This window comes from Streptomyces sp. NBC_00353, assembly GCF_036108815.1.
GTDB lineage: Bacteria > Actinomycetota > Actinomycetes > Streptomycetales > Streptomycetaceae > Streptomyces.
Window position 1 is genome coordinate 6,598,439 of record NZ_CP107985.1, and the last position, 57,671, is coordinate 6,656,109.

Annotated in this window: 46 protein-coding genes and 1 pseudogene (2 of these 47 running past the window's edge); 13 read left to right on the top strand and 34 right to left on the bottom strand. The window is 71.0% G+C overall.

All coding sequences use genetic code 11. The features are described 5' to 3' along the window. Window positions 1–1,869 carry the 5' portion of an ABC transporter permease gene (locus tag OHA88_RS29735; protein ID WP_328627772.1) on the bottom strand. It extends 1,455 nt beyond the left edge of the window, so only the first 1,869 of its 3,324 coding nucleotides appear in the window; it begins with the start codon at window positions 1,867–1,869; the stop codon falls past the left edge of the window. A gap of 212 nt (window positions 1,870–2,081) precedes the next feature. Continuing rightward, a complete protein-coding gene (locus OHA88_RS29740) occupies window positions 2,082–2,486 on the bottom strand; it encodes a globin (protein WP_328627773.1) in 405 nt (134 codons plus the stop codon). 111 nt (window positions 2,487–2,597) lie between these two features. Between OHA88_RS29740 and OHA88_RS29745 the strand changes: the two genes are divergently transcribed. Next, window positions 2,598–3,593 (top strand): methyltransferase domain-containing protein, encoded by a 996-nt coding sequence (locus tag OHA88_RS29745; protein ID WP_328627774.1) that lies wholly within the window; start codon window positions 2,598–2,600, stop codon window positions 3,591–3,593. Window positions 3,594–3,602: 9 nt separating this feature from the next. Here the strand turns inward: OHA88_RS29745 and OHA88_RS29750 are convergent, their stop codons facing one another. From OHA88_RS29750 to OHA88_RS29815, 14 genes are all read right to left on the bottom strand, one after another. Then, entirely contained in the window at window positions 3,603–4,751 is a 1,149-nt protein-coding gene (locus OHA88_RS29750; RefSeq protein ID WP_328627775.1) for an FHA domain-containing protein, read from the bottom strand. A 97-nt stretch (window positions 4,752–4,848) separates the two neighbouring features. Next, window positions 4,849–6,210 carry a vWA domain-containing protein gene (locus OHA88_RS29755; RefSeq protein ID WP_328627776.1) on the bottom strand — a complete coding sequence of 454 codons (1,362 nt, stop codon included), beginning with the start codon at window positions 6,208–6,210 and terminating at the stop codon, window positions 4,849–4,851. A gap of 83 nt (window positions 6,211–6,293) precedes the next feature. Further along, window positions 6,294–7,673 carry a PP2C family serine/threonine-protein phosphatase gene (locus tag OHA88_RS29760; protein ID WP_328627777.1) on the bottom strand — a complete coding sequence of 460 codons (1,380 nt, stop codon included), beginning with the start codon at window positions 7,671–7,673 and terminating at the stop codon, window positions 6,294–6,296. Then, window positions 7,670–10,426 (bottom strand): tetratricopeptide repeat protein, encoded by a 2,757-nt coding sequence (locus tag OHA88_RS29765; protein WP_328627778.1) that lies wholly within the window; start codon window positions 10,424–10,426, stop codon window positions 7,670–7,672. The genes OHA88_RS29760 and OHA88_RS29765 overlap by 4 nt, the downstream gene beginning before the upstream one ends. 67 nt (window positions 10,427–10,493) lie before the next feature. Then, the gene (locus OHA88_RS29770) at window positions 10,494–11,819 is read right to left on the bottom strand and encodes a hypothetical protein (protein ID WP_328627779.1); all 1,326 of its coding nucleotides are present in this window, start codon (window positions 11,817–11,819) and stop codon (window positions 10,494–10,496) included. Window positions 11,820–11,869: 50 nt separating this feature from the next. Then, a complete protein-coding gene (locus tag OHA88_RS29775; RefSeq protein WP_328627780.1) occupies window positions 11,870–12,901 on the bottom strand; it encodes a glutamate ABC transporter substrate-binding protein in 1,032 nt (343 codons plus the stop codon). Window positions 12,902–12,912: 11 nt separating this feature from the next. Continuing rightward, window positions 12,913–14,307, bottom strand: a complete 1,395-nt coding sequence (locus OHA88_RS29780; protein ID WP_443044305.1) for a hypothetical protein — start codon at window positions 14,305–14,307, stop codon at window positions 12,913–12,915. Window positions 14,308–14,623: 316 nt separating this feature from the next. Beyond that, window positions 14,624–15,607 (bottom strand): N-acetylglucosamine kinase, encoded by a 984-nt coding sequence (locus tag OHA88_RS29785; RefSeq protein WP_328627781.1) that lies wholly within the window; start codon window positions 15,605–15,607, stop codon window positions 14,624–14,626. Next, window positions 15,598–16,863 carry a 6-phospho-beta-glucosidase gene (locus OHA88_RS29790; protein ID WP_328627782.1) on the bottom strand — a complete coding sequence of 422 codons (1,266 nt, stop codon included), beginning with the start codon at window positions 16,861–16,863 and terminating at the stop codon, window positions 15,598–15,600. Before OHA88_RS29790 ends, OHA88_RS29785 begins: the two co-directional genes overlap by 10 nt. A 3-nt stretch (window positions 16,864–16,866) precedes the next feature. After that, window positions 16,867–17,769: a carbohydrate ABC transporter permease gene (locus OHA88_RS29795; protein WP_267005150.1), complete on the bottom strand. Its 903-nt coding sequence runs from the start codon at window positions 17,767–17,769 to the stop codon at window positions 16,867–16,869. 1 nt (window position 17,770) lies between these two features. Next, on the bottom strand, window positions 17,771–18,712 hold the full coding sequence (locus OHA88_RS29800; RefSeq protein WP_328627783.1) for a carbohydrate ABC transporter permease: 942 nt from the start codon (window positions 18,710–18,712) through the stop codon (window positions 17,771–17,773). Between the two features lie 7 nt (window positions 18,713–18,719). Next, a complete protein-coding gene (locus OHA88_RS29805; RefSeq protein ID WP_328627784.1) occupies window positions 18,720–20,057 on the bottom strand; it encodes an ABC transporter substrate-binding protein in 1,338 nt (445 codons plus the stop codon). 101 nt (window positions 20,058–20,158) lie between these two features. After that, on the bottom strand, window positions 20,159–21,382 hold the full coding sequence (locus tag OHA88_RS29810; protein WP_328627785.1) for an ROK family transcriptional regulator: 1,224 nt from the start codon (window positions 21,380–21,382) through the stop codon (window positions 20,159–20,161). A gap of 229 nt (window positions 21,383–21,611) precedes the next feature. Beyond that, entirely contained in the window at window positions 21,612–22,679 is a 1,068-nt protein-coding gene (locus OHA88_RS29815; protein WP_328627786.1) for a mechanosensitive ion channel family protein, read from the bottom strand. Window positions 22,680–23,044: 365 nt separating this feature from the next. On the opposite strand from OHA88_RS29815, the gene OHA88_RS29820 reads away from it, so the two are divergent. Continuing rightward, window positions 23,045–23,581 (top strand): HNH endonuclease, encoded by a 537-nt coding sequence (locus OHA88_RS29820; RefSeq protein ID WP_018552807.1) that lies wholly within the window; start codon window positions 23,045–23,047, stop codon window positions 23,579–23,581. A 53-nt stretch (window positions 23,582–23,634) separates the two neighbouring features. Here the strand turns inward: OHA88_RS29820 and OHA88_RS29825 are convergent, their stop codons facing one another. From OHA88_RS29825 to OHA88_RS29840, 4 genes are all read right to left on the bottom strand, one after another. Then, window positions 23,635–24,975: an FtsX-like permease family protein gene (locus OHA88_RS29825; RefSeq protein ID WP_328627787.1), complete on the bottom strand. Its 1,341-nt coding sequence runs from the start codon at window positions 24,973–24,975 to the stop codon at window positions 23,635–23,637. Continuing rightward, window positions 24,965–25,708 (bottom strand): ABC transporter ATP-binding protein, encoded by a 744-nt coding sequence (locus OHA88_RS29830; protein ID WP_328627788.1) that lies wholly within the window; start codon window positions 25,706–25,708, stop codon window positions 24,965–24,967. The genes OHA88_RS29825 and OHA88_RS29830 overlap by 11 nt, the downstream gene beginning before the upstream one ends. After that, on the bottom strand, window positions 25,705–26,265 hold the full coding sequence (locus tag OHA88_RS29835) for a PadR family transcriptional regulator (protein WP_328627789.1): 561 nt from the start codon (window positions 26,263–26,265) through the stop codon (window positions 25,705–25,707). The genes OHA88_RS29830 and OHA88_RS29835 overlap by 4 nt, the downstream gene beginning before the upstream one ends. Window positions 26,266–26,378: 113 nt before the next feature. Then, window positions 26,379–29,372, bottom strand: coding sequence for a beta-N-acetylglucosaminidase domain-containing protein (locus tag OHA88_RS29840; protein WP_328627790.1), 2,994 nt, complete (start codon window positions 29,370–29,372; stop codon window positions 26,379–26,381). Between the two features lie 310 nt (window positions 29,373–29,682). On the opposite strand from OHA88_RS29840, the gene OHA88_RS29845 reads away from it, so the two are divergent. The 5 genes from OHA88_RS29845 to alc all read left to right on the top strand — a co-directional run bounded on the left by OHA88_RS29845 (window position 29,683) and on the right by alc (window position 34,657). Continuing rightward, window positions 29,683–29,913, top strand: a complete 231-nt coding sequence (locus OHA88_RS29845) for a hypothetical protein (RefSeq protein ID WP_328627791.1) — start codon at window positions 29,683–29,685, stop codon at window positions 29,911–29,913. Further along, a complete protein-coding gene (gene malQ, locus OHA88_RS29850; protein ID WP_328627792.1) occupies window positions 29,914–32,130 on the top strand; it encodes a 4-alpha-glucanotransferase in 2,217 nt (738 codons plus the stop codon). A 20-nt stretch (window positions 32,131–32,150) separates the two neighbouring features. Beyond that, window positions 32,151–32,381, top strand: a complete 231-nt coding sequence (locus OHA88_RS29855) for a hypothetical protein (protein ID WP_078852643.1) — start codon at window positions 32,151–32,153, stop codon at window positions 32,379–32,381. A 144-nt stretch (window positions 32,382–32,525) separates the two neighbouring features. Further along, window positions 32,526–33,446, top strand: coding sequence for a LysR substrate-binding domain-containing protein (locus OHA88_RS29860; RefSeq protein ID WP_328627793.1), 921 nt, complete (start codon window positions 32,526–32,528; stop codon window positions 33,444–33,446). A gap of 65 nt (window positions 33,447–33,511) precedes the next feature. Beyond that, a complete protein-coding gene (alc, locus tag OHA88_RS29865) occupies window positions 33,512–34,657 on the top strand; it encodes an allantoicase (RefSeq protein ID WP_328627794.1) in 1,146 nt (381 codons plus the stop codon). A gap of 93 nt (window positions 34,658–34,750) precedes the next feature. On the opposite strand, the gene pepN (OHA88_RS29870) is transcribed toward alc, so the two are convergent. Further along, window positions 34,751–37,327, bottom strand: coding sequence for an aminopeptidase N (gene pepN, locus OHA88_RS29870; protein ID WP_328627795.1), 2,577 nt, complete (start codon window positions 37,325–37,327; stop codon window positions 34,751–34,753). A 103-nt stretch (window positions 37,328–37,430) separates the two neighbouring features. Here pepN (OHA88_RS29870) and OHA88_RS29875 point away from each other — a divergent pair, with 103 nt between their 5' ends. Together OHA88_RS29875 and OHA88_RS29880 are read left to right on the top strand one after the other, a co-directional pair. Then, the gene (locus OHA88_RS29875) at window positions 37,431–37,655 is read left to right on the top strand and encodes a ribbon-helix-helix domain-containing protein (protein WP_030921349.1); all 225 of its coding nucleotides are present in this window, start codon (window positions 37,431–37,433) and stop codon (window positions 37,653–37,655) included. After that, entirely contained in the window at window positions 37,648–37,995 is a 348-nt protein-coding gene (locus OHA88_RS29880; RefSeq protein ID WP_093774296.1) for a type II toxin-antitoxin system PemK/MazF family toxin, read from the top strand. The genes OHA88_RS29875 and OHA88_RS29880 overlap by 8 nt, the downstream gene beginning before the upstream one ends. 95 nt (window positions 37,996–38,090) lie before the next feature. On the opposite strand, the gene OHA88_RS29885 is transcribed toward OHA88_RS29880, so the two are convergent. The 4 genes from OHA88_RS29885 to pepN (OHA88_RS29900) form a co-directional block, all read right to left on the bottom strand. Then, window positions 38,091–39,119 carry an aspartate-semialdehyde dehydrogenase gene (locus OHA88_RS29885; protein ID WP_326630335.1) on the bottom strand — a complete coding sequence of 343 codons (1,029 nt, stop codon included), beginning with the start codon at window positions 39,117–39,119 and terminating at the stop codon, window positions 38,091–38,093. A gap of 185 nt (window positions 39,120–39,304) precedes the next feature. Beyond that, window positions 39,305–42,604, bottom strand: a complete 3,300-nt coding sequence (locus OHA88_RS29890) for a S8 family serine peptidase (protein WP_328627796.1) — start codon at window positions 42,602–42,604, stop codon at window positions 39,305–39,307. A gap of 168 nt (window positions 42,605–42,772) precedes the next feature. Beyond that, window positions 42,773–43,828: a hypothetical protein gene (locus tag OHA88_RS29895; RefSeq protein ID WP_328627797.1), complete on the bottom strand. Its 1,056-nt coding sequence runs from the start codon at window positions 43,826–43,828 to the stop codon at window positions 42,773–42,775. A 261-nt stretch (window positions 43,829–44,089) separates the two neighbouring features. Then, the gene (gene pepN / locus OHA88_RS29900) at window positions 44,090–46,708 is read right to left on the bottom strand and encodes an aminopeptidase N (RefSeq protein WP_328627798.1); all 2,619 of its coding nucleotides are present in this window, start codon (window positions 46,706–46,708) and stop codon (window positions 44,090–44,092) included. A gap of 131 nt (window positions 46,709–46,839) precedes the next feature. On the opposite strand from pepN (OHA88_RS29900), the gene OHA88_RS29905 reads away from it, so the two are divergent. Next, on the top strand, window positions 46,840–47,490 hold the full coding sequence (locus OHA88_RS29905) for a mycothiol-dependent nitroreductase Rv2466c family protein (protein WP_267005167.1): 651 nt from the start codon (window positions 46,840–46,842) through the stop codon (window positions 47,488–47,490). A gap of 288 nt (window positions 47,491–47,778) precedes the next feature. Here the strand turns inward: OHA88_RS29905 and OHA88_RS29910 are convergent, their stop codons facing one another. Next, a complete protein-coding gene (locus OHA88_RS29910) occupies window positions 47,779–48,597 on the bottom strand; it encodes an NAD(P)H-binding protein (protein ID WP_328627799.1) in 819 nt (272 codons plus the stop codon). 80 nt (window positions 48,598–48,677) lie between these two features. Here OHA88_RS29910 and OHA88_RS29915 point away from each other — a divergent pair, with 80 nt between their 5' ends. Continuing rightward, entirely contained in the window at window positions 48,678–49,256 is a 579-nt protein-coding gene (locus OHA88_RS29915; protein ID WP_328627800.1) for a TetR/AcrR family transcriptional regulator, read from the top strand. 6 nt (window positions 49,257–49,262) lie between these two features. On the opposite strand, the gene OHA88_RS29920 is transcribed toward OHA88_RS29915, so the two are convergent. From OHA88_RS29920 to OHA88_RS29940, 5 genes and pseudogenes are all read right to left on the bottom strand, one after another. Beyond that, entirely contained in the window at window positions 49,263–50,102 is an 840-nt protein-coding gene (locus tag OHA88_RS29920; protein WP_328627801.1) for an MOSC domain-containing protein, read from the bottom strand. Further along, window positions 50,099–50,215: pseudogene (locus tag OHA88_RS29925) on the bottom strand (antibiotic acetyltransferase); the annotation flags it as partial. The pseudogene OHA88_RS29925 and the gene OHA88_RS29920, both read right to left, overlap by 4 nt. Before the next feature lie 213 nt (window positions 50,216–50,428). Continuing rightward, a complete protein-coding gene (locus OHA88_RS29930; RefSeq protein ID WP_328627802.1) occupies window positions 50,429–51,160 on the bottom strand; it encodes a DUF2071 domain-containing protein in 732 nt (243 codons plus the stop codon). Continuing rightward, window positions 51,157–51,495 (bottom strand): metalloregulator ArsR/SmtB family transcription factor, encoded by a 339-nt coding sequence (locus OHA88_RS29935; RefSeq protein WP_030970052.1) that lies wholly within the window; start codon window positions 51,493–51,495, stop codon window positions 51,157–51,159. Before OHA88_RS29935 ends, OHA88_RS29930 begins: the two co-directional genes overlap by 4 nt. Before the next feature lie 157 nt (window positions 51,496–51,652). Then, window positions 51,653–52,294: a superoxide dismutase gene (locus OHA88_RS29940; RefSeq protein ID WP_328627803.1), complete on the bottom strand. Its 642-nt coding sequence runs from the start codon at window positions 52,292–52,294 to the stop codon at window positions 51,653–51,655. Between the two features lie 643 nt (window positions 52,295–52,937). Here OHA88_RS29940 and OHA88_RS29945 point away from each other — a divergent pair. Then, entirely contained in the window at window positions 52,938–53,570 is a 633-nt protein-coding gene (locus tag OHA88_RS29945) for a histidine phosphatase family protein (protein ID WP_328627804.1), read from the top strand. Here OHA88_RS29945 and OHA88_RS29950 read toward each other — a convergent pair. Both OHA88_RS29950 and OHA88_RS29955 read right to left on the bottom strand, forming a co-directional pair. Next, entirely contained in the window at window positions 53,560–55,002 is a 1,443-nt protein-coding gene (locus OHA88_RS29950) for an amino acid permease (protein WP_328627805.1), read from the bottom strand. The genes OHA88_RS29945 and OHA88_RS29950 overlap by 11 nt on opposite strands. A 160-nt stretch (window positions 55,003–55,162) precedes the next feature. Continuing rightward, on the bottom strand, window positions 55,163–56,554 hold the full coding sequence (locus tag OHA88_RS29955) for an amino acid permease (protein ID WP_328627806.1): 1,392 nt from the start codon (window positions 56,552–56,554) through the stop codon (window positions 55,163–55,165). A gap of 260 nt (window positions 56,555–56,814) precedes the next feature. Here OHA88_RS29955 and OHA88_RS29960 point away from each other — a divergent pair, with 260 nt between their 5' ends. Then, complete coding sequence (locus tag OHA88_RS29960; RefSeq protein ID WP_267005176.1) at window positions 56,815–57,408, top strand: biotin transporter BioY; 594 nt, start codon at window positions 56,815–56,817, stop codon at window positions 57,406–57,408. 7 nt (window positions 57,409–57,415) lie between these two features. Here OHA88_RS29960 and OHA88_RS44695 read toward each other — a convergent pair whose 3' ends face one another. Continuing rightward, window positions 57,416–57,671, bottom strand: partial view of a hypothetical protein gene (locus OHA88_RS44695; protein WP_443044306.1) — the 3' portion only. It continues 143 nt past the right edge of the window; only the last 256 of its 399 coding nucleotides appear in the window; its start codon lies beyond the right edge, outside the window; the stop codon is at window positions 57,416–57,418.

The window sequence follows — 57,671 nt, forward strand, 5'->3', positions numbered from 1 at the left end:
GTCGGCGTGCGCGGTGTCCAGGGCGACCACGTCCGCCGTGCGGTCGCCGGACAGATCCACCGTCGTACGGAACGCGGGCGCCGCCTCCCGTACCCCCGGCAGCTGTGCGTATGCCCCGGCCTTCGTCGGATCGCCGTTGATTCCGCCGACCGTGCGCACCGACGCGCCGGTCCTGAAGTCGGCCTGGTCGCCCTGCGAACGGTCCCAGGACGCACTCTGCCCGATCGCCAGCATTCCCATCGCGGCAGCCAGGACCAGCAGCAGCACCGGTCCGGCGCCGCGCAGCGGGCGGCGGCTGAACTGCCAGCCGGCCAGCGCGGTGGACAGCCCCCGACCGCCCGCCGCTCGACGTTCCGCCAGCCTGGCCGCGGGCGGCAGCAGCCGCAGCGTCAGCACGGTGCCCGCGAGCAGCAGCAGCGCGGGCGCGGCGACGAGCAGCGGATCGACGCCGAGATCGCCCTCCCGGTCACCGCTGAGCGCACCGCTGCCGGAGCTGCCGGTCTGCCGGTCGAGCTGCCAGTACGCCACCGCCGCGATGAGCAGCAGTCCGATGTCGGCGCCCGCGCGCACCGGCCCGGGCAGCGCGGCGGCCCGGGTACGGCTGCGCACCCCCGCGCTGGCCGCCAGCGCGGGCGCGACGACGGCCAGTGCACAGGCCAGCGCGACGGCGGCGGCCACCAGCCACACGGTGCCGGTCGCGCCCGCGTCGAGCCGCAGCCCGAGCCGGGTCAGCTCGCTGCGGTCCGCCAGCAGCCGGGTCAGCGGCCCGGCCAGCAGCGGGGCGATGACGGCGGCGGGCAGCGCCAGCAGCAGCGCCTCGATCGCGGCGAGCGAGGTGATCCGGCCGCGCGAACCACCGCGGGCCCGCAGCAGTTCCGTCTCGCCGCCGCGCTCACTGCTCAGCAACCGGGCCACGAGCAGCAGCGCGTAACCGGCGAGCAGCACCAGCTGCACGGCGACGATCATCAGGGTCGAGCGGGACACCAGCAGCGCCCGGTCGATCTGGTCGAGGACGGTGGGCAGCGAGGTCTGCGCGAGGGCCCCGTCCTTGAACTCCGGGGCGGCGAGGAGCGCCTTCGGGCCCCTGGTCGATGCGGTGTGCAGCGCGTCGATGCGGTCCGTGGTGACGGTACGGAAGTCGGCGACGGCCAGCCACGACATCTCGCCCGAGCTGATCCGCCCGGAGTCGAGCACCGCGGGATCGGTGAGCAGCGGACCGTACGTGGTGAAGAAGACCTTGCGGATGCCGCGCCCGCCGAGCTCGTCCAACTGCCAGTACGGGTCGGCCTGGTCGGCCGCCTCGTAGAGGCCGGTGATCAGGACCGGCAGCCTGGTGCCGTCGGCGAGCCGGTCGGTGAGCGTGAGTCGCGCGCCGGGCTTCAGCTTCAGGACATCCGCGGCGACGGAGGGCAGGGCCACTTCGACGGGGGCGCCGCTCTTCCCGCTCCCGGCGCCGGGCATGCGGCCGGCGGTGAGACGGACGCGGCTGCGGTCGAGCGCGGCGAACCGGGTGAGATCGGGATCGCCGCGCCGGGCCGCCGGAGCCTGCAGGCTGCGCGGCAGGGCGTACGGCCCCGAGGCCTCCAGCGTCCGTACGGTCACCGCCAGGCCGTCGAACGTCTCATGGGCGGCCTTGCGCGCGGTCGCGTCGGCCGCATCCCGCTGCTCGCGCTCCACCTGCGCGGAGATGACGAGCGAGGCGGACGCGGCGGAGCGGTGGGTGAGCGTGTGGCGCAGGGCCGCGTCACCGATGGAGCCGGAGAAGGCGGTGAGTGCCGCCAGCACCGATGTGGTGAGCAGGACGGCCAGGACGGCTGCGGCGAGAAGGAGCCGATGCGCCCTCACCCGCAGAAAGACGAACCCCGTCACCTGGCCCCCTCGACACTGTCACCCCACACGCCCCCCGACGCTCCCAGGATGCTTTCAGAGCGCACCCACCTCTGGAAACCGCTTACAGGTGCACCTTGATGGGATCGTGACCGTTATGCGGCGGCGGAGCACCGCATTCCGCACGGTGCATGGGTGCGGGAAGGGGGAGAAAGGTGCGGGAAGGGGAGAAAAGGGAGAACGGGGCTGAGCCGTCAGTCCTCGGTGTTCACCATCGAGGCGGCGGCGTACGTGAGGTAGTCCCACAGCTGCCGCTCGTGCTCCGGGGACAGCCCGAGCTCGTCGAGAGCCACCCGCATCCGGCTCAGCCAGGCATCGTGTGCGGCCCGGTCCACCCGGAACGGGACGTGCCGCATCCGCAGCCGAGGGTGACCGCGCTGCTCGCCGTACGTCCGGGGACCACCCCAGTACTGGATCAGGAACAGTGTGAACCGCTCCTCGGCCGGCCCCAGATCCTCCTCCGGATACATCGGCCGCAGCAGCGGGTCCTCGGCAACCCCCTGGTAGAAGCGGTGGACCAGGCGCCGGAAGGTGTCCTCGCCGCCGACCTGCTCGTAGAAGGTCTGCTCCTGAAGCGTGTCGTGCGGATTCTCTGTCACCCGTCCATGGTCGCAGACGCACCGGCCGAGGACCTGGGTCCTAGGACCCTGGCCCGGACGGCCACTGTGCGCCTCGTCGCTTCCGGCGGGCGCGAGCGGGAGAGTGGAGGTATGGGCCCATACCTCGATCAGTTCTCGGAGGCCGGCGCCGGGGCCCGGTGGGCGATGGTGCAGGAAATGGTCGCGCGCGGTGCGTTGAAGGACCCCGCCTGGCGTGCCGCGTTCGAGGAGGTGCCGCGCCATCTGTTCGTGCCGTACTACTTCGTGACCGGGACCGGCGGGCCCGAGCGGCTCTGGTGCGAGGACCCCGACCCGGCCCGGCGGACCCGGTGGCTGCACGGGGCGTACGCGGACGAGGCGCTGGCCACCCGGATCCGGGACGGTGAGCTCGTCTCGTCGAGCAGTCAGCCGTCGATGATGGCCCGGATGCTGGAGGAGCTGGAGATGGCGGACGGCATGACCGTCCTGGAGATCGGTGCGGGCACCGGCTACAACGCCGCGCTGCTCGCTCTCCGCCTGGGCGACGACGCGGTGACCACCATCGACCTCGACCCGGAGATCACGGAGTCGGCCCGCAGGCATCTCGCGGCGGCCGGCCACCACCCGGCGGTGATCACCGGGGACGGGGCGCGGGGCTGCCCCGAGCGGGGCCCGTACGACCGGATCATCGCTACCTGCACCCTGCCGTCGGTACCGCAGGCATGGCTGGCGCAGTGCAGGCCGGGGGCCCGGATCCTGGCGCCGTTCGCCACCGGTCTGATCATGCTGGAGGTGCGGGAGACGCCGCACGGAAGGTCCGCCGAGGGGCGGTTCCTGCACACGCCCGCGTACTTCGTGCCGCTGCGCGGGGCGGTGCCACCGCCGGTGCGCCACCCGCACACCGCGGGCCTGCCGAGGCGGGTGGCCGACAACGAGTTGTTCCTGTTCCTGCTGACGCTGACCGAGCCCACTCTCGACCCGCGCGAGGCCCTCTCGCTCTGGCAGCGCGAGAGACGCCCCGAGCGGGCGAGGTTCGGCATCACGGTCCGGGACGGGCGGCAGTGGGCCTGGCTGGACGACCCGGAGGGGCCGTACGCCTGGCCACTGCCCGCCGACCTCACGGACTGAGCGTTCCGGTCAGCCGCGCCGGATGGTGATCGTCGTCCACGCCCCGACGTGCACCTGGTCGCCGTCCTGGAGCGGAACGGGGACGTAGGGCTGGATCGGGTCCTCGGCGCCGTTGAGCGTGGTGCCGTTCGTGGAGTTCTGGTCGACCACGGCCCAGCTGCCGTCGGGCTGCTGCACCAGCACCGCGTGCTGGTGCGAGACCCCCGGGTCCTCCGGCGGCACGGACAGATCGACATCGGGGGACTCGCCGGTGCTGTGCCGACGACGGCCGATGGTGACCTGGTTGCCGGTGAGCGGAAGGCGCTGCTCCGGGGAGTACGCGGGCAGGTTGAGCCCGGTCGCCTCGGGGCCGCTGCGCTGCATCATCGCCAGGAAGTACTCACGGTCCGGGGCGATGACCGCCGTCCAGTTCGCGGGCGCCTGGTTCGGGACGTGGCTCTGGAACGGCGGCGACTGCTGCTGCCTCGGGGGCTGCGGAGCCTGCGGTGCCTGCGGCTGCGAGGGCGGCGGCAGCATCCAGTCGTCACCGCCCGGCTGCTGAACCTGCGGCTGCGGCGGCGCGGTCTGCTGCTGGAAGGACGGCGGGGGCGGCGGGCCCTGTTGCTGGAACGGGTTCGGCGGGGGCGGCGGGCCCTGCTGCTGGAACGGGTTCGGCGGCTGCTGCGGACCCGGTCCCGGAGGACCCGGGTGGCTGCCGGGACCGGACAGCGGCTCGGCCGGACGGTTCACCTGCGAGGGCCGGGAGCTCTGGTATTCGAACGGATCGCGCTGCTGCTGCGGCGGCGGACCCTGCTGCGCCTGGAAGCCGGGCGGCAGGTTCAGACCGGGCACCGGTCCGCCGGCACCCGGGCGACCGGGGCCCCCGGGCTGCGGGGCCAGCGGGGTGTACGACGTCGCCGTGTTCGTGAGGAAGTTCCACCGGCACTCCTCGCAGAACGGCGCCATCGCCTCACGCGGGGTGCGGCACTGCGGGCAGAGCTCCGCCTGCTGCGTCGCGTCGGGGCCGGGGCCCTGCGGGTAGCCGTAACCGGGAGCGGGCGGCGGGGGAGGCGGCGGTGGGACTGCACCCGCGGGCGCGCCCGCGCCGGCCATGCGATGGCCGCAGACCTCGCACCAGTCGTCGGAACCCGACTGGTGTCCGTTCGGGCAGGTCGGCATGTCGGCGCTTCCCCCTCTCCTCGTCCGGCCCCGGGGGCCGTCATCTCTGTTGCTTCGCCAGGTCGCCGAGCCGGCCGGCTGCCGGTCGGCCATCAGGTCATTTCTTCACGCGAACGGTCTTGGTGGAGCGCGTTTCGAGGGTCATCTCGTCGGCCTCCGCCACCTTCGCCTTCAGTCGCACAGTACCTGTCGCCGCATCGACGACGTCCACCACCTTCGAAAGCAGTTTCGCAGTGTCAGCGTTCCCGGAGGCCGAAGCCAGCTGCACCGCACGGCCCAATTTCGCCGTCGCGCCGTCGAAGTCTCCCGACTTGCGCGCTTCGAGCCCCTGTTGGATGACTTGTGCCAGTTCCGCCTGCCCCGTGTAGTGCGCGACCTGCGGATTGATCGAGGTGGACGCCACCATGTCGTCGGTCCACACCGCCCGCACCAACCCCTGCGAAAGCGTCTGCGGAGCCGCCGTCCCCGACGGGTCGGGGAGGATCAAGGAGACACGGGCCGCGAGCATTTCCTGCCCGATCCCGGCCTCCGGCACCTGTACACACACGTGGTAGTCGCGGGACTCGTCGCCCCAGGACCCGGTCGGGTAGTCCCCGGCGCGCGGGCCCGCGTCGGTGCGGCGGTCGGTCAGCTCGGCGACCGTCGGCGCGACCTGTTTCACGAACTTGATCTCGACTCCGACGGGCGTCCAGAGCCGCAGCGCCACGTCCGCGACCTCCTTGCCCATCGCGTTCTCCATCATCTGCGTGAAGTCCGCGGCGAGCCCCGCCGGATCGGCGACGATGTCCACGGTGCCGAGCAGCGCGGAGGCTATGGCTGTGACTTCTTTCACCTCCCAGTCGGTGCCGACACCGCGGGCGTCACAGGTGAAGCGGCCCGCGCACGCCTCGAGCGCGTCCCGCAGGTCCTGGGGCGACTCGTGCTCGTTGCGGCCGTCGGTGAGAAGGATCCCGTGCCGGATGTCCACATCGGCGGCGCCGAGCAGCCGGTCGGCAAGCCGCAGCCAGGTGCCGATCGCCGTACCGCCGCCCGCACTGAGCCGACGCAGCGCCTCCTTGGCCTGGGCCCTGGTCTGTGCGTCGGCGGTGGCGAGGCGGCCGTTGCCCGGGTAGACCTCCTTGGCGACGTGGGTACCGCCGACCACGGCGAACGACGTGCCGTCGCGCAGGGTGTCGATGGCCGCGGCCGTCGCGTCCCGGGCGTTGCGCATCTTCGTCGGCGGATAGTCCATCGAACCGGAACAGTCCACCATGATCACCACGGCGGCGTTCGGCCCCTGCCCCGGCACATGGGCCGGCGAGGCGGTCGCACCGGTCAGTGGGACGCCACCGGTGGTGCCGCCGCCGGTCGACGTGACCGTGACGATCGCGTTGACCTCGCGGCCGCCCTCCGGCAGATATTCGTTCTGGTACACCTCGACGGAGAACTGCGGCACGTGGGACTTGGAGAAGTTGGCCATCTGATCGGCTCCTGGCGAAGGTGGCAGAGCTGGCAAAAGGTCGCAGTGGGCGAACGGACGGACGGAACCGGACTCAACAGGACTCAAGCGGTGCTGTAGGCCGATCCTGCCCCTTGCGGCGGTACGGCGAACGGCAGGAGAGCCACTGTTACGTTGTCGTGGCCCCCACCGTCGAGCGCGTGACCCACCAGCACCTGGGCGCCGTGCAGCGGTCGTTCGTGTGCGTCCGGGGGGACGGCGGCGGCCATTTCGGCGGCCGACTCCGCGTAGTTCCACAGCCCGTCCGTGCACACCACTACCAGACCCGCCCGGTCCGGTTTGAACGAAGCGGTGTGCGGCTCCAGTTCGTACGCATCGGCGCCGAGCCAGCCCGTGATGGCGTGGGCGCGCTCGTCCGCGTACGCCTCGGCCTCGTTCATCAGGCCCGTGGCCACCATCTGCGCGGCCCAGGAGTCGTCCTCGGTGAGCCGGGCGGGCGGGGTGGTGCGGTCGTCCGGCACCCAGTAGACGCGGCTGTCGCCGACCCAGCCGACGACCAGCAGGCCGCCCGCCATGACCGCACCGACCAGGGTGCAGGCCGGGGCGTTCTGATGGTGGTGCGGATCGCGCTCCTGGGCCCGGCCGTCGTCGTGGGCCAGTGAGTTGACCGACTCGGCGGCGGCGACGATCGCCTCGTGCATCGCCTGCTGCGGGTGGACGCCGCGCGGCAGCGACTCCAGCAGTGACTCGTTGGCGGCGATCGCGGCGGCGGCGGAGGCCTCGTCGGGGCGGCTCGCGGACGAGACGCCGTCGCAGACGATCGCGACGACGGCCGGTGAGCCGTCCGGCAGGGCGGTGGTCGATACGGCGAACGAGTCCTCGTTGCGGTGATGGCGCAGCCCCCGGTCGCTGACGGCGGCCACCGAACCGAGTTCCTGCTCCATGTGGTCGCGCTCGCGGGGCTGGGCGTGACCGCAGTTCTCGCAGTAGCCGTCGGGGTCGACATGACCGGCGCGGCAGGCGACGCACAGCTTGGTGCCGTCCGGCGGGGTGAGGGCCGCCTCCGGGAAGGCGGCGCCCGCGAAGGTACGGGGGTCGGGGGTGACGGGCGCCGCCAGCTCGAAGTCGTCCGAGTCGTAGCCCGAGGTGTTCGGACGGTCGAAGCGGACCCCTGCGGAAGCAGGTACCGGGGCACCGCCCGGCACAGGCGGTTCGGACCGGTCGGCCACGGCCGCTGCCGACCATTCGACCGAACCCGAGGCCGCCGCGGTGGGCGCGCCCGGTCCGGGAGCCGCCGGGCCGTCCGGCGCGCGGCCCTCCACGGGCGCGGCCATCGCGATCGTCGGGTGATCCTCCGGCGGCGCCGGTACGACCGACAGGTCGTACCCGCACGCACCGCAGAACAGGTCGCCCGATTCCAGCGGCTCCTCGCAGTTGGGACACCTCGACAAGGCGGTCTCCTGGTGCATCTGCGACATCTTCACACCCACGTCCGGGGGCGGAAGCGGTTGGCCCGCTCCACCAGTTCGATCCTCTCGTCGCCGCGCTGCGCAAGCCGGGCGAGCATCCGGTACGAACGCTCAAGACCGAAACGCAGCCCGCGTTCGTCCACCTCGCTGCCGAGCAGCATCCTCGGTCCGGCAGGAGCACGGGACTGAGGGGAGTCCGGCCGGTCCGTGGGGCTTCCGGAGAGTACCCAGTCCAGCGCCGTCCCCAGCACCTCGGTCGACAGCTGCTCGCGGCGCACCGCGTCCAGTCCGAAACTCTGCAGCCCGGACACCTGATCGGCGGCGGCCGTCAGATCGGCGATCAGCGGCTCGTGCGGGGCGCGTTCACGCAGCCGGGCCCGTACGGCGGCGACCCGGGCAGCGGTGTAGTGGATCGACGCCTCGGGCACGGACTCCAGCGTCCGGACGGCCGCGGCCCGGTCCCCGGCCGCTATCTGCACCCGGGCCAGGCCGAACGCCGCGCTGACGAAGCTCGGATCGGTCGTCCACACCAGGCGGTAGTACTCGGCGGCGTTGTCCAGCTGGCCGAGGACCTCCGCACAGATGCCGAGCGCCAGCTTGGGAGCGGGCTCACCGGGGAACGCGTCGTAGACCGCGTCGAACGACAGCGCGGCGGTCTCGTGGTCACCCGTCACCAGCGAGGCGATCCCGCGGTACCAGACGACCCGCCAGTCGTCCGGGTGCTGAGCCTCCAGACCGGTCAGGGTCTGTCCGGCGGCGCCCAGTTCGTTCATCTCCAGGCGGGCGCGCAGCTCCCGGAGCCTGGTCTCCAGCGAGGCGGCGGGTACGGCCTGCAATGCGGCAATCAGTTCGGCGGGTGCGGACGCCATCAGTCCGGCGAGGAAGCCCGCGTTGGGGTCGTTCGCGTCCACCCGCGGTACGGGCAGCGCGAGCGAGGTGGCCCGCGCGTCGAGCCCGGCCAGCCGCGGTACGCCCGGAGCGGAGGCGCCCGGCAGAGGCCCGGGGACGACCGGTGCGGGCGCGACCCGGGGTGCCGGAATGGCCGCCTGCGTCCGTGCGTACGGCGCGGTGGCGCCGTTGCCGCCCCGTACGTGCGTGGCGGATGCCGACAGCGGTGCGGCCCCCGGAGCCGACTGCCCGGGAACGAACGGCGGCGCACCGGGCGCCACCACCTGCCCGACCGCAGCCGGCGAGGCAGCCGGAACTCCGCCGAACGCCGCAACCGGACTCCGGTCCTTCCCCCTGCGCCGGCCGGCCGGCTCCGTCCGCACCCCGAGCCGCGACACATCGTCCGTCAGCTCGGCGAACAACTGCGTGTCCGTGACCCGCAGTTCCGTGCCGAACAGCGTCGAGAGCGCCGGTCGCGGCCGCCCCGTCTGCAGCGCCACGACCTCCCGCAACACCCCCGTCAGCTGCTCCGCCATCTCCGACGCAGAGGCGAACCGTCTCGCCGGATCCGGATCCGTGGCCCGGACCAGCAGCCGGTAGAACGACTCGTACCTCCGGAACACCTCGATGTTGTCCGGGTCCGGCAGCGAGTCCACGAAGACGTTCGTGTACCCCTGGAAGTCGAAGGTGAGCACCGCGAGAGTCCGCGCGACCGTGTAGAGATCGGAGGCGACCGACGGGCCGACCTCCGCGACCTCCGGCGCCTGATAGCCCACCGTGCCGTAGATGGCCGACTCCTCGTCGTCCATCCTGCGCACCGCGCCCATGTCGATCAGCTTGAGCTGGTCCTCGGTCTGGATCGCGTTGTCGACCTTGAAGTCGCAGTACAGCAGATTGCGGCTGTGAAGATGGCCGAGCGCCTCCAGCGCCTCGATGCCGTAGGCGCAGGCCTGCTCGACCGGCAGCGGATCCCGCTTCCCGGTCGGGGTACGGCGCTCGTTCGCGATCTCCTTGAGCGCCTTGCCGCCGACGTACTCCATCACGATGTAGCCGTCGAGCGAGCCGGTGCGCTGGTCGAGATGCTCGACGAAGTTGTAGATCCGGACGATGTTGGAGTGCTCGATCTCGGCGAGGAAGCGGCGCTCCGAGATCGCGGCCGCCATGGCGTCCTGGTCACCGGTGTCCAGCAGGCCCTTGAGGACCACCCAGCGGTCCGAGACCGCACGGTCCACCGCGAGGTAGACCCAGCCGAGCCCGCCGTGCGCCAGACAGCCCGCCACCTCGTACTGGCCGTGCACGATGTCGCCGCCGTGCAGCTTCGGTACGAAGGAGTACGGGTGGCCGCACTTGGTGCAGAACCCCTCGGTCCGGCCCGGCCGTTCACCACGGGACCGGCCCACCGGGGCCCCGCAGTCGGAGCGCGAACAGAACCGTTTCCGCTCCGGCACCTCCGGGTTCTCCATCACCGCGGAGCGCGGATCGGGGCGCGGCACGTCCGGCACCTGCACCAGACCCGCGCCCAGCCGGTTGCGCCCGGACGCCCCCGTCGACGTCCCGGAGGAGCGCACCGACACCGAGCGGGACGTGGCGCTGCCCGACAGGGAGCGCGACAGCCGCCCCGACACCGAACGCCGGGAGGTCGACGAGCGGGCCGAGGAGCGCGAGGAGGCCCGGGACGACGCCCGCGAACCGCTCCGTGCCGAACTGCTGTTGCCGCCCTTGCCACTCGCACCGTTGGCCGCGATGCCGGTGGGCGGCGAGCTCACCATCCCCGTCGGCGAGACGACCGGAGCCAGACCGCAGGTGTTGCAGTACAGCTCACCGCCGCCCATGTCCTCGTAGTTGCCCTCGCACGCGGGGCGCTGGCACTGCGTACTCATGGTCTGTCCCCCTGTTCGCCCCGCCGCAGCAGCGGCCCGTTCACCCTGCCCGTACTCGTACGCCTGCTCATCGCCGGTCCTCCGGTGCGAACGGCCGGCGCGGGTTCAGCAGCTCCGCCACCGCCTCCTGATAGCGCAGCACCGCCTGCGCGGCGACCCGCAGATCGCACGGCGCGCTCCACAGCATGCGGCGCGCCGCGTCGTACCGCTCGATCAGTACCGGGTCCTCCGCCAGGCCGTGCCGGGCCACCTTCGCCTTGTACGCGTCCAGCCGGCCGCGCAGCTCCGCCCGGACCGCCAGCGGCGCGGTGACCGCCGTCAGCGACTCGCGGGCGCGCAGCAGTTCGTCCTCGGCCTCCCGCTCCAGGGACTCCAGCAGCGGTGACAGCCGGTGCCACTGGGCGTGCCTGCGGTACTCCGACGCGGCGGCCAGCCGCTCCTGGAGGGCCGTCGGCGGGCCACTGACCGCGGGCACCTCGGAGGCGGCGATCTTCGCCAGCACCTCGCCGCGCGCCGACCGGGCCTCGGCCAGCGTGCGGTCCGCGCGGGAGAGGATGTCGCGCAGCTGGACGAGGCGCTGCTCGGCGTCCTGCCGGACCGCGAGGACCGCCTCGATCTCCCGGCGCACGTCGTCCAGGGCGCGGGCCGCCCGGTCGTAGCGCGCCGTGTCCGGACGGCCGCCGCCGGGCGCCGCGCTGCCGGGGCCCGGCAGCCAGAACGCCAGCGGATCGGAGATCACCTGCACCCGCAGCGTGGTCAGCTCATGGGTGATCGACTCCAGGTCGTCGCCCGCCGGATGCTCCCCGGGCCGTACGCCGACGGAGTGCGCCAGCGAACGCGTACGGCGCAGCTCGGCGGCGAGCAGATCTATCCGGGCGGGCAGCGCGGACCATACGGAGTCGGAGGCGACGACCATGTCCAGCGAGCGCGCGTACAGATCGTTCATCCGGGCGACCAGCTCCTCCAGCGAGAACCGCTCGGAGAGCTTGGCCGGGCCGGTGATCGACGGATCTGCCCGGGTGGCGGTGGACGCCAGCGTGACGCTCCGGCCGCGCAGCAGCTCGGTCAGCGCCAGCAGGTCGTCACGGTTGGGGGAGCGCCGCCTGGCCCGGATCTCACGGGCCTCCTCGATCGCTGCGGCGTAGGCGTCGAAATACCCCCACAGCAGCGTGATGGACTGCTCGGTGATGGCCCAGCGCTCCTTGGTGACACCGGTCAGATCGGCGCCCTCCAGGAGCCGGCGGCCGGCATGGTCCTGCAGGGCGAGGAGCGAAGTCTCGATCGCTTCGTGCTCCGCACCGAGCCGGGCCAGCGCACGGTCCGCCTCGTCCCGGTCCAGGACCGGGCCGGGGGGCTTCCCCGCATAGCCGGGGAAGGGGCCCGCGACGCCCATCGATCACCTCTCTGCTCTCCCTGCCGGGCCGGGCCCGGCAGGATCAAGGACTAGTTGCTCCGGTACTTGGGCGCAGGCGGCGCCGATATCCCGGGCAGTCCGCTCGCCAGCCACTTCCGGTACGACACCATCCAGGGGCTGTCGGCGCCTCCCTTGCGGTAGTCGACCAGCACCTGATTGACCCGGGCCACCAGGTCGTTCGCGCCGCGCTTCGTGGCCACGCCGTAGTACTCGGTGGTGAACGGCTTGTCGCCCTTGAGGACGACGGCCGGGTCCTGGGCGGCCTGGCCCGCCGCCAGGGCGTTGTCGGTGACCACCGCGTCGACCTCACCCATCTGCAGCCGGACCAGGCAGTCCAGCTGGTTGGGGACGGTGAGCTGGTCCTCGTCCGCCTCGGTGCCGTCGTGCCGGTCCTTGAACCTGGCGCCGAACGACTGCTTCTCCAGTGCCTCGTACGCGGTGGAACCCTCGGCGGTGCAGACCCGCTTGCCGGCCAGGGACTTGTCGTACCCCGTGATCGGCGAGTTCTTCGGCGCGAGGACCTGCTGACCGGCCTGGAAGTAGGCCGTGGAGAACGAGACCTGTTTCAGCCGGCTGCAGTTGATCGTCATCGTCCGGACGACGACGTCGACCTTGTCGTTCTCCAGGGCGGCGATGCGCTGGTTGGTGGGGATGGCCCGGAAGATCACCTTGTCCGGGTCGCCCAGGATGTTCTTCGCGATGGCCCGCACCAGATCGATGTCGAACCCTTCGAGCTTCCCGGTCTCCGGGTTGCGGTAGCCCCAGCGGAAGCTGTTCTGGTCGACGCCGGCGATCAGCTTCCCGCGCTCCTTGATTTTCGCGATGCCCGGCCCGTCGGCGCTCGACGGCTGCAGGCTCGCCTCCGGGTCCGTGCAGTCGCCGGCGCTGGCCGGCACCGCCGTGGCCGTACCCGGCCCGGAGACACCGACGCCGAACGGCCCGGAGCCGCCGTGCGAGAGCGGCAGCAGGGTGAGCGACGCCGTCACCGCACAGGCCACGGCCATCCCCGTCACCCCGCCCCAGCCGCGCAGCCTGCCCCGGGTGGAACTCGTCCTGGTCATCGTTCCCCCTCTCACCGGTACTCCGACAGTCTGCGGTTGACCCCGACGATCGAGGCGACCGCGGCCAGCACGGCGAGAGCGGCCGCCCCGATCGGCAGCCCGCCCAGCGCCCCGCGCCCGTCCTCGGCGGCCCGGGTGAACTCGCCCTGCTCATGGGCGAGTGCCTTCTCCAGCGCCTCGTCCACCCGGTTGAAGGACTCCCCCGTGGAGTTCCTGGGCCCGATGATCTGCTTCAGGGCGCCCTCGTAGTCGCCGTTGTCGTCGGTCGTGCGGGCGGTCCGGTGGCGGCCCTGCCACTCGGAGACACCGCTGATGGCATCCGCCACCGGCCCGCTCCCCTGGGAGTCGTCGGCGAGCTTCCTGGCCGTCCCCAGCTCTTCGCGGAGGGCCTTCATGCCCGTGGTGTAGTCGGTCTCGTACTTGTCGTTCTTGCCGTCCGCGGTCAGCACGGCGCCGCGGGCGACGAGGGTGAGGTTCTCATTGGCGCGCGCCTTCAGTGAGTTGATCCGCGCGTGATTGAGCACATCGAGGGACTGCTGCCCGTGCACATTGGCGTCCTGCAGTTCGGACCGCGCGACCGTGTGCCCCACGCCCAGCCACAGCAGCAGCACCGTCGACGCGGCGGTCGCGGCGAGCAGCCCATGGTTGAGGACCCGGTTGGTCCTGCGGTAGTTGCGCCGCTGCGCCCAGAACAGCGCACCCAGCGCAACGACACCGAGACCCAGCGAGAGGAACGGCCACGCTCTCGCGGAGTCGTAGTCCTGGTCGAGCCGGCCGGTCTCCGCCGTGTACAGCCGCTCGGCGGCCGGCAGCAGCTCGGTGGACATCTTCTGGTTCGCGTACCGGAGATAGGCGCCGCCCAGAGGCAGCCCCTGCCGGTTGTTGGCGCGGGCCCGCTCGATCAGGCCGGTGTACCGGGGGAGTTCCTCGTTGAGCTTGGTGATCTCCTGGCCCGACGGCGACGACGCGTCCGTGGTGGACGCCGCCTTGACCAGCAGCCTGGACGCGTCCTTGATGTCCTTCTCGTACCGCTCATGGACGTCGCGCGGCTCCTGCGCCCCCGCGAGGAACCCGCCGGCCGCCGCCGTGTCGGCATCGGCCAGCGAACGGTAGATGTTCGCCGCCTCGGCGCTCAGCGGCTGGCTGCGGCTCACCACGTCGTCGGCGGCGGCCGACCGGCCGGAGATCTCGAAAGCCGTCACGGCCCCGAACGCTATGACGAGCACCGCCAGCGCGGCCCCGATGATCTGGAGCCTGCCCGGTTCGGTCGTCGCCGCAGTCCTCAGCCGCGCCGTCGACTCGGACCAGGCGCTGCGACGCGGCGCGGGTACCGGCACAGGTACGGGCGCGGCCGGCTGGGCCGACGCGTGCTCCGGCGCCGTGCGCACATTCGGCGGGTATGTCACGTGACCTCCCCCTCGGTCGCTGACGGTGGCCCGCCCCCCGGCCGATCGGGGGACTGGTGCCCGGCCAGAAGTATGGCCGCAGGGACTGGCATCCACACCAGGAACACCTGGATCCTGCACCGGACCACGGATGCACACGCATTCGATCAAGGACGGCGCCGTCGATCAAGACGATCGGCGGCGGAGTCCCCGAAGCGGACCGATCTCCCCATTCATGAACACGTTCGGGACAACTGATCGGTTCCCGTACGCAAGGGGCGTCCCGCAGCACGATGGCCACAGGACGCCCGTCCGCGATCCCGATGTTCCCGATGCGTCAGCCGTACTGCGCGCGGAGCCTGTTGTGCACCTTCGGCGCCGCCCCCGTGCGGTCCAGTCCCAGCAGCCCGGCGCCCAGCACCGGCGGCTCCGCCACCAACCGGATCACCGCCTTCGGTGCACGTACCGCGAGGAGTTCGGCGATCGCGTCGTCCAGCTGCGGGTGACGGGCCGCCAGCACGCTGCCGCCCAGCACCACCGGTGCCTCCTCGTCCAGCAGCCCGAGGCGGGTCAGCGCGACCGACGCCATCGCGACGACCTCCTCCGCGAGCCGGTGCACCAGAGCACGCGCCACCGGGTCCCCGGCCGCACCGGTCGCGAACAGCACCGGCGTCAACTCGTGCCGGCGCTCGAATTCGATGTGCCCCAGATGCACCGCCTCGATCAGCGCGTACATCGAGTCGAGCCCGAAGTGGGCGGGGAGCGTGCGGACCAGATCCGTCGGCTCACCGCGCCCGTCCTCGGCCCGCGAGGCGAACCACATGGCCTCCTCGGCGAGACCCGAACCGCCGCCCCAGTCACCGGAGATCCGGCCGATCGCGGGGAAGCGAGCGGTCCGCCCGTCCGGCACCATGCCGACACAGTTGATCCCCGCACCGCAGACGACGGCCACGCCCCGGGGCTCGTCGACGCCCGCGCGCAGGATCGCGAAGGTGTCATTGCGGACCTCGACCGTGCCGCCCCAGCCACGGGCCCGCAGTGCCTCGGTCAACTCCCGCTCCTCGACCGGGAGGTCGGCATTGGCGAGACAGGCAGACACATGGCCGACGGAGTCGACGGGGCAGCCGGTCCCACGCGCTTTCGCCAGTGCCTCGTCGAGCGTCGCGCCGAGGACGTCCACTGCCACCTCGACGGAGACGGCCTGCGGCTGGAAGCCGCCCCCGCGGGCCGTGCTCAGCACCGTTCCGTCCGGTCCGATCAGTGCCACATCGGTCTTGCTGTTCCCCGCGTCGATGGCGAGGACCGCAGCGTTCACGCCCACGCCAGGTGCTCCCGGTTGTGCGCGATCAGCTTGTCGGTGAGCGCCTCGGCGTACTCGAACTGGCCGATCAGCGGGTGGGCGAGCAGTGCCTTGAAGACCCGGTCCCGGCCCCCGCGCAGTGCCGCTTCCAGGGCGAGGTCCTCGTACGCCGTCACATGGGAGATCAGGCCGGTGTACAGCGGATCCAGCTCGGGAACGGCGAGCGGCGTCGCGCCCGTGCCGTCGACCCGGGCCTGCACCTCGATCACGGCGTCGTCCGGCAGGAACGGCAGCGTCCCCTTGTTGTACGTATTGACCACCTGCACCGCGGAGCCGCCCGAGCCCAGCAGCGAGGACGCCAGGTCCACGGCCGCCTCCGAGTAGAACGCGCCGCCGCGCCGGGCGAGCAGCGCGGGCTTCTCGTCCAGCGCCGGGTCGCCGTACATGGCGAGGAGTTCCTTCTCCATCGCGGCGACCTCGGCCGCCCGGGACGGCTTGCTGCCGAGCTCCCGTACGACCTCGTCGTGCGCGTAGAAGTACCGCAGGTAGTACGAGGGGACGACGCCGAGCCGGTCGGCGATCGCCCGGGGCATGTGCAGATCGTCGGCGATCGAGTCGCCGTGCTCGGCGAGCAGCTTCGGCAGCACGTTCTCGCCGTCCGGGCCGCCGAGCCGGACCCCGAGCTCCCACGTCAGGTGGTTGAGCCCGACATGGTCGAGGTGCACCTCGCCGGGGGTGACGTCGAGCAGCGCGGCGAACTTCCGCTGGAAGCCGATCGCCACGTTGCACAGGCCGACGGCCTTGTGCCCGGCCTGGAGCAGTGCCCGGGTCACGATGCCGACCGGGTTGGTGAAGTCGATGATCCAGGCGTCGGGGTTGGCACGGCGGACCCGCTCGGCGATGTCGAGGACGACCGGGACGGTGCGCAGCGCCTTGGCAAGGCCGCCGGCCCCGGTGGTCTCCTGGCCGATGCAGCCGCACTCCAGCGGCCAGGTCTCGTCCTGGTTGCGGGCGGCCTGGCCGCCGACGCGCAGCTGGAGCAGGACCGCGTCGGCGTCGGCGACGCCCGCGTCGACGTCCGAGGTGGTGACGATGCGGCCCGGGTGGCCCTGCTTGGCGAAGATCCGCCGGGCGAGACCGCCGACGAGTTCGAGGCGGTCGGCCGCCGGGTCGACGAGCACGAGCTCCTCGACGGGCAGTGTGTCCCGCAGCCGGGCGAAGCCGTCGATCAGTTCAGGTGTGTAGGTGGACCCGCCACCAACTACTGCGAGCTTCATAGGTCAGCCCTTTACTCCGGTCAGTGTGACGCCCTCGACGAAAGCCTTCTGAGCGAAGAAGAAGACGAGGATCACGGGGGCCATGACCAGTACGGTCGCGGCCATGGTCAGGTTCCAGTCGGTGTGGTGCGCGCCCTTGAAGGACTCCAGTCCGTAACTGAGCGTCCAGGCGGCCGGGTTCTCGGAGGCGTAGATCTGCGGCCCGAAGTAGTCGTTCCAGGCGTAGAAGAACTGGAACAGCGCGACGGCGGCGATGCCCGGCCTGGCCATCGGCACCACGACCTTCAGCAGGGCGCGCAGTTCGCCGCAGCCGTCGACCTTCGCCGCGTCGAGGTACTCGTTCGGGATGGTCAGCAGGAACTGCCGCAGCAGGAAGATGGAGAACGCGTCACCGAAGACCATCGGGATGATCAGCGGCCAGAGCGTCCCGGACATGTCCAGCTGCTTCGCCCAGAACAGATACATCGGGATGACGACGACCTGCGGCGGCAGCATCATCATCGAGATGACGAGCATCAGCGACAGCTGCCGGCCGCGGAAGCGGAACTTGGCGAGCGCGTACGCCACGGGCAGCGACGACACGACCGTGAGGACGGTGCCGAGCCCCGCGTACAGCAGGGTGTTCTTCCACCAGGTCAGGAAGCCCGGGGTGTCGAACACCCTGCGGTAGTTGCTCCACTCGAAGGGGTGCGGCCACAGATCGCGGGTCAGCGCCTGCTGGTCGCTCATCAGCGAGGTGAGGAACAGGAAGACGAAGGGCAGCACGAAGAAGAGCGCGGCCGCGACGCCGAGCGCGTGCACGGCGATCCAGTTCAGGAGCGCCTTGCGGCGTGCGACGCGTTCGGCCGGGGTGACCGGCCCGGCGGACGGGTCGGTGGCCTTGAAGGTGTCGAGAGCCTGCGCCACGTCACTCACCTGCCTGGATCAGCCCGCTGCGGCGTCGCATCAGCAGTGCGGTGAACGCCATGGCGAGTACGAAGAGAACGAGCGCGACCACACAGGCGGACCCGTAGTCGAAACGCTGGAAGCCGAGGTTGTAGACGAGCTGCGGAAGCGTCAGTGTCGACTTGTCGGGATAGCCCGGTTCGAACTGCTGCCCGGAGCCGCCCATCACCCCCGAGGCGACCTTCCCCGCCACGAGTGGCTGGGTGTAGTACTGCATCGTCTGGATGATCCCGGTGACCACGGCGAACATCACGATCGGCGAGATGTTCGGCAGTGTGACGAAGCGGAACCGCTGGAACGAGGTCGCCCCGTCCAGCTCCGCCGCCTCGTACTGCTCCTTCGGTACGTCGAGCAGCGCGGCCATGAAGATCACCATCAGGTCGCCCACCCCCCACACCGCGAGCGCGGTCAGGGCCGGCTTGGACCAGGCGGCGTCGGTGAACCAGCCCGGCGTGGGCAGCCCCAGATCGCCGAGGATCGAATTGACCGGCCCCGTCCCCGGGTTGAGCAGGAAGACGAAACCCAGGGTCGCCGCGACCGGCGGGGCCAGATACGGCAGGTAGAACAGGGTGCGGAAGACACCCGCACCCGTCTTGATCTTGGTGATCAGCAGGCCGACGCCGAGACCGAAGACGACCCGGCAGCTGACCATCACCACGACCAGCCACAGGGTGTTCCGCAGGGCGGGCCAGAACAGCGGGTAGTCGTTGAAGACGTACGACCAGTTCTTCAGCCCGTTGAACTCCGGGGCCGCGAAACCGTCGTAGTGGGTGAAGGAGAAATAGAGCGTGGAGATCAGCGGGTAGGCGAAGAAGACGCAGAACCCGATCAGCCACGGCGACATGAAGGCCGTCGTTCGAAGCGCCGCACGACGGCGCTTCGAACGGAGTGTGTACGTGCTCATCGCGGTGCTACTTCGCCTGTGCGACGGCTGCGTCGATTTCCTCGGCGGTCTTCTCCAGACCCGCCTTGATGTCCGTCTGCTTGCCCTTCTCGATGTCGAATCCGAGGTTCTGCAGGGACACCAGGTACGCGCCGCCGTTCACCGAGGGCGGGGTGGTGGTGCTGTGGGGGTTCGCGGCGATGTCCAGGAAGGTCTTGAACCGCGGGTCGTACTTCAGCTTCGGCGACTTCAGGGCCGCCAACGTCGACGGCACATTGTGGATGGCGTTGGCGAAGGCGACCACCGCGTCGGTGTCGGTCGTCATGAACTTCACCAGCTCCCATGCCGCGTTCTGCTTGGTGGAGGTGGACGCGATACCGGCGATGGTGCCGGTCAGGTAGCCCTTGCCGTACGTGTCGGCCTCGTCGTCGGCGACGGGCATCGGGGCCACCCCGATCTCGAACTTCGGCTTGGTGTCCTCGGCCATGCCGAGCCGCCACTCGCCGTCCAGCTGCATGGCCACCTGGCCGGTGTGGAACGGGTGCTTGGCGCCCCACTCGTCACCGAACGAGGTGCGGTACTTCTCCAGCTTCGCGTAGCCGCCCAGGTCGTCGACCAGCTTCTTCTGCGTGGTGAGCATGGACGCGAAGGCCGGGTCCTTGGCGATGTTCGACTTGCCGTCGGCGTCGAAGTAGGTCGGGTTCCAGCCGCCGAGGTAGTGCTCGGTCGTCGACTCGTAGCCGTGGTAGTTCGGCATGAAGCCGAGCTGCTCGTACGAGTCGCCCTTGGTCTTCGTCAGCTTCTTGGCGTCCTCGGCCAATTCGGACCAGGTCTTCGGCGGGGCGGTGATCCCGGCCGCCTTGAACGCGTCCTTGTTGTAGTACAGCCCGTACGCGTCACCGAGCAGCGGCAGCGTGCAGCGCACCCCGTTGTACTGGGTGTACTCGTTCATCGCCTTCGGGAACGTCTTGTCGGGGTCGATCCCGTCCTTCTTCAGGAAGGAGTTCAGATCGACGAAGGCCTTGGACGAGCAGAATTTGCCCACATTGTTCGTGGTGAACGAGGACACCACGTCAGGTGCCTTGGAACCGCCCGCGCGCAGAGCCTGGTTGATCTTGTCGTCGGTCATGTTGCCGACGACCTTCACATGGATGTTCGGGTGCGCCTTCTCGAAGGAGTCGACGGTGGCCTGAATGGCCTTGACCTCGCTCGGGGCACTCCAGCCGTGCCAGAAGTTGATGGTCGTCTCCTTGGACGGATCATCACTGGCGCCGTTGCTGCTCTGACCGGTACAGGCAGAGGCGAAGAGGGATATCGCGGCGGTCGCGGCGAGCGCGGCGGCCGTCTTCCGGCGGTTTCCGGACATGGCAGTGTCTCCCGATGGGTTGGGACGGGGAAGAGGCTGGATCTGCGAACGTGCGGGTCTGTGAAGGTGCGGGTCCGCATGGGGACGGCCGCGGCAGGGGATCAGCGTGAGGTGTCGAAGACTTCGTCGCGGGTCGTGACGAGGGCGCTCTCCAGTGCCCCGCGCAGTACGGGCCGGTGGGTCACGGCGCCGGTGATCAGCCGGGGCCGGGAGGCCGCCAGCTCGGCGAGTTCCGCCTGCACCCGCTCGCGCAACGGTTCGCCGCCGGCTGTGATCAACTCGCCCGAGAGCACCACGAGTTCGGGGTCGAGCACGGCGATCATGGAAGCCAGGCCGGTCGCGAGCCCGGTCGCGAACAGATCGAGGAGCCGGGGGTACGGGCCGTCCTCGCCGCGCTCCGCGGCCTCGGCGGCCCGGGCGATCAGACCGGCCGCGACCTCATGGTGGGTGCCGTCCGCGCGGCTCAGTTCGTCGTCTATGCCGAGCTGCCGGGCCAGCCGGGACAGCACCTGCGCGCCCGCCAGTTCCTGGAAGCCGCCCGAGTTCGCCTTGGTGACCTGGCGGACCAGCGGGGCGCCGGGCACCGGCAGGAAGCCGACCTCACCGGCGCCGCCGGTGAAGCCGCGGTGCAGCCGCCCGTTGATGACGAGGGCGGCACCGAGCCCCTCCTCGTTCCACAGCAGGACGAAGTCGTCGTGTCCACGGGCCGCCCCGAGCCGCTGCTCGGCCACGGCGACGAGGTTCACATCGTTCTCGTACTCGACCGGCATCGGCAGGAACGCGGCCAGCTCGTCGAGCAGTGTGGGGGAGTGCCAGCCGGGCAGGTGGGAGGCGTACCGCAGCCGTCCGGTGCCGGGGTCGAAGGCGCCCGGTGTGCCGATGACCACCCGGTGCACCTCGGCGCGGGTGAGTCCGGCGTCCTTGACCGCGCCGTCCAGCGCCTCGGTCACCTGCCGCACCACGCTGTCGGCGCGGCGGCCGGGGGTGCGCAGCTCGAACTCGCCGACCGTCTCACCGGTCACGTCGGCGACGGCGGCGACGATCCGCTGGGCGTTCACATCGAGCCCGGCGACGTGGGCGGCCCGGGCGTTCACCGCGTACAGCTGGGCGTTGGGCCCCGGCCGTCCCGCGACGGTGCCGGTGGCGACGACCAGACCGGCCGCCTCCAGTCGGGCCAGCAGCTGTGAGGCGGTGGGCTTGGAGAGGCCCGTCAGCTTGCCGATCCTGGTCCGGGAGAGGGGGCCGTGCTCCAGCAGCAGATCGAGGGCGGCCCGGTCGTTCATGGCCCGCAGGACGCGGGGGGTACCCGGTGTCGTTCCGGCCATGAGCACCTGCCCTCTGTTAGGAAACTTTCCTATTCGATGAGAGGACGGTATGGCGCACGTCACCGGCCCGTCAATGGGCAGGGCTTCGCCGGCAACCAAAGCGTTACCTGGAGGGTCGGTCAAGCCGCATTCACGCCAAGGTGTGCGGCCCGGTCAAGCAGCTTTCACGCGGAAGGGCACCCGGCGCGGCTCCTTCCGGGCCGGGCCGGACGCCCTTGGATCCGAGGGCCTACTTGCCCAGGTTCGGCGGCGGGGTGATCGGTGACGTGGCCAGCGACTGCGGCGACGTCGTCGACGCGTACGCCGACGGGGCAGCCATTCCGGCCGTCGGGTCCGCCGCCGACGGCTCGTCCGGCTGCGCCGGTACGCCGCCGACCATCCGGATGCCCGCCTCGTCGAAGGCCCCCTTGATCCGCCAGCGCAGCTCGCGCTCCACGCCCAGGGACTTGCCCGGCATCGTCTTGGCCGTCACCCGGACCGTCATCGAGTCGAGGAGCACGGAGTCCAGGCCGAGGACCTCCACCGGACCCCACAGGCGCTCGTTCCACGGGTCCTCCTTGGCCATCGCCGTGGCGGCCTCGGTGATCACCGTACGTACCCGGTCGAGATCCTCCGTGGGGCGCACCTGCACATCGACCCCGGCGGTCGACCAGCCCTGGCTGAGGTTGCCGATCCGCTTCACCTCGCCGTTGCGGACGTACCAGATCTCGCCGTTGTCACCGCGCAGCTTGGTGACCCGCAGCCCGACCTCGATGACCTCGCCGGAGGCGACACCCGCGTCGATGGTGTCGCCGACGCCGTACTGGTCCTCCAGGATCATGAAGACACCGGAGAGGAAGTCGGTGACGAGGTTGCGCGCGCCGAAGCCGAGCGCCACACCGGCGACACCGGCGGAGGCGAGCAGCGGGGCCAGATCGATCTGGAACGCGCCCAGGATCATCAGGCCGGCCGTACCGAGGATCAGGAAGGAGGCGACCGACCGGAGTACGGACCCGATGGCCTCGGAGCGCTGACGGCGCCGTTCCGCATTGACCAGCAGTCCGCCGAGCGCGGTGCCTTCGACGGCCTGGGCGCTGCGGTTCATCCGCTCGATGAGCTTGCTGAGAGCACGACGGATCGCGATGCGCAACACGATCGCGATCGCCGCGATGAGAAGGATGCGCAGACCGGTGTTCAGCCAGGTGGACCAGTTCTCCTCCACCCAGCCCGCGGCATCGCCGGCCTGCCTGGCGGCTTCGTCCAGCGAGCCGCCCGGCTCGGGTGACGGGGCAGCGGCCAACAGCGCGGACAGGGACACGGCGGAACCTCCATATGGGCGAGGGCTGACCAACCACACTAACGGGGCATCCGGAATGCTCCGTCGCCGTGACGGAGGGGAGAGACCCGTTCGGACCGGGGATACAGAAGGTGTGGGGGCCGGAGCCGAATCAGGGCGCCGGGCCGGGTGTGGCCGATCGCACACCGGGCCGGGGCCGCCGCGGCGGCGGGCCCCGAAGCGCCTGATCCGGGGTCTTCGGGCGGTGCGCGCGACAGCGGGCCGGGGAAAATCCTTCCGGCCCGTTACTCGCACGTGGTGGCGCTTCCACCAGGCAGGAGGAGAGACTGAGATCGGATCGTCCCGGCGCGAGCCACGCGCCGCCGGCGTACAAGGAGGCATCCACCGTGCCGCATGTCCTGGTTCTCAATGCGTCGTACGAGCCGCTCGGCGTCGTACCGCTCCGCCGCGCGCTCGTCCTCGTCCTCGAGAACAAGGCCATCTGCCTCGAGGAGTCCGGCGCCTTCATGCACAGTGCCACCCGTGCTGTACCGGCACCCAGCGTCGTCCGCCTGAAGCGGTTCGTACGGGTCCCCTACCGGGGGCCCGTTCCACTCACCCGCCGGGCGCTCTTCGCCAGGGACGGCGGCCGCTGCATGTACTGCGGCGCCGCCGCGACCAGCGTCGACCATGTCATTCCACGCAGCCGTGGTGGCCAGCACGCCTGGGACAACGTGGTGGCGGCCTGCCGCCGCTGCAACCACGTCAAGGCCGACCGCCATCTGCCGGAGCTCGGCTGGCGGCTGCACCAACAGCCCGCCCCGCCGACCGGCCTCGCGTGGCGCATCATCGGGACGGGCCACCGGGACCCGCGATGGCTGCCGTACCTGCAACCGTTCGGCGCGGACGACGCAATGGCCCGGATCGATGGCATTTCCGCCTGACGATCCGGGCTTCTGCGTCTCCAGGGGAGTGCGGATCCACGTAGCGCCGAGCGCTACGTGAACCGCAGCTCCGCGGGGTGTGCCGCGCGCCGCAGCAGCGGCAGTGATGTCGCCGCGGCCAGCAGGCAGCCGGCGTACACCAGCACGGGTACGAGCAGCGGGAGCATCGAGGGCGCGGAGCCGGGTGCGACAAGGGAGGCGTACGCGAGGTGGACCGCCATGCCGCCGATGCCTGCGAGCAGGACCGCGGGGGCCAGTGGGAGCGCGGTCTCCAGGAGGAGAGTCCTGGCCAGCACCGCGTGCGGTACTCCGGCCGCGGCCTGGGCGGCTAGTCCTCTGCGGCGAGTGGCAAGGGACTCGGCGGTGCCCACGGCGAGGCCGAAGAGACTGATGACCAGGGCCACCAGGACGGCGGCCCCGGCGAGGTCGATACCCGTGGTGTAGAAATCGAGGTCGCCCGCCGAGTAGTTGCCCCCGCGCAACTTGGCGAGCAGCACTTCCCTCACCCCCACGAATCCCACCCCGACGACGGTCACCAGCAGCAGAGCGGCATGGGTACGCGCGGCGGCCCACGGGTCGTCCCTGAGGCGACCCGCGGCGATCAGTACCGCGGGACGCTTCGCACGGACCGTCAGCCGTCGGCCCATGAAGGCGGCCGAGGCCCCGGCCGCCCAGACCGCACCGGCTCCGGTGAGGAACACCACCGCGAACACCAGCAGCGGGAACCACACGGCGCGGAGGCCGCTGCCCCGGAAAACGATGAGGAAGGCCACCGCGGCGATCAGCACCGTCGGAATCAGGAGCGCGAGCAGCGTCCGGTGTCCGCGCTCCGGCCGTACCCGGCGTACCCAGCCGAGCGGCGAGGCGACGACCCGGCGCAGTGCGAGCGCGCTCACCAGTGCGGCGACCACCGGCACGACGAGAACGACCACCACGAAAGCCGCCCAGGCCGACGGGGGCGGTGTGTGGCCGGAGCCGGTGAGGACCGCGGCGAAGACGGCGAACCCGCCGACCGATCCCGCCAGACACGCCAACGCGGACTCCAGCGCGGAGATGCGCCGCACCTGCGCGGGTGACGCCCCGGCGAGCCGCAGCCCGGCCATCCGCCGGTCGCGGTGCACGGCGCCGATGCGGGCGCACTGGCCGAGGAATCCGAGCACGGGGACGAGCAGGAGCAGCAGCGTGACCACCACACCGGCGCGCTGGCCGGGCTGGTTCAGCAGGCCGTGCCCGTACGGGATCGAGACCTGCCCCGAGACGGCGGCGACTGCGATCGCCGCGAGGGCGAAGCCCGTGGCGAGCAGGGCGCCCACCGCGGTGAGCGAGATCCGCCACCACTCACGGCGGTCGGAGCCGCGCGTCAGGATCCAGGCGATGCGGGCGTCAGCTTTCATGGTGAGCGACCTCCTGGGCGGTGAACTGCGCCGTGCCGGAGTGGACGGCCCCGTCCCGCAGCCACACCTCCCGGTCCGCGTACGCCGCGATCTGTGCGTCATGTGTGATCAACAGCACCGCGGTGCCGGACTCGCGGGCGGCGTGCACCAGAGCGGTCATCACCTGCTCCCCGGCGAGCGAGTCGAGCGCGCCGGTCGGCTCGTCCGCGAAGACGGCCTTCGGCCCTGTCACCAACGCCCTTGCCAGTGCGACCCGTTGACTCTGGCCACCACTCAGCTCACCGGGCCGCAGACCGGCCTGTCCGCGCACGCCGAAGCGCTCCAGCCACTCGTCCGCCCGACTCTGCGCCTCGGCGCGGGCGGTCCCCGCGAGCAGCAGCGGCAGCGCCACGTTGTCGAGCGCGGTGAGCTCGGGGATCAGCTGCCCGAACTGGAACACCACGCCGAAGTCGGTGCGCCGCAGCTCGCTGAGGCGCGCCTCGGGCATCCGGTCGAGCCGCTCCTGTCCGTACGAGACCGAACCCTCGTCGGGACGGACGATCCCGGCCAGGCAGTGCAGCAGCGTGGACTTTCCGCTGCCGCTGGCGCCGGTGACGGCGAGAATCTCACCTGCGTGGAGGTCGACCGACGCGCCGCGCAGCGCCTGGGCGGCCCTCCCGTACGACTTCTTCAGGCCTGTGGCCGTGAGCAGGGGCGCTGTCGCCCGGGAGGGCTGCTCGGGTTGCGTACTCATGCTGTGTCGACCTCCGCGGTCAGGGTGGCGAGACGGGTCGATGTGGTGGTCATCCACCGCACGTCGGCGTCCAGATGGGCGAGGGCGTAATCGGCGGAGAGCACCGTGCTGAGGTCGGTGCCCGGCGTTGTCTTGAGTTCGGTCAGTTCGCGCATGCGCGCCATGTGGGCGGCACGCTGGGCCTGGAGGTACGCGGCGGCGTCGGACGTGCGGTCGCTGCCACCGGCGGCAGCCGCGACCAGGATCGAGACGACGACCTTGGCGAAGATCTCGTTCGTCACGAAAGGCGCCGGCGGGGTGACCTCGTCGGCCCACCTGGCGAGTTCGCGTGACCCTTCGTCCGTGGAGCGGTAGAGGGTGCGCTCGGGGCCACCGTCGGAATCGGTGCCTTCGACGGCGGCCAGACCGTCACGCACCAGGCGTTGCAGGGTGGTGTACACCTGCCCGTAGGCCAGTGGGCGGGCCTGCGGGAAGCGTTCGTCGTACCGCCGTTTGAGGTCGTAGCCGTGGCTGGAACCTCCGGCGAGCAGTCCCAGAAGGACATGGCGGGTGCTCATGAGGCGGACTATATACTCGGTATATGTACTGAGTGAATACTTGACGGTGGGCAACTACCGCAGGAGTGGTGAACCACTGGTGTTCCAGGGGAGTTCGTGCCGGACGTGTGCGGCTACTCCGCGACGGCGTACGCCTCCACCGACCAGAGCGAGTAGCCGAACTCGGTGCCCCGGCCGTCGCCCTGAATCCTGAGGAAGCGGGTGTCCTTCGCGTCCACCCGGACGGACTCGCGGCCGCCCTTGCCGTCCCGGACGGTCGCCGCCGTACGCCAGGTGCGGCCGTCCGCGGAGACCTGTACGCGGTAGCGGGAGGCGTACGCGTCCTGCCACTGCAGCACCACCTGGCCGATCCTGGCGGGCTCCGCCAGTTCCGCCTGCCACCAGGCGCCGTCCTCGGCCGGGGACGACCAGCGGGTGGTGGGATCGCCGTCCGAGGCGGCCGCGGCCGGGAAGTCCGGGGTCTCGTCGCCGGACGAGGAGGCGGTGGCGGTGCGGACGAGATCGGGGCCGGCGGTGCGCGGGTAGGCCCGGACGGTGAGGGTGCTCTCCTCGCCACCGAATCTGAAGGGCACCTCGTACTCGCCGGCCGGCGTGTTCGCCGGGACCGTGATCTCCACCGGGACGTCGGTACGGGACCCGCGCGGCACCGTCGTCCTACCGGGGACGGACACCTTGATGCCCTTCGGAGCCTTCGCGGTGAGTGCGCCGCGCACCGCGGCGGGGCGGCGGGCGGCGAGCCGTGCCTCGACCCGCTGCGGCCTGCCGCCGATCTCCGCGTCGGTCTCGCCGCGTACGAGATCGAGCCAGGCGGCGGGTTCGTCGCCGAACCACGGCACGAGGGCGCGTATCTGGGGGGCTTCGGGTGCGGTGACGGTTCCGGAGACGATCGGCGGCAGCGTGCCCGCGCTCGCGCCCGGGGCCGTCGCCAAGGAGCCCGTGGGCCAGATCAGCCGGATCGCGTCGGTTCTGAGGCCCTCGGCCGCGGTCTGGGTCCAGCCGGTCCGCGACACCGGGCCGAGGCTGCGCCAGCCCTCGCCCGGCACATGGGCCTGCAGCGTCGCGTCCGCCCCCACCCCGGGAACGGTCATCGCGGTCACGGCCTCCATCGGGCGGGCCCGTTTCAGCCGCACCGTATAGCTGCCCGGGGCCTCGGTCACCGTGCCGGCGTCCCGGTCCGCGCCGGTCCACGCGTCGGCCTCCTTGCGCACCCGGTCCAGGAACGGACCGAGGACACCCTTGCCGACCGTCGCGCCGCTCGCCCCGGCGGCCTTCCGCAGCGGCTCCAGCGCCAGCGACGCCTTCCATGCGGCCGCGCCGTCGCCGCGCGCCTGGGCCTGCAGCAGATCGACGGCGAGCTCGCCCGCCCGGCCGTACCGGGCCAACTGCTCGGTCCACGGACGTACTTCGTCGTCGAGTCGCCCGCCCGCCAGGCCCTTCAGCCGCTGCGGTGCCTGGCGCATCACCGTGAAGGCGGCCCGCAGATCGCGCGCCGCGTCCGCCTGCGCCGTCGTATTCGCCGTCGCACGGGACTTCCAGAACGTGGCGAAAAGCGGCTGGAGATATGCCGACTCGTCGCTGCCCAGCACGGACGTCGCACTGTTCCGGGCCAGCGCACGCAGCGCCTCCCGGGCCCCCGCGTCGTCGCCCGCCAGATCGTCGATCGCCGCCTGCCAGGACTCCTGCGGCAGGTAACCCTTCGGGTTCCAGGCGAAGTCGGCGGCGGTGAACAGCGGGATGCGGGACGCGGACGGCTGTTCCATCGCATTGGCGAGCAGCGCCGCCGAGCCGATCGCGACCGCAGGGTCCCGGCCGGTGTACGGGCCGAGGAAGATGCGGTCCTGCGCGTAGTCGTTGACCGGGTAGTTGTCCATCGTGACGAGCGGATGCCGGAACGTGGCGCGCGCACCGGCCAGTTCCCGTCCGGTGATGGTCCGCGGTACGACCCCGACCCCGGTCCAGGCGATCTGCACCCGGTCGTCCAGCTCCTTGGCGAGCGCGGTCCGGTAGTCCGTGGCCCCGTCCTGGTAGAACTCCGTCGGCATCACCGACAGCGGCTCCGAGCCCGGATGCCGCTGCGCGAGATGCCGGGCGACCTCGCTCGCGACCCGCGCCTGCGCCCTGGCCGCCGCCTCCGGGCCGCTGCCGAACGTGGCGGCGTCGTTGTCGCAGTGCCATTCGCTGTAGCTGACGTCCTGGAACTGGAGCTGGAAGACGCGCACGCCCAGCGCCCACATCGCGTCGATCTTCCGGGTCAGTGCCTTCACATCGCCGTCGGAGGACATGCACATGGCCTGGCCGGGGGCGACCGCCCAGCCGAGGGTCACATGCCGGGCGCGGGCCCGTTCGGCCAGCGCCCGGAAGTCGGCGCGCCGCTCGGCGGGGTACGGATCGCGCCAGCGGGCCTGCCGGTACGGGTCGTCGCCCGCCGCATAGAGGTACCGGTTCTGCTTCGTACGCCCCATGAAGTCGATCTGCGCGAGCCGCTCCTCGCGGGTCCACGGCTGCCCGTAGAACCCCTCGGTCATTCCGCGTACGGCGGTGCCCGGCCAGTCCCGCACGGTGACCCCGGCGACGCTCCCGTTGCGGACCAGCTGACGCAGCGTCTGCACGGCGTGGAAGAGGCCGTCGTCACCGACACCGTCCAGGGCGACGGTGGAGCGGCCCGCGACCGTGCCGACCGCGATCCGGTAGCCGCCGGACGGCAGATCGGCGCGCTCGGGGGCGCGCAGCGTGCGCAGGGCGTCCTGCGCGCCGTTGCCGCCGAGCCGGATGACCGGCCCGCGTCCCGGCAGCGCCTCGTGCACGGTCCGCACCCCCGCGTCGCGCAGCACCTGCCTGGCGGCGTCGACGGCGTACGGATCGGCGTGCGCGTCGGCGACGAGGGTCACCTCGTCGGAGAGCGGTACGGCCGCCCCGGACGCCTTGAGGGTCTGGGGCCGCGGCCACACGGCGGGCAGCGCGCCCTCGTCCGTACGGTCGGGTGTGGTGACGGCGGGGGAGCCGGGGTCCGACGGCGCGGCGAAGGCGGCCGGGGTCCCGGTGGAGAGCAGTCCGCCGAGCACGGCGACAGCGACGGCGGTCGCGTGCTTTCTGTGCCTGAGCCGCATGCCGTACTCCCTCGCTCCCACCGATGGGCTCCGACCCCACCACCCCACGCGTGAGGGTGTCAATGTGTGTGGCCGTTGTGCCGTATATGCCCGTTGTGACGGATGGGGCGGAGTGTCGGGGGTGACCGGCCGGCCGCAGCAGAGATGCCGTCGAATGGCCGAATACGGCGGACGACTTGCGGGTAACTGGCCGCTGGGGAACGGAATGTGACCCGGAGCACGTTGACGTCGTTGTCGTAACGCCTATGTCTGCGGCTGCGTCCGCTGGGTAGGCCTGCTGTGTCCAGTTCTCCACGGCCAGGAGGCCGCCATGCCCGCTGCCGCGCAGCTTCTGCTCTCCGCCCTGTGCAAACAGGTGCCGGACCCCGGACCGTTGACCGGCGAGCCCGCGTTCGCCGATGCCATACCCCTGACCAGCGAGCCGCCCCTCGCCGATGCCACACCCCTGACCAGCGAGCCGCCGCTCGCCGTCACCGCCCCACTGACCAGCGAGCCGACCGCCCCCGGCACCGCGCGGGGCACGGAGTCCCCAGGAGTCTGAATGGGCTTGTCCCGGCTCGCCGCACTGCACGGCGTCGCCACCTCCTACGCACCGTCCGCGGATGTCACTGTGTCCGTACCCGACGACACGGTCATCGCCGTGCTCGCCGCGCTCGGCGTGGACGCCGCCACCCCTGAAGCGGTGCAGGAATCGCTTGCCGCCGCGGAGTCGGTGGCCGCCTCCCGGCTGCTCCCGCCCACGCTGGTGGTGTGGACCGGGGAGCCGCTGCCGGCCGCCCTGACCGCGCTGCGGCCCGGTACGACGCTGGACATCGAGCCCGAGGACGCGGCCGGTTCGCCTCCCCCGCCACGGATGCGGGTGCCGAGCGGACCACCGGATCCGGCCGTTTCGGCGACGGCCGGCACGGTCAGCGGAACCGGCAGTACCGGTTCCGCTCCCGGTGCACCCGCCCCGACCCCCGCCTGGTGGACCGAACCCCCGCTCGGGGTGCACCGGTTGACCGTCCGCGCCCAGGACGGCCGGACCGTGACCACCACCCTGATCGTCGCCCCGGCCCGGGTGCCCCAGCCGCCGCGGCGCACCCACGGTTTCCTCGTCCAGCTCTACTCCCTGCTCTCCGGCCGCTCCTGGGGAATGGGCGACCTCGGTGACCTCGCCGATCTCGCCGCCTGGTCGGGGCGGACCCTCGGCGCCGGGTTCGTCCAGGTCAACCCGCTGCACGCCGCCGTGCCGGGTACACCCACCGACCCGTCGCCGTACCGCCCGTCCTCGCGCCGCTTCCCCGACCCCGTCCATCTGCACGTCGAGTCGATCCCGGAGTACGGGCACGTACAGGACCGGGCCGCCCTCGACGACCTGCGGCAGAGCGCCGAAACACTGAGCGACACCGTGCTGAACAAGGGCGCCCTGATCGACCGGGACGCCGTCTGGGACCTCAAGCGTCAGGCTCTCGAACTCGTACAGAAGGTGCCGCTGACCCCCGGCCGGCGTGCCGCGTACTGCGACTTCCTCGCCACCCAGGGGCAGGCCCTGGAGGACCACGCCCTGTGGTGCGCCCTCGCGGAGGTCCACGGCTCCGACTGGCACGCCTGGCCGTCCGCACTGCGCGACCCCCGCTCCCCGCAGGTCGCCCGCGCGCGTGCGGAGCTGCTCGACCGGGTCGACTTCCACTGCCGGCTCGCCTGGCTGACCGACAACCAGCTCGCCGCCGCCCAGAGCGTCGCGCGGGACGCCGGGATGGCCGTCGGCATCGTCCACGACCTCGCCGTCGGCGTGCACCCCGGCGGTGCCGACGCCTGGGCCCAGCAGGACGCCTTCGCGCACGGCATGTCGGTCGGCGCGCCCCCGGACGCCTTCAACGCGCGCGGTCAGGACTGGGGGCTGCCCCCGTGGCGGCCCGACGTCCTCGCCGCGTCCGGCTACGGCCCGTACCGCGGGCTGCTCCGCGGCCTCCTCGCCCACGCCGGCGCCCTGCGCATCGACCACGTCATGGGCCTGTTCCGGCTCTGGTGGGTCCCCGAGGGAAGACCGCCCACCGACGGCACGTACGTGAGCCATGACGCCGAGGCGATGCTCGCCGTCCTCGTCCTGGAGGCGCACCGGGCCGGTGCGGTCGTCATAGGGGAGGACCTCGGCACGGTCGAACCGGGCGTACGCGAGGCGCTCGCCCGGCGCGGAGTGCTCGGCACCTCCGTGCTCTGGTTCGAGCGCGACTGGACGGGCACCGGCCGCCCGCTGCCCCCGGAGCGCTGGCGGGAAGGCTGCCTCGCCACCGCCACCACCCACGACCTGCCGTCCACCGCCGCCCGGCTGACCGGCGACCATGTGACACTCCGCCACCGCCTGGGACTGCTCACCCGCACCCTGGAGCAGGAACAGGCCGAGGACGCCGCCGACACCGCCACATGGCTCGGCCTGCTCGCCCGGCTGGGCATGCTGCCGGAGGGGGAGGGCGACGAGGAGGGGGCGGTCCGCGCCGTCCACCGCTTCCTGCTGCGCACCCCTGCCCGCATGGTCGGCGTCTGGCTCCCGGACACGGTCGGCGACCGCCGTCCGCAGAATCTGCCCGGCACCTGGGACCAGTACCCCAACTGGCGGCTGCCCGTCGCGGATGCGGAAGGCCACCCGGTCACCCTGGAGGAGCTTGCGTCGTCGCCGCGTCTGCACCATCTGATGGAGGTACTGAAGCCCGTGGACAGGCACCCGAAAGAACAGCCGACGCCCCGTACGGCACCCCCGGGCGCGCGCCGCTCCTAGACGTTCGCTACGTTTGCACCGTGGACAAGAAGAACGCAATGCGCGCCGGCGCCGTGGCGGCCGGTACGACGCTGATGATGCTGCTCATGTCGTCCCCCGCGCTTGCGCTGACCCGTGACGACGGTGACGACCCGGGCCCCGGCCTGAGCGTGATGGACACGATCGGCCTCTACGTCGTGGCACCCATCGCCCTGTTCGTGATCATCGTGGGCCTGGTCATGCTCCTGGACAAGTCCAAGAAGCAGGCCTGACCCTCCCGCTGCGCGGCGCCGGGCCCGCGTAGTTCCACCAGCGCTTTTCTCGGGGCGCCCCGAAGTGTGTGAGCACTTCGAGGCGCCCTGCTCCACGTTCCGGGCCGGACGGGCCGGGCCCGCCTCGGCGGCTAATGTGCGGACATGACCGAGTGGGACATCAAGAAGCTCAGGATCCTGCGCGTGCTCAGCGAGCGCGGGACCGTCACGGCGACCGCCGAGGCGCTGCTGATGACCCCCTCGGCGGTGTCCCAGCAGCTCTCCAACCTGGCCAAACAGCTCGGCGTACCCCTGCTGGAAGCCCAGGGCCGCCGGGTCCGGCTCACCGACGCCGCACATCTCGTGCTCCGCCACGCCGAAGCGGTTTTCGCCCAACTGGAACGCGCCGAGGCGGAGTTGACGGGGTATCTGCGAGGTGAGGCGGGGGAGGTGAGGGTCGGCGCGTTCCCGACGGCCGTGCCCGCCCTCGTCGTGCCGGCGGTCCGGCTCCTGTGCGCCGACGACCGGCCCGGACCGTCCGTGCGGGTGCGGGAGGCGGAGGCCGCGGAGGCGTACGAACTCCTGTCGGCCGGCGACGTCGATCTCGCGCTCTCCCTCGCCGCGCACGCGCCGACCGCCCACGACCCCCGCTTCACCCTCCTCCCTCTGCTCGCCGACCCGCTCGATGTCGCCCTCCCCGCCGGACACCGGCTGGCGGACGCCCCGGGGCTGCGGCTGGCCGACCTCGCCGCCGAGCCGTGGATCTTCGGTGGCTCGGGCCCCTGGTCGGAGATCACCACGGCCGCGTGCGAGGCCGCCGGGTTCGTACCCGAGCAGGCGCACAGCGCCTCCGGGTGGACCGCGATCCTGGCCATGGTCGAAGCGGGCATGGGTATCGCGCTGATCCCGCGGATGGCGTCGGCGGAGCGCCGTAGGGGTGTGGTGATGCGTGTCCTGGAGGCGGATCTGCCCCGGCGCCATGTGGTCGCCGCCGTACGGCAGGGTGCGGAGGGCGGGCCGGCGGTGGCCCGGGTCCTGGCCGCGCTTCAGCAGGTCAGCGCGGCCCGCGCAGAACCATTCAGCTGAACTGAAAGAACCATACGAAAACTTTCGATGGACCTGATGGGTCGCCCGGTACGACAGTTCCGTACATGACCTCCGACGTGAACGAGAACCCTGCCAAGGACGACGACCCCCACGCCAATGACGCGGCCCCGTACGGCGGGGGCGACCCGTACGCCGACTACCGCACCGGCGACTTCCCCTTCACCGAACTGGTGGACCTCGCCGACCGTCGCCTGGGCGCGGGCGTGGTCGCCGCGAACGACGAGTTCTTCGCCGAGCGCGAGAACCTGCTGAACCGCGAACGCGCCGTGTTCGACCCCGAGCACTTCGGGCACAAGGGCAAGATCATGGACGGCTGGGAGACCCGGCGCCGCCGCGGCACCGATGCCGCACACCCCTTCCCGGCCCCCGAGGACCACGACTGGGCCCTCGTCCGGCTCGGCGCCCCCGGCATCATCCGCGGCATCGTCGTCGACACCGCCCACTTCCGCGGCAACTACCCGCAGCGCGTCTCGGTGCAGGCGACATCGGTCGAGGGCTCACCCAGCCCCTCGGAACTCCTCGCCGACGACGTGAAGTGGGAGGAGATCGTCCCGCCGACCCCCGTACGCGGCCACGCCGCCAACGGCTTCGAGATCACCGGCGGCCGCCGCTACACCCACATCCGCCTCTGCCAGCACCCCGACGGCGGCGTCGCCCGCCTCCGCGTCCACGGCGAGGTGGTTCCCGACCCCGCCTGGCTGGCGACCCTCGGCACGATCGACCTGATCGCGGTCCTCAACGGCGGCGCGTACGAGGACGCCTCGGACCGCTTCTACTCCTCACCGACCCAGATCATCCTGCCCGGCACCTCCCGCAAGATGGACGACGGCTGGGAGAACCGCCGCCGCCGCATCCGGGACACGAACGACTGGGTCCGCTTCCGCCTGGTCGCCCAGGGGGCGGTCCGCGCGGTCGAGATCGACACGGCCTGCCTCAAGGGCAATGCGGCCGGCTGGATCGCCCTCCAGGGCCGCAACGGCGAGACGGGCGAATGGTTCGAAATCATCCCCCGCACCAAGCTCCAGCCCGACACCCTCCACCGCTTCCCGCTCCACGCCCAGGCAGTGGTCACCCACGTCCGCCTCGACGCCTTCCCGGACGGCGGAGTGGCCCGCATGCGCCTGCACGGCACACTCACGGAACCGGGCGCCGCCGAACTGGCGGCCCGCTACGAGGAGTCGGGCGCGTAATCCCTGTTGCCGCCACCCGGCGAACGGCTGTGGAACAGGGGTGCCCCGGACCGTGCGGACGGTCCGGGGCACCCCTCTGCTCGTGGGCAGACGCTACGCGGTTGCCGCGGCCGCGTCCGCCGCCTGGGCCTTCAGCGCGCGCTCCACGCCCGCCCGCGACTCGGAGACCAGTCGGCGCAGTGCCGCGCTCGGCTCAGCCGAGTCCAGCCAGGCGTCCGTCGCGTCCAGGGTCTCCTGCGAGACCTGGAGCGCCGGGTAGAGGCCGACGGCGATCTGCTGGGCCATTTCGTGGCTCCGCGAGTCCCAGACGTCCTTCACCGCTGCGAAGAACTTCTCGGTGTACGGGGCCAGCAGTTCGCGCTGGTCGGTCTGGACGAAGCCGCCGATGACCGCCTCCTGGAGGGAGTTCGGGAGCTTGTCGGACTCGACGACCGAGGCCCAGGCCTCCGTCTTCGCGTCGGCCGACGGGCGCGCCGCGCGAGCCGTCGCCGCGTGACGCTCGCCCGCGGCCGTCTTGTCGCGCTCGTACTCGGCGGCGATCTCGTCCTCGTCCAGCAGGCCGACCGCGGCCAGCCGCTCCACGAACGCCCAGCGCAGCTCGGTGTCGACGACGAGGCCCTCGACCGTCTCCGTGCCGTCCAGCAGCGCCCGGAGCAGGTCCAGCTGGACAGGGGTGCGGGCCGTCGCCGCGAAGGCGCGGGCCCAGGCCAGCTGGTGGTCGCCGGCCGGCTCCGCGGCGCGCAGGTGCGCGAGCGTCGCCTCCGTCCACTGGGTCAGGCCCGCCTCGCGGAACTCCGGCGCCGCGTACAGGTCCAGGGCCAGCTTCACCTGACGGTGCAGCGACTGGACGACGCCGATGTCCGACTCCTTGCCGATGCCGGACAGCACGAGCGAGAGGTAGTCGCGCGTCGCCAGTTCGCCGTCGCGGGTCATGTCCCAGGCGGAGGCCCAGCACAGGGCACGCGGCAGCGACTCGGTGAAGTCGCCGAGGTGCTCGGTGACGACCCGCAGCGACTCCTCGTCGAGCCGGACCTTCGCGTACGACAGGTCGTCGTCGTTGAGCAGGACGACCGCCGGGCGTGCGGTGCCCGCCGGGAACGGGACCTCGGTGCGCTCGCCGTCGACGTCCAGCTCGATCCGGTTCGTGCGGACCAGCTTTCCGGCCCCGTCGAGGTCGTAGCAGCCGATCGCGATCCGGTGCGGGCGCAGCGTCGGCTCGCCCTTGGCGCCGGCGGGCAGCGCCGGGGCCTCCTGGAGGACGGTGAACGAGGTGACGTGACCGTTCCCGTCGGTGGTGATCTCCGGGCGCAGGATATTGATGCCGGCCGTCTCCAGCCACGCCTTCGACCAGGTCTTCAGGTCACGGCCGGAGGTCTCCTCCAGCGCGCCCAGCAGGTCGGACAGGCGGGTGTTCCCGAACGCGTGCGCCTTGAAGTACGCCTGGACGCCCTTGAAGAACTCGTCCATGCCGACGTACGCCACGAGCTGCTTCAGGACCGAGGCGCCCTTGGCGTACGTGATGCCGTCGAAGTTGACCAGGACATCGTCCAGATCACGGATGTCCGCCATGATCGGGTGCGTCGACGGCAGCTGGTCCTGGCGGTACGCCCACGTCTTCATGGAGTTGGCGAACGTCGTCCAGGAGTGCGGCCACTTCGAACCCTCCGCGTACGCCTGGCAGGCGATCGACGTGTACGTGGCGAACGACTCGTTCAGCCACAGGTCGTTCCACCACTCCATGGTGACGAGGTCGCCGAACCACATGTGGGCCAGCTCGTGCAGGATCGTCTCGGCCCGCGTCTCGTACGCCGCGTCCGTCACCTTCGAACGGAACACGTACTGGTCACGGATGGTGACCGCGCCCGCGTTCTCCATCGCGCCCGCGTTGAACTCCGGGACGAACAGCTGGTCGTACTTGGCGAACGGATACGCGTAGTCGAACTTCTCCTGGAACCAGTCGAAGCCCTGCCGCGTGACGTCGAAGATCGCGTCCGCGTCGAGGAACTCGGCGAGCGACGGGCGGCAGTAGATGCCGAGCGGAACGGACTGGCCGTCCTTCTCGTAGCTGCTGTGCACCGCGTGGTACGGGCCGACGATCAGGGCCGTGATGTACGTGGAGATGCGCGGCGTCGGCTCGAAGACCCAGATGTCGTCCTTGGGCTCCGGCGTGGGGGAGTTCGAGATGACCGTCCAGCCCGCCGGCGCCTTCACGGTGAACTGGAAGGTCGCCTTCAGGTCGGGCTGCTCGAAGCTCGCGAAGACCCGGCGCGCGTCCGGGACCTCGAACTGCGTGTACAGGTACGCCTGCTGGTCGACCTGGTCGACGAACCGGTGCAGACCTTCGCCGGTGTTGGTGTAGGCGCAGTCCGCGACCACCCGCAGCACGTTGGAGCCCGCGTGCAGGTGCGGCAGCGCGATCCGCGAGTCGCGGAAGACGGCGGCGACGTCCAGGGCCTTGCCGTTCAGCTCGACCTCGTGCACGGCCGGGGCGACCAGGTCGATGAAGGTCTCCGCACCGGCTTCGGCGGAGTCGAAGCGGACAGTGGTCGCGGACCGGTAGGTGCCGCCCTCCTGCGCTCCGGAGAGGTCGAGATCGATCTCGTACGCGTCCACGGTCAGCAGGCGCGCCCGCTCTTGTGCCTCTTCGCGGGTCAGATTCGTGCCAGGCACGCGGTCATCTCCTTCGATGGTGACGTTTCCGGTCATCCTTCCACGTCGATCACCGGAAGAAGCGGAGTAGCCACCCTTTGCCTACTGCGGTAGCATTGGTGGTATGAAGATCAGTGTGAGCTTGCCGCAGGAGGATGTCGCCTTCGTCGACGAGTACGCCATGAAGACCGACGCGGATTCCCGGTCCGCCGTGATACACGCCGCCATCGAACTGCTGCGTGTCGCCGGACTCGAGGCGGAGTACACGGAGGCGTTCGAGGAGTGGGACGCGAGCGAGGACGCCGCTCTCTGGGACCGTACGGTGGGGGACGGAATCGCCGATGCGTAGAGGCGATATCCACCTGGTCGATCTGGAGCCGGCCAGGGGCAGCGAGGCCAACAAGGTCAGACCGGCTGTGATCGTGTCCAACAACGCGGCCAACCAGTCCGCGGAGCTCAGCGGCCGAGGTGTGATCACCGTGGTGCCGGTGACGTCGAACATCGCGCGTGTGCTCACGTTCCAGGTCCTCCTCAGGGCTGACGAGAGCCGTCTGCTGAAGGACTCGAAGGTCCAGTGCGAGCAGGTCCGGGCAGTCTCTCCGGACCGTGTCCTGAAGCGGATCGGCACCGTCCCGCGTCCGCGCATGGCCGAGATCGATGCCGCCCTGCGACGGCACCTCGCCCTCTGACACATGCGGACGCCGGTGCCCGCACACGCTCTCCGGCGCATGCGAAAGGGCGGCCACCGAGCACCGGTGGCCGCCCTTTCACGTGCTTACGGGCGTCAGCCGTTCAGCTCGGCAGCGACCAGTTCCGCGATCTGCACGGCGTTCAGCGCCGCGCCCTTGCGCAGGTTGTCGCCGGAGACGAAGAGCGCCAGACCGTTCTCGACGGTCTCGTCGGCCCGGATGCGGCCCACGTACGACACGTCCTGGCCGGCCGCCTGGAGCGGGGTGGGGATCTCCGAGAGCTCGACGCCCTCGGCACCCTTGAGCAGCTCGTAGGCGCGCTCCACGCCGATCGGGCGGGCGAAGCGGGCATTGATCTGGAGCGAGTGGCCGGTGAAGACCGGGACCCGGACGCAGGTGCCGGACACCTTGAGCTCCGGGATCTCCAGGATCTTGCGGGACTCGTTGCGGAGCTTCTGCTCCTCGTCGGTCTCGAAGGAGCCGTCGTCGACGATCGAACCGGCCAGCGGCAGCACGTTGAAGGCGATGGGCCGCTTGTAGACGGCCGGCTCGGGGAACTCGACGGCGCCCCCGTCGTGGGTGAGCTTGTCGGCGTCGGCGACCACCTTGGACGCCTGTCCGTGCAGCTCGGAGACGCCGGCCAGACCGGAGCCGGAGACCGCCTGGTAGCTGGTGACGACCAGCGCGTCGAGACCGGCCTCGTCGTGCAGCGGGCGCAGCACGGGCATCGCGGCCATCGTCGTGCAGTTCGGGTTCGCGATGATGCCCTTGGGGCGGTTCTTGATCGCGTGCGCGTTGACCTCGGAGACGACGAGCGGGACCTCGGGGTCCTTGCGCCATGCGGAGGAGTTGTCGATCACCACGGCGCCCTGGGCGGCGACCTTCTCGGCGAGCGCCTTGGAGGTGGCCCCGCCGGCCGAGAACAGCACGATGTCGAGACCCGTGTAGTCCGCGGTGGAGGCGTCCTCGACGGTGATCTCCTGGCCCTGCCACTCGATCGTGGAGCCTGCGGAGCGGGCGGAGGCGAAGAGCCGCAGCTGGTCGGTCGGGAATTTCCGCTCGGCCAGGATCCTGCGCATGACTGTGCCGACCTGACCGGTGGCGCCGACGATTCCGACCTTCACAGGGACTCCTTCAAACGTACGAACTGGCACGGTTGCCGCTCCATGATGCGTATGTCCACGGCTTCCTTGTCCAATCCATTGTCCGGCAGACGGACAGTGTCCCGGCGCGGGCCGGGCAGAGCAGTGGGGCGGGCGCTCCACAGAGCGCCCGCCCCACTGTCGTCACCTACGACGCAACCGGGTCGTTACGGCGTGACCTTCTCGATCACGACGCTGCCGGTGCCCGCCGCGGTGCCGCGGCTGTTCACCAGCTGCACCTCGCCGAAGAACTGGCGTCCCTCGGGAGCCGCACCGCCGACCACGACGTCCGCGCCGACCTGCGCCGAAGCGCCGCTGGCCAGGTTCACGGCCTTCGACTCGTCGACCTTGAGCGTGCCGAGCGACGGGGAGTAGTACACGTCGCGGTAGTCGTACGTGGTGGTCCCGGCCGGAACCGAGTAGCCGTCCACGACGATCGTGTACGTACCGGCGGCGGGGTCGGCCAGGCTGACCGACTCCTCCGCACCCGCGCTCGTGGAGGAACCGACCTGGTTGCCGGCCGCGTCGAGCACGTACAGGTCGATGTCGGCGTTGGCGTCCGAGGTGCCGCCGATGGCGACGTCCAGCTTCTCGACGCCCTCACCGATGGTGACCGTGGTGACCTGCTGGTCACCCGTCTTGATCGACGGGGTGGCAACCTTGGCCGAGCCCAGCGAGCCGCCCTTGAGCTTGCCCTCCAGGTCGCCCGCGGAGTTGGTGACGGTCCAGTTCACCGCGGTCGGCGTGCCGATCTTCGCCTCGGGCAGCGTCTGCACGGCCGGGTCGAAGGACGCGCCGAGCAGGCTGACATCCAGCTTGAAGGGGTTGTCCAGCAGCGGCGACGTACGCCGTGACTCGACCTCGATCTCCCAGACACCGGGGGCCGGGTCGGTGTACGAGCGCACGTCCGGGCGGCAGGTGTTGGTCGGGTTGTCGTAGTTCGGGTAGCAGAACGGCGTACCGCTGTCCTCCATCTGCACCCCGTACGGGTGGATGGAGATGAAGCGGGTCTGGCTGCCCGAGCGCAGTGCGCTCATCGCGACCTCAAGGGTCTTGGCGCCCTCCGGCACGTTCACGAAGTACGACGTGGTGCTGTTGCGCTGCACCGAGCCGGACGCGGTGAACGCGTAGGCGGGCTTCACCAGGTCCTTGGCGACGACGACCGTGGCGAGGATCTGCTGGTCCACACCGGAGGTCTTCGCGTCGTCGACCTGCAGGATCGCGCTGTGCACGCCCGCGCTGCCCGGCTTCGCCTGGACCTTGACGGTCACGGGCTTGCCCAGCGGCAGCGAGACGGTGCTGCTGCCGGTCAGGGCGAAGGTGCCGTCGTTGTTCTTCCAGGACAGCTTGTGCGCGACGGCCTTGTCCGGGCCCGTGGTGCGGGTGACCGTGACGTCGTACGACTTCTTCTGGCCGGCCTTCAGGCCGCCCTCGCGGTCGTACAGGCCGGTACCGAAGCCGGGGGTCTTCAGCGCGAAGTCGATCGCCGTGTCGACCGGGGCCTTCACGGAGTACTCGTGCGCCGGGGAACCCTGCTTCTCGATCTGCTTCCAGGCGCCCACGATGTTGATCAGGCCGGAACCCTGGGCGTGCGCGGGCACTCCCTGGATGTGGGTCGCGGTGCTGGTCAGCGCGGTACGCAGGTCGGCCGGGGGCAGCTCGATGTGCTTCTGCTTCGCGGCGGACAGCAGCAGCGCGGTCGCACCGGCGGCCTGCGGCGAGGACATCGAGGTGCCCTGCAGCATGGAGTAACCGGCCGGAAGCGAGTAGCCCGCCTCCTTGACCGGGCCGCCGGGCAGCCAGGTCTGGGTGGTGTTGATGGAGGCGCCGGGCGCGGTCAGGATCGGCGCGAAGCCGCCGTCCTCACGCGGACCACGGGACGAGAACGGCAGCATGTCGTACTTCTTGGTGACATTGGAGCCGTAGTTGGCGGCCCAGGTCTCCTTGGAGATGGACGCGCCGACGGAGATGACGTGATCGGCGAGGCCGGGGTCACCGATGGTGTTCACACCCGGGCCGTCGTTGCCGGCCGAGATGACCAGCTGGACGCCGTAGGTGTCGATGAGCCGCTTGTAAAGCGCCGCGCGGGCGTTGTTGCCGTCGTTGAGCGGCGGCAGGCCACCGATCGACATGTTGACGACATCGACACCGCGGTTCACGACGAGGTCGATCATGCCTTCCATGAGCGCGATGTTGGTGCAGCCGCCGGACCAGGTGCAGGCGCGCGAGGAGACGATCTTCGCGCCGGGCGCGGCGCCGTTCATCTTGCCGCCGAAGAGCCCGTTGGCGGAGGTGATGCCGGCGACGTGGGTGCCGTGCTCGCTCTCGATGACACCGATGTTGACGTAGTCGGCCTTGTCGCCGGCCGCGTTGTACTCGACGTTCTTGCGCGTCTCGACGACGAACGGGATGCGCTCGACGACCTGGGTCCGCGGGTCGTCCGTGCCGAAGTAGGAGACCTGGTGCTTCTCCTTGTACGGCTTCAGGACCGCGTCGTTCGAGAAGTCGGCGTCGTTGTTCAGGTCGACGCGCGTGGTACCGGTGACCGGGTCGTAGAGCACGGCCCAGGTGTCGGTGGTGTCGCCGTCCCGGTTCAGGTCCCCGGCCATGTCACCACCCTTGGTGGCGGCCTCGGAGAAGAGCTGGATCTTGTACGAGCCCTCGGGCGCCGAGTAGGTGCGGCCACCGATCGTGAAGACGGGGCCGGTCACCGAGGCGGTCATCCGCAGCCAGGTGCCGTCGCCGTCGTCGACCGGGTCGGTGGCTGTCACCCAGTCGACGATCTTGCGCTCGCCGGTGGTGGTCTTCTGGAGCGCCGGGTGACCGAGGTCGACACCCGAGTCCAGGATGCCGATGGTCACGCCGCGGCCGTCGGCCTTCGGGTGCTGCTGGACGAAGTCGACCGCGCCCGTCTCGAAGGACGGGTTGTACGGGTTCTTCGCCGGCGTCTTCTTGCCGGGCGCCGGGTAGGTGCCCGTGGCCTGCGTCTTCGCCCCGGCGGCCCGGTCGCCCGCAGGCGTCGGGTCGTCGAGCATGATCTCCTGCTTGAGATCGATGCCGTGGACGGACGTCAGCTTCGAGGCCGCCTTGATGGTCGCCTCGGCGGTCGCGGTCGGGACGGTCGCGCGTACGTAGCCGAGCTTGTCGTACGTACGCCCCAGCACGGACCCCTTCACGGCGTCCAGCTGCTCGGCGACCTGCTCGGTCGCACCGGGCGTGGTGGCGACCATCATGGTGACGTTCTTCTCGCCCTTGGCCTTCGCCTTGGTCAGGACGTCGGCGTCGGCCGCACCGAGCTTGTCGCTCGTGGCGGTGGCCTTCACGGGGGTGTCGGCCGGGTCGTCGGCGGCGAAGACCGGGGTCACGCCGGAGGCGGCCAGTGCGGCCACCAGACCGGCAGCGGCCGCGACTCGGGCCACGCGTCTCGCCCCGGATATGGAGCTGGGGGATTCGGAGGTCATCAGCATCCCTGTATGTGAAAGAGAAAGTCCGGAATTCGGTTCCGGATGACCGCTCAGCCTTTCGTAAACGACCTGCGTTTGTGGAGGGTTGAGGGAGGCGAGATGCGGTCATGGCGTACTTCCGCCACTGGGGCTGATGCGTCATGAGGGACGAATGGGTCGATAACTGCCCCTTCACCGGGGCAGGATGACCACATACGCGGCAGGTTCGCGGTCGGCCGCCGCCATCAGGGCGGTACGCACCACGGTCGCCTGCTGGTCCGCCGCGATACGTAGCTTCCTCGGCGCGACGTGGACGACGGTGACCCCGAGCCGTTCCAGATGCTCCCGCTCGGCGGCGCAGCCGGACCACTCGGCGTCGTGCCCCTCCAGGCGTCGGTCGCCGTCGAGCGTGCTGTGCAGGGGCGCCCGGCTGTCGAGTTCGACAGCGACGGCCTGGTCGGGCCAGTAGGCGTCCACCCCGCCGAGGTGCGGGCCGCCGGGCAGCCGCAGGTCCACGTTCCAGAGCGGCTCCGGCAGGTCGTAGGTCCGCACCATGTCGTACAGCCGGCTCTCCGCCAGCGCCCGCCCATCGGCCAGCAGCGAGTCGACGGCGTTCACGATGTGGGGCCGGTCCAGCAACTTGCTGCGGCTCAGCTCACGTACGACCGCGGCGGGTTCGCAGTGTCCGCCGCGGACCGCCTCGGTGAGCAGCAGCCGTACGGCGCCGGTGTCCCCGAGGCCGGTGACCGCATCCGCGAGTGCCCGTGCCACGGGGGCCACCGGCAGGCCGGCGAGCTGCTCGGGGCGGGGCAGCTCGGTCGTCCGCACCACGTGCACGTACCGGACGGACCGCAGCCGCCGGGTGCGCGGCACCAGCACGTCGATCCGGTCGAGCGAACTCATCGGCGGTACGAGAGAGAAGCCGTGGAGCGCGAGCGCGGCCGGGCCGGTGACCATGGCCTCGCCGTACCCGGTCGACCGCGCCGTGCCGCCCTGCGCGGGGACGGCGCGCCGCCGCCCGACGTACAGCAGGGCGGACCGCAGCCGCTCCTCGCCGGTGGGCGGCCCCGGGTGCAGTACATACACGCCGGGCAACGGCTGCTGCCACGGACCACCGGCCCGGCACTGCGCGGCAGCCCGCGCGGGAGACACGCCGAGTGTCTTCAACTGCTCGACGGACAGCACGCGTTGCCGTTCGCCGACGGGGAGGCGGAAGTGACAGGGGGAGAGAGGGGTGTTCTGGGTCATGCTCCGGGGTATGCCGCAGGCCGCGGTGCGGCTAACCCCTGTTACACGCCCGTCGACAATTCAGGACAACGCCGTCCTAAAGTACGGACGTTCGACAACCGAAAAGGGTGATCCCGCCGGGGATTGTGCGTCCCGTCAGCCCATGCGGGCCGCTCCGGTCCGCCTCGGCCGATTCCGCCGGCCCCGGCCCCGGACGGGCCGAAGATCAAGCCCGTCCGGGGATTGAGGGCAACGCTGCCGTGCTCGCCCCGGGGCGCCCCGTCAGAGGCCGGCCCCCGCCCCCGCGTCACACGCCTGCGCCCGCAGCGCCCGTGCCAGATCGTCCCGTGCCTCCAGCACCAGTCGACGCAAGGCCGGCGCCGCATCCGCATGCGCCTCCAGCCAGGCGTCCGTCGCGGCCAGCGTCGCCGGGTCGTCCTGCAGCGCCGGGAACAGCCCCTTCACCACGGACATCCCGATCTGGATCGACCGCTCGGCCCAGACCCGTTCGATCGCATCGAAGTACCGGGCTGCGTACGGCGCCAGCAACTCCCGCTGCGACGACTGCCCGAACCCCGCGATCGTCGCCTCCACCAGCGCGTTGGACAGCGCGTCCGACTCCACCACGGCCGCCCACGCCTGCGCCTTGACCGCAGCCGACGGCCGCGAGGCGAGGCACCGCACCTGGTGCCGCTTGCCGGACGCCGTGTCGTCCCGGGCCAGTTCGGCATTGATCACCGACTCGTCGGCGACCCCGTGCGCGGCCAGCGCGGACAGGAACGCCCACCGCAGCTCCTGGTCGACCTCCAGCCCGTCGATCCGCGCGGACTCCCCCAGCAGCGAGGACAGCAGCTGGAAGTCCGCGTCCGAGTCCGCGACCGTCGCGAAGAACCGCGCCCATGCCAGCTGGTGCTCGCTCCCCGGCTCGGCGATCCGCAGCTCCCGCAGCGCACCCTCGGCCAGCGCCCGCCCGCCCTCCTCACGCCACCCGGGGGCGGCGTAGTGGACGAGCGCCGTCCGGGTCCAGGCGTGCAGCATCTGCAGGACGCCGATGTCGGACTCCTGGCCGGAGAAGGCCAGCACGAGCGAGATGAAGTCCTGGGCCGGCATCAGCCCGTCCCGCGTCAGATTCCACAGCGCGGACCAGCACAGCGCCCGCGCCAGCGGGTCGGTGATGTCCCCGAGGTGCGCGCGCAGGGTGGCGAGGGACGCCTCGTCGAAGCGGACCTTGCAGTACGTGAGGTCGTCGTCGTTGACGAGGATCAGCTCGGGCCGCTCCAGACCGGCCAGCGCGGCGACCACCGTGCGCGGCCCCGCCACATCCACCTCGGCGCGGGCGTACCGCACCAGGTCGCCGCGGGTCGTGCGGCGGTACAGACCGACCGCGACCCGGTGCGGCCGCAGCTCGGGGTGCGAATCGGCGGCCTCCTGGAGCACCGCCAGCTCGGTGATCCGGTCCGCCGCGCCGTACGTCACCACCGGCGTCAGCGAGTTGACGCCGGCCGTCTGCAGCCACGACCGCGACCAGGTGACCATGTCCCGCCCGGATGTCTCGGCCAGCACCGACAGCAGGTCGCCCAGCTGCGTGTTGCCGTACGCATGCTTCTTGAAGTAGCGCCGGGCACCCTCCAGGAACGCGTCCCGCCCCGCGTACGCCACCAGCTGCTTCAGCACCGACGCACCCTTGGCGTACGTGATGCCGTCGAAGTTCAGCTTGGCGTCCTCCAGGTCACGGATGTCGGCCGTGATCGGGTGTGTGGACGGCAGCTGGTCGGCACGGTACGCCCAGGACTTGCGATTGTTGGCGAAGGTGATCCAGCCGTCCTTGAAGCGGGTCGACTCCACCATGGCGAAGACGCCCATGAAGTCGGCGAACGACTCCTTCAGCCACAGGTCGTCCCACCACTGCATGGTGACGAGGTCGCCGAACCACATGTGCGCCATCTCGTGCAGGATGACGTTGGCGCGGCTCTCGTACGACGCCTGCGTCACCTTGCCGCGGAAGATGTACTCCTCACGGAACGTGACACAGCCCGGGTTCTCCATCGCGCCGAGGTTGTACTCGGGCACGAACGCCTGGTCGTACTTCCCGAACGGGTACGGGTAGTCGAAGTTGTCGTGGAAGAAGTCCAGGCCCTGCTTGGTGACGAGGAAGATGTCGTCCGCGTCGAAGTGCCGGGCGAGCCCCTTGCGGCAGAGCGCGCCGAGCGGGATGTCCAGCGTCGTGCCGTCGTCGAAGGTACGGCTGTACGAGTCGGTCACATAGTGGTACGGACCGGCGACGACCGCCGTGATGTACGTCGAGATCGGCTTCGTCTCGGCGAACCGCCAGACCCCGCCGTCACGGGACTCCTCGGCCCCGTTGCTCCAGACCGTCCACCCCTCGGGCGCCGTCACCTCGAAGCGGAAGGGAGCCTTCAGGTCGGGCTGCTCGAAGTTCGCGAAGACGCGCCGCGCGTCGGCCGGCTCGTACTGCGTGTAGAGGTAGACCTCGCCGTCCTCCGGGTCGACGAACCGGTGCATGCCTTCGCCGGTCCGGCTGTACGCGCACTGCGCGTCGACCACCAGGACGTTCTCGCCCTCCGGCAGACCGTCCAGCGCCACCCGCGTCCCGTCGAAGACGACGGCGGGGTCGAGCGCCTGCCCGTTCAGGGTCACCGAGGTCACGCTCGGCGCCAGCAGATCCGCGAACGTCGACGCCCCCGCCCGCGCGGAGCGGAACCGGATCGTGGTCACCGAGCGGAAGGTCCGGGGATCGGCCGGCCGGTCCCCGCCGTCCCCGTCGCCGCCCTCGGGATCACCGATCGCGGACCGCAGGTCGAGCACGACGTCGTATCCGTCGACGGTCAGCAGCTCGGCCCGCTCGTGGGCTTCGTCGCGGGACAGGTTTTGACCGGGCACAGGTGCACTCCTTTGTGTCACGTTCGAACAGTTTGATCCTCCCATGTGCCTCCCGGCCCGGGCGCGCGGGAATGGCAGGGCCGTTCGGCGGTGTTCTCGCGCACAGGTGCGATCGCCTCTTGAGGAGAGACATGTCTGAGAACGCCACGGTGAACGGCAAGACGCCCGCCGATTTCTGGTTCGACCCGCTCTGTCCCTGGGCGTGGATGACCTCCCGCTGGATGCTGGAGGTGGAGAAGGTCCGCGACGTCGAGGTCCGCTGGCATGTGATGAGCCTTGCCGTCCTCAACGAGAACAGGCTCGACGAGCTGCCCGACGAGTACCGCGACATGCTCGAGACCAAGGCCTGGGGCCCGGTCCGCGTCGTCGTCGCCGCCCAGCAGAAGCACGGCGACGACATCGTCGGCCCGCTGTACACCGCGCTCGGCACCCGCTTCCACAACCAGGGCGAGGGCCCCACCCGCGAGGCGATCGTGGCGGCGCTCGAAGACGTCGGTCTGCCGGCCGAGCTGGCGGAGTACGCCGACTCGGACACATATGACGCGGAGCTGCGCGCCTCCCACCAGGAAGGCATCGACAAGGTCGGCCAGGACGTCGGCACGCCGGTCATCGCCGTGCCGGGCTCCGACGGCGAGCAGGTTGCCTTCTTCGGCCCGGTCGTCACCCCTGCCCCGAAGGGCGAGGAGGCGGCGAAGCTGTGGGACGGCACGCTGCTGGTGGCGTCGATCCCCGGCTTCTACGAGATCAAGCGGACCCGGACGCAGGGCCCGATCTTCGACTGACGTACCCACCCGGTGCGGGTTCCGGCCACCGTCGAACCCGCACCGCGATGCGTCACGTGTACAGCTGGGCGGGCTTCGTCAGGCGCCCGCCCAGCCACCCGATGGAGCGTCCGGACGGGGCCGGTCATCGACTCCGTAGGGGCAACAGCCGGGCGGTTCACCGGAGTTCGTGGCGGTCCACCACGCTGTTTTGGTGACCGGTAGCGGATGGCCCTCCGGATTGTGGTGCCCCGCGGCCACGTCGTGGTGCTCGGTCTGGAGGCCGGGGAAGTTCGCCGTGCAGTGGTCTCACCGGAAGGACTCGGCGGCGCGTGCGGCCCAGTCGGCGAAGGTGCGCGGCGCGCGGCCGAGGATCTGCTCGACGTCGGGGCTGACCTTCTGTTCCGCCGCCAGTGGCTCACCGAGGATGCCGAGCGTGCCCTCCACCACCGGCTCGGGCATGAACTGCAGCATCTGCGCGCGGGCCTCCTCGCGGGTCTGCTCGACGAACCGGACCGGAGTGTCCAGTGCGTCGCCGATCGCCTCGGCCCGTTCCCGTTGGGTGACCGGCGCGGGCCCGGTCAGTTCGTACGTACGGCCCGCGTGGCCGGCCTCGCGCAGGACCACGGCCGCGACCTCGGCGACATCCGCCGGGTCGACGGTGGGCAGCCCGACGTCGCCGAAGGGTGCGGCAACTGTGCGCTGCGTACGGATCGACTCGGCCCACGCGAAGGTGTTGGAGTTCAGGCCGCCGGACCGCAGGACCGTCCATGCGAGACCCGGCCGGCGGACGGCCTCCTCGAACGCCCCCGGGTGACGGTAGGCCTCCGGCCGCGTCCCGACCCCCAAAGAGGAGAGCAGGACGACGCGCCGGACCCCGCCGGCCGCTGCGATGTCGAGGATGCCCTGCGGGTCGTCGCCCGCGACGAGCAGGAACAGTGCGTCGGCGCCGTCCAGCGCGGTGCGCAGGCTCTCCGGATCGGCGAGATCGGCCCGCTGGTGCCGTACGCCGTCGGGCAGCTGCGCCGGAGGCCGCCGGGAGACGGCCGTCACCTGCTCACCGGCCGAGGCAAGGATCCGCACGAGTTCCCGTCCGACGTTTCCGGTCGCACCCGTTGCAACGATCATGAGAACCCCATGTGTTAGTTAGTTGACTGACTTAGTTCTGACGATAGCCGGTCGCCCGCCGCACGTCTACAGTTAGTCAGGTGACTCACTCAAAAGGCGTCCGGCAATCACCGGGCAAGAGGGAAAGGCTGGCGGCCGCCGCGGCCCGGGTACTTCACGAGCAAGGCGTCGAACAGACCACGATCGCCGACATCGCACGAGCGGCCGACGTCCCGTTGGGAAACGTCTACTACTACTTCAAGACCAAGGATCAGCTCGTCGAGGCGGCGATCGACGCACATGCGCAGAGCCTGAAGTCGATGATCGGCGTGCTCGACGAGCTTCCCGCGCCCCAGGACCGGCTGAAGGCACTCCTGAACGGCTGGGTCGAGCAGCGCGAGCTCACGGCTCAGTACGGCTGTCCTACCGGGACCATGGCCTCGGAACTCGACAAGCGAGCCGACGGCCTCGACCAGTCGGTCGCCAAGGTCATTCAGGCGCTGCTCGACTGGGTCGAGCAGCAGTTCCGGGCGATGGGCCGCAGTGACTCCCGTGAACTCGCGGTCGCCTTGATCGCCGCCTACCAGGGGATCTCGCTGCTCACCAACACCTTCCGGGACCCCGACCTGATGGCCGCCGAAGGACGTCGGCTGGAACGCTGGATCGACTCGCTCGCCTGACGGGGTTCACGCGTCGAACCGGCTCGTGATCTCGACCGCGTCACCGACGGCCACCACACCCTCGCGGACCACCGCGTTCTTCACGCCGAAGCTGACCTTGTTGCCGTGGTCGGGTTCGCGGCGGTACGTCGCCAGGGTCCGGACCGGCTCCGGGCCCGCCCGGAGGCCGGTCGACTGGTCCACCAGCGGGACGTTGCACCGCATCGCCCTCACGGAGTAGGCCAGTTCGGCCGATCCGATGGTCATCCGGCGTACCCGGTCCTCGAAGTGCGGCTCGTCGGCGCCGGACAGGACGATGTTCGGGCGGAAGCGGTCCATCGGTACGCCGGCCGCGTCGCCGCGGGCCTCGATACGGGCGTTGAGGCCGGCCAGCGACGCGGTGGAGGCGACCAGCACCGCATGGGCATCGGCGAAGGCGACCTTGCCGGGGGTCTCGCCCCAGCCGTCGCGGTCGAAGTCGGGCGCCACCCGTACCAGCCGGGACTTCGCACCGAGCGCGTCCGAGAACCACTCGGCGACCGCGTCCCCCTGGTCGCACGCCTCGCCGAGCGGACGGTCGAACATACTGACCGCGCGGCGCGGGCCGTCCCGGTCGACGTCCAGCTCCAGAGGCTCCAGGTCCGGCACGGAGAGGGCCAGCACGGCGCCGCCGTCCAGGACTTCGGCCTTGATCGCAGCCATCGCGGGGTGTGTCCGCTGACTGCGGAACGCGCCGTCCTCGGCGTCCACCACCATGAACGTACGGTCGTGCACCAGGCCGGTCCGGGTGATCTCCGCCCGGTCGACCGGAACCGCGCCGCAGCCCTTGACGGGGTAGTACGCCAGTCCCTGAACGGTGATGGTCATGACGTCCCCTCCTGGGCAGCCGCTTCGAGCGCGTCGATGCTGCCGGACATGATCGTGCGGATGTGCCGGGTGATGAGCTCGATGGGCCAGTCCCACCAGGCGACGGCGAGGACCGGACTCATGGCGCCCATCATCGCATTCACCCCGAAGGGCACACGTTTCTCCGGGGGCTCGCTCGATGCCGAGGGGGCAATGCCATGACGCCGGCGCAGGATGCGGGGCAGGCGGCGGTTCACCGAACCGGTCGCAGTCGGGCCGGCGCCCGGCGCCACCGCGGTACGGACCGTCGGCGCCAAGGGACGCGACGGGCTGACGGCCACCGCTCGTCAGCGACGGGCCATGGCCCTCGCCGGCAGCGGGCGCCAGCGGGCGGCGACGTCGCGCATGACCAGGACGCTGTCCAGGGTCGCGGTGCCGGGCGGGAAGCGGTCCGGGTCGTCGAAGAAGGTCGACCGCGCGGATCGGACCCGCCCGGCTTCCACCTGCCACGCGTCCGTTTCCAGTTCCATGGCGTCGAGACGGCGGCCTGAAGCCGTTGGGGACAGGCCCCTGGACCCGGCGCGGAAGAAGTCCGATGCCTCCTGGAGATCGGTGAAGAGCTCACTGCCGCGCAGTTCGTCGGTGACCTCGGCCGTGACGTCGACCCGAATCTCGTCGTCCCGGGTGGCGAGGGCGACCCGTACCTCGTCGGGCGTCTCGTGCACCGTGAAGTCGGCGCGGCCGTGTTCACCGGGGAAAATCCGCCCGCCCGCCCAGGAGTTGATCCGTGAGCCCGTGTCGCGGCGTGTGATGTAGACGCCGGTCTCGACGCCGTCCGGGCCGTCCCACTCGACGGAGATGCGGTGCGCGGCATTCTCGCTGCGCAGACCCACCGGCGACGGTGCCCATGCGGGGCGTGCGGATCCCAGGCGCAGGAGGCAGATGCCCGCGACGGCGTGGCCGCGTACCAACTGGGGCCGCAGGCCGGCGGGCAGCAGGCGGGCGGCGGCGTCCGGGGTGACCCGGTAGTTCACCAGGAGACGGCGCTCGATGACGCTGGAGAGTCGGGGCTGGATCATGATGTGCCGCCTTCCTCTTGCGTGGCGGACCGCCACTTGGTGTGGCGCAGGACGATCTGCTCGGGGCAGACGGAGCTCAGGAACCGTCCGATGCTGGTCGCCAGCCGGTCCTCGGCCAGCGAGTAGAGGATGCGGTTGCCGTCGCGGCGCTCGGTGACCAGTCCGGCGCCCTTCAGTACGCCGAGGTGGCGGGAGATGGACGGTGCGCTGATCGCGAACCGGGCCGCGATCTCCCCGGCCGCCAGCTCGCCGCCTCGGAGGTCCTCCAGGATCTGGCGCCTGGTCGGATCGGCGAGGGCGCGGAAGGCGCTCGCCTCGTCATCGGTCGTTGCCATGCCAGATATTTAGCACATGAGCTAATTAGCAAACAAGCTAAGTATCCGGAGATGGGGGAGCCCCCGCGAGTCACGTCCTCGCGGGGGCTCCCCGTTCATCCGCCTGCCGGTGAAGGTTGAGAAGACGATCACGAGGCAGGACGTCCGTGCGTCCTGGTCAGGGGGCGAGCAGCAGAACGTCGGCGCGCTCCTTGGCGGCCGCGTACCTCTTCGCCACGTCCTGCCAGTTGACGACGCGCCACATCGCCTCGATGAAGTCGACCTTCTGGTTCTTGTACTGGAGGTAGAAGGCGTGCTCCCAGGCGTCGAAGACCAGGATCGGGACCGAGCCCTGGCCGACGTTGCCCTGGTGGTCGTAGACCTGCTCGACGATCAGCCTGCCGCTGAGCGGCTCGTACGCCATCACCCCCCAGCCGGAACCCTGTGTGGTGGCCGCGGCCTTCGTCAGCTGGGACTTGAAGCCCGCGTACGAACCGAAGGAGTCGGTGATGGCGTCCGCGAGGTCGCCGACGCCGTCCGCCGCGAGGGGCTCGCCGCCGCCGTCACCGCTCATGTTGTGCCAGTAGATCGAGTGCAGGATGTGGCCGGAGAGATGGAACGCGAGGTTTTTCTGCAGGCCGTTGACGGCTCCCCAGGCCTCCTTGTCGCGCGCTTCTTCCAGCTGCTCCAGGGTGTCGTTGGCACCCTTGACGTAGGCGGCGTGGTGCTTGTCGTGGTGGAGCTCGATGATCTGCGGGTTGATGACCGGTTCGAGCGCCGCGTAGTCGTACGGGAGTTCCGGGAGCGTGTACGTGGCCATGGGGCGAACCCTCCAGCTGCTGTCCTGTTGTTATTGCAACCTCTATGCAAGAGCAGGCTAACAGCAGAAAGGGGGGAGCGTGATCAGCCCTTCGGCTCAGGACCGCGGGCCGCCCCGCGTGATCACTGTCAGTGGCTCACCGTCGGCCTGATGTACGACGACGGGCGGGCGGGGCCGAGGGGGGCATACCGGCGGGCAGGCTCATCGCGGCCGGGGCGGCGGACGGATGCGCGGCGCGGATCGCCTCCGGTGCACTGCCCGTCGGATCGCGGAATTCGCCGCGCGGTGCGACCCCGGTCCTCAAGGGCGTCACGGCGTCGCCGGTCCGGTACCGTACCGATGTTGTTTACAACTACCCTTCCCCGGAGGGGAGTTGACTGCCCGGCGGAGCGTCGGGCAGCTGCGGCGGGGCGCTGACCGCCGCCTTCCCTGGGCAGATCCCGGCGCGACCGGACGCCTCGGCCCGGGACCACGAGCCACCGGCAGCGGGCCACCCGGTCGGAATCCGGCAGGTTCTGCGCCCGTACGCGGCGCGCACTGCCCGCCACACCGCGCCGTACCTCAAGCTGGTGGACGAACCGGAACGGCGGGGCCGGCGGCCCGGGGCGCTCGCCGCCCACGCCCGGGCCCGAACGGAGAGCCGATGACCATCTTCCCCACGACCCTGGTGCTCGCCCGGCACGGACAGACCGTCTGGCACGCCGAGAACCGCTACGCCGGGGTGAGCGACGTCGCGCTCACCGATGAGGGCCGCCGCCAGGCCGAGCAACTGGCGGACTGGGCGGTCCGGCATCCGGTCGACGCGATCTGGACATCGACCGTCTCCCGCGCCATCGAGACCGCCGAACCCGCCTGCCGGGCGCTCGGCCTCGTACCCGGGCGCGAACACGATCTGCGCGAGTGCGACTTCGGGGCGGTGGAGGGGCGCACCCTCGCCGAATTCGCCGCCGAGGACCCGAAATGGGCCGAGGCGTATGTCGCCGACCCGGTGACCCATCCCTTCCCCGGGGCCGAGGACCCGCGCACGGCGGCGGCCCGGGGTACGGCGGCGCTGCGCCGGATCGCACACTTCCATCCGGGGCAGCGGGTACTGGTCGTCGCACACAACACGCTGCTGCGGCTGGTGCTGTGCGAACTGCTGTCGATCCCGCTCGGCGCCTACCGCCGGGTCCTTCCGCAATTGCGCAACGCGGCAGTGAGCGAGGTGCAGCTGGGGGACGAGGGCGGCGCGCTGCTCTCACTCAACGTGCCGTGCGCCCCCGACATCAGTTCTTGACGGCCGCGGCCCGGCGCTGGCGTACGACACCGATGACGGCCAGCACGACGGTCAGCGCACCGGTCGCCAGCAGCTGGTCGCGTGTGTCGGGCTGGCGCAGCATCAGCAGGAAGATGCCGGCCATGGCAGCCAGCGCGATCAGCGTCCCCACCGGGAACAGCCACATCCGCACGACCAGCTTCTCGGGCGCCTCGCGCTCCAGCCGGCGGCGCAGGAGCAGCTGCGACACCGCGATGAAGATCCAGACGACCAGGATCACCGCGCCGATCATGTTGAGCAGCCAGGGGAAGACATCGTCCGGCCGCCAGTAGCTCAGCAGCACGCACAGGAAGCCGAAGACGGACGAGACGAGGACCGCGTTGCGCGGTACGCCGGAGCTGACCCGGCCGAGGCGCTTCGGGCCCTGGTCCCTGGCGACCAGCGAGCAGGCCATCCGCGAAGCGCCGTAGATGTTCGCGTTCATCGCGGAGAGCAGTGCGATCAGGATGACCACGTTCATGATCTCCGCGGCGCCGCTGATGCCCAGGTGGTCGAGGGTCGCGTAGAACGGGCCGACCGTCGCGACCTTCGGGTCGTCCCACGGCACGAGGGTGACGATGACCGCCATCGAACCGACGTAGAACAGCGCGATCCGCCACATCGCCGTACGGACCGCCTTGGCCACGCCCCGCACCGGGTTCTCGGACTCGGCCGCGGCGATGGTGACCGTCTCCAGACCGCCGTACGCGAAGACGGAGGCGAGCAGCCCGATGATGAAGCCGTTGGAGCCGTTCGGCAGGAACCCGCCGTCGCCCCGGAGATTGGCGCCGCCCGGGGCGTCCGTGCCGGGCAGCACCCCGAGGATCGCCAGCACACCCAGCACCAGGAAGAGCGTGATCGCGACGACCTTCAGCGAGGCGAACCAGAACTCGAACTCGCCGAAGTTCTTCACGGCGGCCAGGTTCGTGCCGAGGAAGACCGCCATGAACAGCGCCACCCACGCCCACTCGGGAGTGCCGGGCAGCCAGCCGGTGACGATCTTGGCGGCGCCGATCCCCTCCAGTCCGACGGCGACACAGAGCAGCACCCAGAACGCCCAGCCGGCGGTGAACCCCGCCCACGGCCCGATCGCCCGTTCAGCATGGACGGAGAAGGAGCCGGAGGCCGGATTGGCCGCGGACATCTCGCCGAGCATGCGCATCACGAACATGACCAGCAGCCCGGAGATGGCGTAGGCGATGACGATCGAGGGCCCGGCGGAGGCGATACCGGCTCCGGAACCGACGAACAGCCCGGCACCGATGACACCGCCGAGGGCGATCATCGACAGATGGCGCTGCTTGAGTCCATGGGTGAGGGCGGAGTCGGCCTTGACGGCGGAGACATCGGAGCCGGTCGGGACTGCGGAGACTTCGGAGCCGGCGGTGGGGGGAGACGCGGAGGTCCGAGACATGGACGTGCTCTGTTCGGTAGCTGAGACAGGGACGAAGCCACAGTCTGTGCGTGGCTCCCGCTCACAGGGAACATGTGTCCGCTATACGGGCACCAGGCTCACACAAGGTGAACACCTGGGTACACGCCCCGCGTACACGCCCCGCCACGGATCCGCCGGGTCAGGCCCGTCGCCGGTCCCGCAGTTCCCGCGCCCCCGCGACGAGCAGCACCAGACCCGTCGCCCCCGCCGACCACAGCACCTGCGGGCGCGCCACGTCATCGGTCAGCATCAGCACCAGTACGGCCACGAGTGCGGCCAGCGTCACCCAGGTCAGCCACGGGAAGCACCACATCCGCAGGGTCAGCGCCTCGGGCGCCTCGCGCTCCAGCCGGCGGCGCAGCCGCAGCTGCGACGCGGCGATCAGCCCCCAGACGAACAGCAGCACCGCGCCTACCGAGTTGAGCAGATAGAGGAAGACGGAGTCGGGCCACTTCAGATTGAGCAGTACGGAGACGAAGCCGAAGGCGACCGAGGCGAGGACCGCCCGCCGCGGCACCCCGCCCCCGCCACCGCTCCCCGACACCTTGAGCAGCCCGCGCGGCCCCTCGCCGCGCTCGGCCAGCGAGAAGACCATCCGGGACGCGCCGTAGAGATTGGCGTTCAGCGCGGAGAGCAGCGCCACGAACACCACGATGTTCATGATCTGCCCGGCCGACGGCACCCCGATCGCGTCCAGGACCTTGACGTACGGGCTCAGTCCGGCCTGCTGCGCGGTCCACGGCAGCACCGTGACGATCACCAGCATCGAGCCGACGTAGAAGAAGAGGATCCGCACGACGGCGCTGCGCACCGCACGTCCCACCGCGCGCGCCGGATCGTCGGTCTCGGCCGCAGCGATCGTCACGACCTCCAGGCCGCCGAATGCGAAGACGACGGTCAGCACACCTGAGACGACGCCGCCCCAGCCGTTCGGCAGGAAGCCGCCCTGCCCGGTGAGATTGGTCAGCCCGACCGGATCGGTGTCCGGGAGCAGACCGAAGACGGCGAGCAGCCCGAGCACCAGGAAGATCACGATCGCGGTGACCTTGAGCGCGGCGAACCAGAACTCGAACTCGCCGAAGTTCTTCACCGCGGTCAGATTGGTGACGGTGAACACCACCATGAACGCCAGCACCCACGCCCACTGGTCCACGCCCGGCACCCAGCCGTGGGCGATCTGTGCGGCGGCCGTCGCCTCCACGGCGAGGACGACCACCAGCAGGAACCAGTAGAGCCACCCCACGCTGAACCCGGCCCAGCGGCCGAGCGCCCGCTCGGCATGGACGGAGAAGGCGCCGGAGGCGGGTATCGCGGCAGACATCTCGCCGAGCATCCGCATCACCAGCATCGCGAGCGCGCCGGCGATCAGATACGACACGACGATGCCCGGCCCGGCGACCGCGATCCCGGCGCCCGAACCGACGAAGAGCCCGGCGCCGATCACCCCGCCCAGGCCGAGCATGGTCAGATGGCGCTGCTTCAGCGCGTGCGAGAGCGGTTCCTGCTGCGTGGGGGGAGGGGCGTCGTGCATGGGGTGCGGGTCACTCTCGGATAATTTATGGGGAACCTACAGTCTCACGCCGGGAGACGCGGTCCGCCGGGCGCCCCCTCCAGGCCCCCACCTCAGTGACGAGCATCACGCCGTCACATGATTGCGTGCCGGTCTTTGTGTGAACCCCACTAACCGGCCAACCGCCGCTTTGTGGGCGGCTGATGGTGATCGAGCGTTAACCCGTGGGCTAACGTCAGCCTCAGTCTGTCCCCACCTGCCCTCACCACCGCGGAGTCCCGATGAGCACTGCTGCCGCCCCCGTCCGTACCGGAGCGGTCCTCGCCGACCTGCTGCCCGCCGCCAGGCACCGCTACGCCATCGACACCGCCCTGGTCGTCGGCGGCGCCGCGCTCACCGGCATCGCCGCGCAGATCGCCGTCCCGGTCCCCGGCTCCCCGGTCCCCGTCACCGGCCAGACCTTCGCCGCGCTCCTCGTCGGCACCGCGCTCGGCGCCCGCCGCGGCTTCCTCTCCCTCGCCGTGTACGCGCTCGTCGGCATGGCGGGCATGCCGTGGTTCGCGGGCGGCAGCTCGGGCGCGGGCGGCGCCTCGTTCGGTTACGTCCTCGGCATGCTCCTCGCCGCCACTGTGGTCGGCGCCCTCGCCCGCCGCGGCGGCGACCGCTCCGTGCTGCGCACCGCCGGCACCATGGTGCTCGGCTCCGCGATCATCTACGCGGTCGGTGTCCCGTACCTGGCGCTGTCCACCGGGATGTCGGCAAGCGCCGCGATCGCGGCCGGCCTGGTGCCGTTCCTGCTCGGTGACGCACTGAAGGCGGCGCTGGCGATGGGCGCGCTGCCCGCCGCCTGGAAGCTCGTCGGCCGCCGCGGCTGACGGAGGCTCACGCGCTTTCGTAAGCCCCTCCGAAGAGGCTCGCCGGGTCGCACTGCGACAGCAGACCGGCGAGCCTCTTCAGCGTCCGGGCGTCGTGAAGTGATTCGGTACGGTCCCCGCCGCCGAACGAGAAGACCAGCGACCGGTCCACGGCCGGTGGGAGTGGCTCCAAGGCCCCGGACACCCGCCGTACAGCTCCCGCCGTCACGTCCCTATCGCCGAGCGGCGGCAGCAGCCGCACCGCCGGGGTCCGCAGAGCCGGT

Excerpts from the sequence above, each read along its gene's own strand:
- OHA88_RS29745 (WP_328627774.1), top strand. The coding sequence starts at position 2,598 with ATGGGCCCATACCTCGATCAGTTCTCGGAGGCCGGCGCCGGGGCCCGG.
- OHA88_RS29750 (WP_328627775.1), bottom strand. The coding sequence starts at position 4,751 with ATGCCGACCTGCCCGAACGGACACCAGTCGGGTTCCGACGACTGGTGC.
- OHA88_RS29755 (WP_328627776.1), bottom strand. The coding sequence starts at position 6,210 with ATGGCCAACTTCTCCAAGTCCCACGTGCCGCAGTTCTCCGTCGAGGTG.
- OHA88_RS29765 (WP_328627778.1), bottom strand. The coding sequence starts at position 10,426 with ATGAGTACGCAGTGCCAGCGCCCCGCGTGCGAGGGCAACTACGAGGAC.
- OHA88_RS29770 (WP_328627779.1), bottom strand. The coding sequence starts at position 11,819 with ATGGGCGTCGCGGGCCCCTTCCCCGGCTATGCGGGGAAGCCCCCCGGC.
- OHA88_RS29775 (WP_328627780.1), bottom strand. The coding sequence starts at position 12,901 with ATGACCAGGACGAGTTCCACCCGGGGCAGGCTGCGCGGCTGGGGCGGG.
- OHA88_RS29790 (WP_328627782.1), bottom strand. The coding sequence starts at position 16,863 with ATGAAGCTCGCAGTAGTTGGTGGCGGGTCCACCTACACACCTGAACTG.
- OHA88_RS29800 (WP_328627783.1), bottom strand. The coding sequence starts at position 18,712 with ATGAGCACGTACACACTCCGTTCGAAGCGCCGTCGTGCGGCGCTTCGA.
- OHA88_RS29805 (WP_328627784.1), bottom strand. The coding sequence starts at position 20,057 with ATGTCCGGAAACCGCCGGAAGACGGCCGCCGCGCTCGCCGCGACCGCC.
- OHA88_RS29810 (WP_328627785.1), bottom strand. The coding sequence starts at position 21,382 with ATGGCCGGAACGACACCGGGTACCCCCCGCGTCCTGCGGGCCATGAAC.
- OHA88_RS29825 (WP_328627787.1), bottom strand. The coding sequence starts at position 24,975 with ATGAAAGCTGACGCCCGCATCGCCTGGATCCTGACGCGCGGCTCCGAC.
- OHA88_RS29830 (WP_328627788.1), bottom strand. The coding sequence starts at position 25,708 with ATGAGTACGCAACCCGAGCAGCCCTCCCGGGCGACAGCGCCCCTGCTC.
- OHA88_RS29835 (WP_328627789.1), bottom strand. The coding sequence starts at position 26,265 with ATGAGCACCCGCCATGTCCTTCTGGGACTGCTCGCCGGAGGTTCCAGC.
- OHA88_RS29840 (WP_328627790.1), bottom strand. The coding sequence starts at position 29,372 with ATGCGGCTCAGGCACAGAAAGCACGCGACCGCCGTCGCTGTCGCCGTG.
- OHA88_RS29845 (WP_328627791.1), top strand. The coding sequence starts at position 29,683 with ATGCCCGCTGCCGCGCAGCTTCTGCTCTCCGCCCTGTGCAAACAGGTG.
- malQ (WP_328627792.1), top strand. The coding sequence starts at position 29,914 with ATGGGCTTGTCCCGGCTCGCCGCACTGCACGGCGTCGCCACCTCCTAC.
- OHA88_RS29860 (WP_328627793.1), top strand. The coding sequence starts at position 32,526 with ATGACCGAGTGGGACATCAAGAAGCTCAGGATCCTGCGCGTGCTCAGC.
- alc (WP_328627794.1), top strand. The coding sequence starts at position 33,512 with ATGACCTCCGACGTGAACGAGAACCCTGCCAAGGACGACGACCCCCAC.
- OHA88_RS29875 (WP_030921349.1), top strand. The coding sequence starts at position 37,431 with ATGAAGATCAGTGTGAGCTTGCCGCAGGAGGATGTCGCCTTCGTCGAC.
- OHA88_RS29880 (WP_093774296.1), top strand. The coding sequence starts at position 37,648 with ATGCGTAGAGGCGATATCCACCTGGTCGATCTGGAGCCGGCCAGGGGC.
- OHA88_RS29890 (WP_328627796.1), bottom strand. The coding sequence starts at position 42,604 with ATGCTGATGACCTCCGAATCCCCCAGCTCCATATCCGGGGCGAGACGC.
- OHA88_RS29895 (WP_328627797.1), bottom strand. The coding sequence starts at position 43,828 with ATGACCCAGAACACCCCTCTCTCCCCCTGTCACTTCCGCCTCCCCGTC.
- OHA88_RS29905 (WP_267005167.1), top strand. The coding sequence starts at position 46,840 with ATGTCTGAGAACGCCACGGTGAACGGCAAGACGCCCGCCGATTTCTGG.
- OHA88_RS29910 (WP_328627799.1), bottom strand. The coding sequence starts at position 48,597 with ATGATCGTTGCAACGGGTGCGACCGGAAACGTCGGACGGGAACTCGTG.
- OHA88_RS29920 (WP_328627801.1), bottom strand. The coding sequence starts at position 50,102 with ATGACCATCACCGTTCAGGGACTGGCGTACTACCCCGTCAAGGGCTGC.
- OHA88_RS29930 (WP_328627802.1), bottom strand. The coding sequence starts at position 51,160 with ATGATCCAGCCCCGACTCTCCAGCGTCATCGAGCGCCGTCTCCTGGTG.
- OHA88_RS29935 (WP_030970052.1), bottom strand. The coding sequence starts at position 51,495 with ATGGCAACGACCGATGACGAGGCGAGCGCCTTCCGCGCCCTCGCCGAT.
- OHA88_RS29940 (WP_328627803.1), bottom strand. The coding sequence starts at position 52,294 with ATGGCCACGTACACGCTCCCGGAACTCCCGTACGACTACGCGGCGCTC.
- OHA88_RS29945 (WP_328627804.1), top strand. The coding sequence starts at position 52,938 with ATGACCATCTTCCCCACGACCCTGGTGCTCGCCCGGCACGGACAGACC.
- OHA88_RS29950 (WP_328627805.1), bottom strand. The coding sequence starts at position 55,002 with ATGTCTCGGACCTCCGCGTCTCCCCCCACCGCCGGCTCCGAAGTCTCC.
- OHA88_RS29955 (WP_328627806.1), bottom strand. The coding sequence starts at position 56,554 with ATGCACGACGCCCCTCCCCCCACGCAGCAGGAACCGCTCTCGCACGCG.
- OHA88_RS29960 (WP_267005176.1), top strand. The coding sequence starts at position 56,815 with ATGAGCACTGCTGCCGCCCCCGTCCGTACCGGAGCGGTCCTCGCCGAC.